The following is a 57,671-nucleotide window of genomic DNA, read 5'->3' on the forward strand; positions in this document are numbered from 1 at the left end:
TCTAGCATATAAAGTTAATTTATTACCTTTATTTGTAAACATCACATTTTATTACTATAAATTAAATAAAAATTCTTTAAAATAACTATTAACTAAAAAATTATTATTTAACTTTTAATTATAGTTATAGCTTCATTAATCTTATTTGCATAAAACTACTAAAAGTAATATACATTCTAAAATAAATAAACTGAAAGGCACTAATAAAATAGGATTTCTCTTTAAAACTCCTATAAAATACGAAAAAATAACTGGTTAAATTTCTGAAGAAGAAGTGTTGAATATTTTTGAGGAGTTTCGATATAATTATCGTTTAAACTTATAATAAAAATTTATAAGAATTATAAGATGTAACTTATAGAGTAATCTGTGGAATCTAAAAAAGATGATTTCTATATTGTAGAGAAATCATCTTCTTAGTTTAATATACCTTTTTTGTAATGCCCTTTACATAGAGACATTTAAATTTAAAGTTTGATTAATTTTTATCTTTCATAAATTATTTACTATAGTTATGGAATCCTCTTCCTGTTTTTCTTCCAAGGTATCCAGCTCTAACATACTTTCTAAGTAGGCTGTGAGCTCTGTATTTAGTATCTCCTGTTTCTTTATATAATACGTCCATAATTGCTAAGCAAACATCAAGACCTATTAAATCTCCAAGTGCTAGTGGGCCCATTGGATGATTTGCTCCTAACATCATAGCCTTGTCTATATCTTCTGCATTTGCTATACCTTCTGCAAATATTCCTACTGCTTCGTTAATCATTGGAACTAATATTCTGTTTACAACAAATCCTGGAGCTTCTGCTACTTCAACTGGCTCTTTTCCCATTGCTACAGTTAATTCTTTTATAGCATTAAAAGTTTCGTCTGAAGTTGCCATTCCTCTTATAATTTCAACAAGCTTCATCATTGTAGCTGGGTTAAAGAAGTGCATTCCTATAACTTTGTCAGGTCTATTTGTTGCAACAGCAACTTCTGTAATTGAAAGAGATGAAGTGTTAGTAGCTAATATAGCTTCTGGCTTACATATCTTATCTAACTCTCCAAATATTTGTTTTTTAATCTCCATGTTTTCTACAGCAGCTTCAACAACTAAATCAACATCATCTAATAAGTTCATATCTGTTGTTCCACTTATTCTTGACAGTATGTCTTCGGCTTTTTCAGCAGTTATTTTTTCTTTAGAAACTAATTTGTCTAAGCTCTTTTTAATTCCAGCTATTCCTTTTGACACAAATTCATCCTTAATATCTCTTATTATAACTTCATAGCCTTTTGTCGCAAAAGCTTGAGCTATACCAGAACCCATAGTTCCAGCACCAAGAACACATATTTTTTTCATACTAAATACCTCCTAAGTATTAACTTTATGACCATGTTTTAAAATAATTTTAATCTAGTGAAGAATGAAGAATTATGGATAGAATTAACCATAAATTTCTCATATTAAATGTGAAATTTTCTAATTCTCTGTTATCATCCTTAATTCTTCATTAGTTATAAATCAATATTTAATATTATTTTAAAACATTGTCAAAGTTATATATTCACAGATACCCCAATGCTTTGCATTGGGGTACTGTAAAAAACTTATTTTAAATATGGTGTCATCATAACCCAATAAGTTAACAATATTATATCATACTTATAAGGCATACGAAAGAAAATAACTTGTCAAAGATGTGTAGTATATTTTTCGTCAGACAAGAAGACAGGTTTCCGTGATAGTTGGGCTATCATGGAGTTCTGACGACGCAGTATGACGAGAAATAAACAAGCATACTGACTAATTATTTTCTTGAATATGCCTAAATCTTATTTAAGATAACTAAGTTAAATATTTAATCTTTAATTTAGTTATCTATAAATTCATCAATGAATTTATTATTTTTCCATTGCTTTAAATTGAGCTACCATTTCTGGAACAATTTTTTGGAAATCTCCAACTAATGCTACGTCAGCAGCTTTCATGATTGGAGCATCTGCATCTTTATTTATAGCAATTATATAGTTACTGTCTTGCATACCAGCTAAATGCTGAATAGCTCCTGATATACCACAAGCAACATATACTGTTGGTCTTACAGTTTTTCCTGTTTGACCTACTTGAACTGCTTTATCTACCCAGCCGTTATCAACAGCAGCTCTTGAACCAGCAACTGATCCACCTAGTGCTTCTGCAAGTTCTTTTAACATAGCGAAGTTTTCTTTTGAACCTACTCCTCTACCACCTGATACTATGATATCAGCTTCAATTATATCTTCAACTTCTTTAACTATTTTCTTAACTTCTAGAACTTTAGTTCTGATGTCTGAAGCAGTTAATTCAAAGTTAGCTTTTTCAACAACAGCAGCTTTTGAATCGTCTTTTGCAAGTTTCTCGAAAACTCCTGGTCTTACAGTTGACATTTGTGGTCTATGATCTCCACAAACGATTGTAGCCATTAAGTTCCCACCGAAAGCTGGTCTTGTCATCATTAAGTTATTGTTTTCTGGATCTATATCAAGTGCTGTACAGTCAGCAGTTAATCCTGTTGAAAGTTTAGCTGCAACTCTTGGTCCTAAATCTCTTCCAATGTAAGTTGCTCCTATAAATATTATTTCTGGCTTATGAGCATTAGCAAGATCCGCTATAACTTTAGCATATCCATCAGTTGAATAATGTGCTAATTCTTCTCTATCAGCTAATAATACTTTATCAGCTCCGAATGCTGCTAATTCTTTAGACATTCCTTCTACGTTATGTCCAATAAGTAATGCTGTAAGCTCTACTCCTAATTTATCAGCAATTTCTCTACCTTTTCCTAAAAGTTCTAGTGAAACCTTTTGTAATTCTCCGTCTCTTTGCTCAGCAAAGACCCAAACACCTTTGTAATCTGCTATATTCATTGTAATTCCCTCCTACCTACTAAATAAAGTGATTTTCTTTTAGTTTAGCTAGTGCAATTGAAGCTGCTTCTTTTGGTGATACATTTATAACTTCACCTTGTCCTTTAGCTTCTTTAGCCCAAGATCTCTTAACCTTTGTAGGTGAACCTTTTAATCCAAGAAGGGCTACATCTACATCTATGTCTTTAACAGTCCAAACTTTTACTTCTTTATCTTTTAATGCAAATATGTTTTTAACGTTCATGTATCTTGGCTCATTTAAAGTTTCTATTGCAGTTAATAGAACTGGAGTTTGAACTTTTATATATTCATATCCATCTTCCCAAGCTCTTCTAACTTTTAATCCATCAGCTTCTACTTCAACTTCTTCAACGTAAGTTATTTGTGGTAAGTTTAAGTGCTCAGCAATTTCTGGTCCAACTTGAGCTGTATCTCCATCTATAGCTTGTCTTCCTGCGAAGATTATATCGTAATCTAATTGTTTTATTGTAGCAGCTAATGCATGAGAAGTAGCTAGTGTATCTGCTCCTGCGAAAGCTCTATCTGTAACTAATATAGCTTCATCAGCACCCATAGCTAATGCTTCTTCTAGTGCTTTTTGAGCTTGTGGTGGTCCCATTGTTACTACTGTAACGTGAGCACCTTTCTCATCTTTTAATCTTATTGCCTCTTCTAGAGCATTTTTATCATCTGGGTTTATTATTGAAGGAACACCGTCTCTTATAAGAGTTCCTGTCTTTGGATCTATTTTAACTTCTGTTGTATCTGGAACTTGTTTCATACAAACAACTATTTTCATCGTAATTCCCCTCCTACTTTAAGATGTTTCCTGCGATAACCATTCTTTGAACTTCAGAAGTTCCTTCATAAATTTCAGTTATCTTAGCATCTCTCATCATTCTTTCAACTGGATACTCTTTAGTGTAACCATATCCACCAAATATTTGAACAGCTTTAGTAGTAACTTCCATAGCTACTTCTGATGCAAATAATTTAGCTCTCGCAGCGTCTACTGTATATGGTAATTTATTGTCTTTTCTGTAAGCAGCTTTATAAACTAATAGTCTAGCAGCTTCAACTTTAACTTCCATATCAGCAACCATCCATTGTAATCCTTGGAATGCTGCAAGTGGTTTTCCAAATTGTTTTCTTTCTTTCATATAGGCAACAGCTTCATCTAAAGCACCTTGAGCTATTCCTAATGCTTGAGCAGCTATACCAATTCTTCCTCCATCAAGAGTTTTCATTGCTATACCAAAGCCTTTTCCTTCTTTTCCTAGTAAGTTCTCTTTTGGAACTATACAGTTTTCAAATACAAGTTCAGTTGTTGAAGAAGCTCTTATTCCTAGTTTTTCCTCAACTTTACCTATTGAGAATCCTGGGAAATCTTTTTCAACTATAAATGCTGATATTCCTCTTGTTCCTTTAGATTTATCAGTCATAGCAAATACTACAAAAGTATCAGCAACTCCACCGTTAGTGATGAATATTTTTGAACCATTTAATATATAGTTATCTCCATCTAAGTAAGCTGTTGTTTGTTGTCCAGAAGCATCTGTTCCTGCATTAGGCTCAGTTAAACCAAACGCACCGATTTTTTCTCCTTTAGCTAATGGCACTAAGTACTTTTCTTTTTGAGCTGGAGTTCCAAAAGCATCTATTGGAGCAGCACATAATGAAGTATGAGCTGAAACTATAACTCCTGTAGTTCCGCAAACTCTTGATAATTCTTCTACTGTTATAGCATAAGATATGCTATCTCCACCTGCTCCACCGAATTCAGTAGAAAAAGGGATTCCCATCATATGGTATCTAGCCATTTTTTCTACATTTTCCATTGGAAATCTTTCAGTTACATCTATTTCAGCGGCAATAGGCTTCACTTCATTTTCAGCGAATTCCCTTACCATTTGTTTTACAAATTCTTGTTCCTTAGTTAAAGAAAAATTCATTTCCCATTCCTCCTATAATTTATAAATATCAACGGATTTTATTTCTATTTATTTTTAAAGGCTTTGTCTCTTTTTTCTATGAAAGCTCCCATACCTTCCTTTTGATCCTCTGTACTAAAACAAAGTCCAAATACTTGAGCTTCATACATAAGAGCGTTATCTATGTCCATTTGCATACCTTTATTTATAGCATCTTTGCAAAGCTTAACTGCTATTGGAGCATTGCTTGCAATCTTTTTAGCCATATTAGTTGCTTCTTCAAGTAACTGTTCTGGCTCAACAATTTTATTTACTAATCCAATTCTTAAAGCTTCCTCTGCATTAATTAGGTCTCCTGTGAAAATCAATTCCTTAGCTTTGCCCTCTCCCACAAGTCTAGCTAGTCTTTGAGTCCCTCCAAATCCAGGAGTTATTCCTAATCCAACCTCTGGTTGTCCAAATTTAGCTTTTGATGAAGCTATTCTTATATCTGCGGCCATAGAAAGCTCACAACCTCCACCTAATGCAAATCCGTTAACAGCAGCTATAATTGGTTTTTCTAAAGTTTCTATTCTTCTAAAAACTTTATTTCCTAATATTCCAAACTGTCTTCCCTCAAGTGAATTTAATCCTTTCATTTCAGAAATATCTGCTCCTGCAACGAAAGCTTTTCCTTCTCCTGTTAACACAACAGCATAGATTTCAGCGTCATTTTCAATTAATTCAATAGCATTATCTAATTCTTTTAAAGTTTCTGAATTTAAAGCATTTAAAGCTTTCGGTCTGTTAAGCTTAATAAAAGCAATGTTACCCTCTTTTTCAAGGATAATGTTTTTAAAATCCATAACTCCATCTCCCCATGAATTATTTCTTTTTGTTTCTTGCATAATTTGTTAATATTCTAACAAATTAAAACAAAATGATTGAAGCACTAAACGCCTCAATCACTATTATATTATGTCTTGCAAACTTTTTCAACATAAATCATGAAATTTTTCTAAATATTAAAAATCATAACGGTTATTAAGTTCATATTCAAATTTTATTAAAGATTTATATAAATTCAAAATTAAAATTTTGTATATTTATGTCAAAACATCTATATTTTATATGTATTTTAATTGTTACTTATATATTTAACTCTATTCTAGATTGTTAATTAATCATAATAACTAAAGTTAGATAATTTATAAAAATTACCCCATAAATGAAAAATTGTGGATGAAATTAATCCCTCAGAATTAATTTCCACAATATTTTATAAATATTACTTTAATTTCTTATTTTTCTAAGAAGACTCCACAATTATCAATTAAAATTATTCTTCATCATGTTCATTTAATAAGTAGCTTAAAGTCATTAAACTTTCACTTAGATGAACGTTTTCTACTATTACATCATCAGGTACCTTTAAATCTATTGGCGCAAAGTTCCATATACCTTTTATGCCACTAGTAGTTATTATATCGCACACTCCTTGTGCTCTATCCTTAGGCACACAAATTATAGCTATATCTATTGCATGTTCTTTTATATAACTTTGTAAATCATCTATATCTTCTATTGCTACATCTCTTATCTTTAATCCAATAAGTTTTGGATTTATATCAAATATTGCTTTTAGATCAAAAGACATCTTTTGAAAATAGGTGTAATTAGCAATCGCTTGACCTATATTACCTGCTCCAACAATTATTGTATTATATTGTTTATCTAGACCTAAGATTAATCCTATTTGTGATAAAAGCTCTTTAACATTATATCCATATCCTTGTTGACCGAAGTCACCAAAGCAATTTAGGTCCTGTCTTATTTGCGACGCAGTAAAGCCTATTTTTTCACTTAATTCTTTAGAAGAAATTCTATCCACATCATTATTAGCTAGTTCTTTTAAGTATCTATAGTATTTTGGCATTCTTTTTATAACTGCCATTGATATATTTTTTTTCCTTTCCACTGTAATCAACTCCTATTTAGTTTATATATATTGCAAAGTTAAATATCACCTTTAGCATGTGCGCCTAAGCTAATAATTTGTTGTATACCCTGTCCATTCTACACTTTGTTATTATTTTACCATATTAATTGTAATTTGTTTATATGTATTTTAAAAATAAATTATGTAAATTATATATAAATTATTCATTTTATCGTCATATATTTTTTAAGTTTTATGAAATATTTTTTAATATATTGATAATTATCGTATAAAGAAACAATTATTTAATACTCATATGACAATATTATATATTTTATAACATCACTATATATTATATAACAATACTATATATTATATAACAGCACTATATATTATATAATTAAAATTTCCCTATTGACAATGGTCAATTTATGGGAATTCTTATTTTAGGTAACTCAGAATTCACAATATAAAATTCACAATTATAGTTATTTCTCAGTATTAACTTCCACCCCTGGGGTCTATAATAAAATTATGAATTTTAAACAAAATTAAAATAATGACAAAATCTAAATTTATAACTACTTTCTACATAGACCCTTGAGGTGCAGTAGGATAAAAAACTATCAATATAAAATTGCTAGTCAAAAAATTTATTTAAAGAAATTATTTTATCTAAAAATAATTTCCACCTCAATTGTCAATTGTCCATTCTCAATTCTCCATTGATTAAGTTGGCATTTGATAATTATTCATAGTACAATAATATAGCGAGGATGGTGAAAATTATGATAGTTTTAAGCTGTAATAATATACATAAAAGCTTTGGAATAGATGTGATTTTAAAAAATATAAGTTTCAATATTAATGATGGAGAAAAGGTAGGTCTTATAGGTGCTAATGGTGCAGGTAAATCTACTCTTTTTAAAATATTAACCTCACAAATGGAATATGATGGCGGAGAGCTCTTTATAGATAAAAGTAAAAAGGTAGGCTATTTATCTCAAAGCCTTGCTTTAGAATCAGATAATACCATATATGATGAGCTTTTAATGGTTTTTGAGAATTTATTAAATATGGAAAAAAAACTAAAAATTTTAGAAGAGAAGATGAATGAACCTTATGATATCTCTAAAGAAGAGTATCATAACAAAATAATAAAGGATTATACTACACTAACGGAACTTTATACTAATAATGGTGGTTATACCTACAAAGGGGAAATTAGTAGAGTTCTAAAAGGGCTAGGTTTTAATGAAGAAGATTTTGATAAATGTATTAATATTTTAAGTGGTGGACAAAAAACTAGAGTAGCTCTTTGTAAACTACTACTTACAAAGCCTGATATACTGCTTTTAGATGAGCCAACTAACCATTTAGATCTAGATGCTATTGAATGGCTTGAAGAATATTTAAAATCCTATAAGGGAAGCATTGTAATAATTTCACACGATAGATTTTTCCTAGATGCTGTAACCACTAAAACTTTAGAACTTATCGGTGGAATAGTTGAAATTTATAACGGTAATTATACTACTTTTATAGATTTAAAAAAGAAAAATTATGAAATAGCATTAAAGGCATTTTCTCTACAACAGGCAGAGATTAAACGACAAGAAGATATAATAGCTAAATATAAATCCTTTAATAGAGAAAAAAGCATAAGAGCTGCCGAAAGCCGTCAGAAGGCATTAGACAAGATGGATAGGATAGATGCCCCTATTAAAGAAAAAAAGGCTTCTAGAATCGAATTTGACACAGAAATCAAAAGTGGTAATGATGTTCTATACGTAGAAGATCTAAGTAAGTCTTTTGGAGAAAAAACGCTTTTCACTAATGTTAATATGGATATTAAGAGGGAATCTAAAATTGCAATTATAGGTGAAAATGGTAGAGGTAAAACTACATTATTTAAAATAATTATGGATAAAGTACCTTCAGATAGTGGTATTAAAGTTTTAGGTAAGAATGTTCATCTTGGTTATTACGACCAAGAGCAATCCAATTTAAATGAAGATAAAACTATTTTAGATGAAGTATGGGATGACTTTCCTAAGATGACCACTACAGAGATAAGAAATGCATTGGCAGCATTCTTATTTACAGGTGATGACGTATTTAAAAAAATTAAAACCTTAAGTGGTGGTGAAAAGTGTAGAATTAACCTTTTAAAACTAATGCTTTCCAAGTGCAATTTCTTACTTCTAGATGAGCCTACTAACCATTTAGATATAGTTTCAAGAGAAGCTTTAGAGGATGCAATACTTAGCTATGATGGTACAGTTTTAGTTATATCTCACGATAGATATTTCTTAAATAAAGTTATAAATAAAATTTTTGAACTTAGGGAAGATGGAATTAAAGAATATTTAGGAAACTACTCCTACTATGTTGACAAAAAGAAAAATCCCCTAAGATTTGAAATAGAAGAAGAATATGATGGTATTACTAAAACCCAAATGAAACTTGATAAAAAGAAGAAAAAAGAACAGGAAAAATTAGAAAGAGAAAAGAAAAATCATATAAAATCCATTGAGGATAAAATTTCAACCCTTGAAAATGAACTTGAAAAGCTACAAAATCAGCTATGCATTGAAGAAGTTTATTCAAATCCTGAAGAAAGTCAAAGGGTAAATAAAGAAATTAGCGATATTGAAACAGAACTAGAATCACTATATGAAGAATGGGAAAACCATATATAAAAAACCGTGAGTACTCACGGTTTTTTATATAATTGAGAATTAAGAGTTAAAAATGAAGAATTTATGGTTGAAATTAATTCTTTACAAATTAATTTCTCTAAATAGATTTAAAATAAAAGTGACAAAGTCACTTTTATTTTATAAGAAGTTACACAGTAACTTCAAAAAATCAATTTAAAACTTCTCCCACAAAGGAGAAGTTTCCATAATTGTCAATCGTCAATTTTCAATTCTCAATTGACTAATAGTGGTATATGAAGCAATACTCTTATATTTTCTTTATATGCTTCTTCAAAACTTAGTATATCGTTAGATTTTCCTACTTTAATTCTAAAACTAGGCTTGTTAAACTCTTTTATAAACCAATATTTTAAAGAAGAGTATTCATAATTCACTTCCTTATCAATTAGTTTATATCCTGATAATTTAGACATTTTAACTGCTATATGCTTATATTCATAATTATAATCATCGTGTCCGTAGTATATTTGCTTTCCATTGCAATGATAAGAAATTACTATATCAAAATTTTCTTTCAAGATTAAGTTTACTACTGCCTTAGTTTCTGGTTCACTTTCTGGGAATTCCCCACTATACCATCTAAATTTAGGTCCAAAAACTCCTTCTCTTGCCTCACTAGCTTTCCACTTATGCCAATTTGCATCGTAATTCCTACTTATATCTACTCCTCTAGCATTACTACTCCAACCTGAAAAGTCTAAGCTTCCATTATTATATTTTATTAACTGTTCATAATATGGATGCTCCTCTTTAAGTCCATTAATTACCAAATCTACTCCATCAGGATTTATCATAGGAAGTATATATATGGTGCAGGTATTAAAGATTTTATTGATATTATATGCTCCAATACGTTTATTCTCTGAATAAGCATATGAAAAATTCTCAATAAATTTTAATAAAAGCAGTGAAGTAATCCAATCATCTCCATGATGGCTGCCGTTATAAAATATTTTTTTTCTGCCATTACCAATTTTCAAGTAATAAAGTTCTTTCCCAAGCAAACTCTTTCCTGCACTATTAACCCCTATGAAACTATACCTTTTAGCTAATTCCTTAATATCACTTTCCATTTGATTATAATCATAATTTTTATCCGTTTTAACTATATCTTCGTTATTTTTACTTAACTTAGGAGTTTTTCCTAAGAACAGAAGCAATTCATCGTATATATTGTTAAAATTATTACAAAAAACCAATTTTATCACCCATTTGCTCTGTATATTTTAAATATTTTGAATCATATCTTAATAATATAGTATTAACAATTTATTTACAATATGATTTCTCTTGACACTCTATTATAGTATTAAATATATATTAAGTTCACTTATTTTAATCATTTATTTTATTTTTTTAATTTAATATGTAAATAATATCGAACTTAATCTAAAATAAGGAAGTTTAGCTGTTCTTATAATATAGATACATCTCACTGAAAATTGTATAATTATCTGTTTTTTTGTATTTTAATTCACAAAGCTATATAATGAATTATCTTATTAATTAAGAATTAATAACGAAGCATGAAGAATTTATGGAAACTTCTCCTTTACAGGAGAAGCATTTAGTTGATTGCAAGAATTAATTTCGACTATAATTCTTCATACTTAACTCTTAATGTTTATAGTTTCTCCATAGTATTACTTAAATTCACTAATTCCTATTCCGAACTATACTGTACCCTAGGCAAACCCTTATACAATTGAGAATTCACGATGCACAATGCACAATTGTGGATATTTCTCAGTTGCCACCGAGAAATTTAAAATTGATTCTTTTTTGAAGTTACAGAGTAACTTTTTTAAAAAACTAGCAATTGCATTGCTAGTTAAAAAAATCCATTCAAAGAAATTATTTTGCTAAAAATAATTTCAACCATAATTGTGAATTGTGCATTGATAAATCCCAAGAGGTAAAAAAGTATTAATGTACATAAAAAAAGAAGTGCCAAGCACTTCTTTTTTTATATTATATTAAATTTCTTGCAACTATTTCTGTTACTGCAAATGAAGCAACATCATCTGCGTATTTTCCTGGTCCAAATCCAGCATCGTAACCAAGCTCTTTAGCAAGCTCGTGAGTTATTCTTGGACCTCCAGCTATTAATACAACTTTATCTCTTATTCCTTCAGCTTCTAAAAGCTCAACAAGGTTAGTTAAGTTTTGAATGTGAACATCTTTTTGAGTTACTGTTTGAGATACTAGTAAAACGTCTGCTTTAAGTTCTATAGCCTTTTTAATGAACTCTTCGTTCTCAACTTGGCTTCCTAAGTTGTAAGCTTCTATCATAGGGTATCTTTCAAGACCATAATGTCCTGCAAAACCTTTCATGTTCATGATAGCATCTATACCAACTGTATGAGCATCTGTTCCTGTACTTGCACCTATGATAACTACTTCTCTTTTAATGTTTTCTTTAATGTATTCACCAACTTCTTGCATATCCATTGTATCAACTTCTACTGTTTGAACATGAATTTCTTCATAGTTTACAGTGTGAGTTAAAGAACCATAAACAACATAGAAAGTAAATTCTTTATCTAATGCTTCATGATGTGCAACGTTAGGCTCTTTAATTCCCATAGCCTTTGCAAGTTGTACTGCTGCTTCTACTCCTCTTTCATTATCTTCTACTGGAAGAGTAAAGCTCACTTGAACTTTACCGTCGTTCATAGTATCTCCATATGGTTTAAGTTTAGTTAAATCTAAGCTTTTATCAAAATCTTTATTGTCTGTTGAATATAATCCACCACTCATTATTTGTTACCTCCTAACATTAAATCTATAAATGGGTTGAAGTAACCTTCTTCTTTCTGTACAACACCAGCAAGGCCTTTTCCACCGTCAAATGGTCTTTTGATTCCACCAAATTTACCTTGTTCTAATGTCTTAAATAAACCTTCTTTTTCTATATCTTGTATTAGATCTGTAGCTTTTCCTAAAACTTCGTCTACTCTTGTTTCCATTATTCCGCCTTTTTTATAAGTAATTTCATCTCCAAGGTCTTTCATTGTGCTGAAGATATATTGAGCGTTTTCTATTGATAGTGCTCTATCACTCATAAATGGAGTGTGTATAGCTTCTGTTAACATTCCTAATAAATGAAGTTTTTGTCCTGTCATTATTGTTACCATGTTGAATAATGCGTCTTGAACATGTCCTTTAAATACATTACCAGTTTTAAACTTAGTTGGTGGCATATATTTAAGTGGTGCTTTAGGGAATATTTCTCTTGCCATTTGTGCTTGTGCAAGTTCAAGTAAGAATCCATTTTCTACATTTGGATTAATTTCAAATGCATGTCCAAGTCCCATTTGCTCTTCTGGAAGACCAGCAGTTAACGCAAATTGCTCATTGATAAATTGAGAAGCTAGAACTGTATGTGCTTCCTCAACAGCATCTGCAGTTGTTAAGTAGTTATCTTCTCCTGTGTTGATGATAACTCCAGCAAATCCGTTGATTATTCTTGAGAAATATTGGTCAACAAGTGTTCTTTGCATGTTGATATCTCTGAATAATATTCCATATAATGCGTCATTAAGCATTACGTCTAATCTTTCTAATGCTCCCATTGCAGCTATTTCTGGCATACAAAGTCCTGAACAATAGTTACATAGTCTTATGTATCTTCCTAATTCTTCTCCTACTTCATCAAGAGCAGCTCTCATAAGTCTGAAGTTTTCTTGAGTTGCAAAAGTTCCACCGAAACCTTCTGTTGTTTCTCCATATGGTACATAGTCAAGAAGACTTTGTCCTGTTGTTCTTATAACTGCTATAACATCAGCGCCTTGCTTAGCAGCAGCTTTAGCTTGAACTATATCTTCATAAATGTTACCTGTTGCAACTATAACATATAGATATGGACCGCTCTTATCGCCGAATTTCTCTAAATAGCTTTCTCTTTTTCCTCTATTTGTTCTTATTCTTTCAACAGTTTCTTTAGCAACTTTATCAATTACCATTTTAATTTCAAAGTCATCATGCATTGGAATTTTAGTTAAATCTAATTCTCCTTTAGCAACTTTTTCAGCTACTTCTTGTGCAGTTAATCCTGTTTCTATCATAGCGTTTCCTATGAATTTAGAAGCACCCATTGATAATCCATTTCCGTTTTTAATGTTGTCAACCACAACGTTTGGTAGTGGTACTCCAAACTCATCTACGTTGTCTATTCCTAATAATCTACATACAGTTCTTTCAACTGCTACTGTAGTATGTCTATCTATAAATTCTTGAGTGTCCTTAGCGATATTTTTTGATGACTGTCTAGCCTTATCTACTAAATTCCAGTCTAAATTTATCTTACTATTCATTGCCATCCTCCTCGTTATAATAAGTTTTTGCTATATCTACTATGTCACTCTCAAGTCCTAATAACATAGCGATATTTAGTGCATCTTTTGGCACCTTATTTTCTTTAGAAACTTTCTCTAGCTTATATTCCATATGTTCTTGAATTATCTCTACAGAATGAGTCTTATTTAAATCTATTTTATATTTCAATTTATCAAAATCCATATTTTTAAGCCCAATTACCTGATAATGATCCATAGTATCATCTACTACACCATCATAATGAGTAGATATTAAACTTACGCTGTTAAATCTAGACAAATAAGTTGCTAATGATTTTACTAAATAGAATCCTTCTTTAGGGTTAGTTCCTCTAGCAAATTCATCTAATGCTATAAAACCATCTGCTCTTTTAGCACATTCAACAACTTCTTTAAGCTTAATAATTTCTGCTCCAAAAGTACTAAGTCCTTTTGATATAGATTGCATATCATCTGATATAAAGTGTATAAAATCTAATACAGGAAATGTTGCTTTCTCAGCAAATACAAAAAAGCCCATTTGTCCTAAAAATAAATTTAATACTATAGTTTTAAGAGTTACACTCTTTCCACCCATATTGGCACCAGTAATTACTGTTGTACCATTTTTAAGCTTAACACTAACAGGTGTGAACTTTTTACTTTTTTTACTTAGAATACTTTTAATTTCAGGGTTAAAGGCGTTGTCTAATTCTATTTTCATATTATCACTTATCGTAGGTCTGACTGCGTTATGCTTCAATGCTAGCCTGCCTTTTGCAATGATAAAATCTAACTTTCCTATGGATTTTAAATTTTTATTTATTTTTGGCCCAAACTTAGATATTTCTTCACTTAAGCCTTGTCTTATCTTAAGTTCTTCAGCTTCTTCTAAAATAACAATTTCTAAACGTTGTTGTTTTAACTTTGATATTTCATCTTCATCATCTGAAATGTATATCTTTTTTTCTACTGCTTTTTTCTTTTCTCTTATTTCTTTAAGCTCTTGAGAATACTTATCATACACATGGAAGGTTGGTATTCTTTTATTCTCTGGATCTAAAAGATCTAAAACTTCTGTAAGATAGGAAAACTCTATTTCTTTAATATCAAGTTTTATCTTATCTACTATAGCCTTAAGCTCTTCTATAAGCATTGAAAAATATTTTATCTCATAAAGCTCAACCTCATCTAAGGCTTCCATTTCCATAGCTCTCTTTATGGAATTCCTAATGTCTTTAAATTTACAAAATATTCTTCCTATATCTTTAAAGGCATCTTCATTTTCTTTCATTGAATTTATAACTTTTTCCAAATTATCAAATTCATCTATTAAAAGAGCTTTTTCTTGTACTGTAAAAGGTTTAATCTTTTTCTTTTCCTCTACGCCATAGAAAGTAGTTATATCTAACTCTTCCATGAGAAAACTAAACCCTATTTGCCTTCTTTGCTCATCATCTAAAAACTTCATTTTATAACCCTCCAACCACATCAAAAACTGGTATATCAAGTTCTTTTTTAAGTTCTTCTATAAACTTAACTTTATCAAACTCATACCCATAAGGAGATTTAGGATTTGTGGTAACACATAATACATTTATAGGGTTTATAACCTTAAGAATTCCCCCCTGCTTTTGGAATTTATAAAGAGTATCTTTTGATAAGAAAACCTTTGTTCCATCTTCTGCAAGGAAGGTTACATTTTTATAAAGATTTGTGGACTTCATAATATCCTCAATTAAATTATCAGATACTACGCCTTTAATTACCACATAGGAGGTATTTTCATCTAAGGCTTCTACTATTTCCTTTGACGCCTCTAAGGAAGTTTTTACTTCTAAGCCTTTAAAAGTTTTTTCATTACTTATAATACCAATTCGTGTACTTTTGTTTATAGTCTCACACATTTGTAAAATTTCCTGATTTTGCTCATGGGGTAAGCTTAACAGTTTTACAGTGTGAACTGTTTCTTCAACTACTTTTCTCATGCTTCTTGATAATGCTGCACCTGTTGATAGAATAGTGGCTTTTGTAGTTGCGGGAGATGCAAAAGTCTTTCTACTTAGTGCGCCATCAACAATTACAAGATCACAGTTTAAGCTTAAAAGTTCATCACGAATTTCAGTCATATAAGAGTTTACAGAAGGTCCTCCTAAATCTACATAACCATCACTTAAAGCCCTACAAATAACAATTTCCCCCATAGGAGTATGTATTCCTGTGGTCTTAAGAATTTCTTTTGTTATATCGCTATTGAATAAACATTGTTTAGCTGTTGCTATTATTGTGTTTTTTTCTATATATATTTTTGGTTTTTCCGTTGCTGTAACCCTATCTAAATCTTCTCCATCACGACCTATTGAAGTTAGGCCAAGGAGCCTATTGCCCCTTGCCTCCTTCAATATATGATTTAATGTAGTAGTTTTACCTACATTTTTATTCATTCCTATGATGGAAACACTATTATAGTCTTTTATAAGATCTAAAATATTGTTCATAGTTAATCTTAGTGGCTGTGTCTTTGATTTCTCTCTAATCCTACTGGTTCTAGAGCCATGCCTTCTCCGTTTAATAATCCAGCAACTCCAACCTTATGAACTTCTTTCTTACCAGTGCAAACATCACAGCTACATCCTGGAGTATAGTTTGTTGGCTCTGAATAAGTTGTTATAACACCTTCAAAGTTTCTTAATATTACTTTATCGTGGCTTTGTGAAATAACATAGTTTGGCATAACTGGAGTTTTTCCACCACCGCCTGGAGCGTCAACAACAAATGTTGGTACGCAGTATCCTGAAGTATGTCCTCTTAATCCTTCAATGATTTCGATACCTTTAGAAACTGGAGTTCTGAAGTGCTCAAGTCCTAATGATAAGTCACATTGATAGATGTAGTAAGGTCTTACTCTTATTTTTACTAATTGATTAACTAAGTCTTTCATTACGTGTACGCAATCGTTAACTCCTCTTAATAAAACTGATTGGTTTCCTAGAGGTACTCCTGCATCAGCAAGTAATTGACAAGCTCTAGTTGATTCTTCAGTTATTTCATTTGGATGGTTAAAGTGAGTGTTTAACCATACTGGATGATATTTTTTAAGCATATTTGCGAACTCTGGAGTAATTCTTTGTGGAAGAACAACTGGAGTTCTTGAACCTATTCTTACTATTTCAACGTGTGGTATTTCTCTTAATTTAGCTATGATATATTCTAATGTTTCATCAGATACTAAAAGTGCGTCTCCACCTGATAATAATACGTCTCTAACTTGAGGAGTGTTTCTGATGTACTCAATTGCTTTATCTATTCTTTCCATTGGCATAGAGTCATCACTTTGTCCTGCAAATCTTCTTCTTGTACAGTGCCTGCAGTACATTGAACACATGTCAGTTATTAATAATAATACTCTGTCTGGATATCTGTGAGTTAATCCAGGTACTGGTGAATCTGTATCTTCATGTAATGGGTCTTCAAGGTCTGCATCAGCTTTCTTAAGCTCTAATGCTGTTGGAATAGCTTGTTTTCTTACTGGATCATTAGGATCGTTAGGATCGATTAATGATAGATAATATGGAGTAATTGCCATTCTCAATGATTTTACGCATTGAGCTACTCCTTCTTCTTCTTCTTTTGTTAATGGTATGTATTTTTTTAGTTCTTCAACAGTTTCTATTCTGTTTCTTACTTGCCATCTCCAGTCATTCCAATCTGCGTCGCTAACATCTTTAAATAATTCATATCTTCTATTTATCATGATATTCCCTCCATCATTAAATAATATAAATTTTATTTAAATTGAAATTTAAATTAAACGTATAGCTCTTCGAACATTTTTCTTAGGTTTTCATTTTCTCTCAATTCTTCTAATGTTATTTCAGCATGTCCTTTAGTGTATCCATTACCAACCATCATAGTTACGTCTTTACCTACACCTTCAGCTCCTAGTGCTGCTTTTGCAAATCCTGTAGCCATTGAGAAGAAGTAAACTGTTCCTTCATCTCTAACTGGTAATATAGTTGACATTTCTGTGTTTTGAACGTTTACGCAGTTTATTGAAACGTCAACTTCTTTTCCTTCGTTGTTTTCAAGTGCATGGTTCATAACTTCGATTGGTTTAGTAGCATCTCCTATAACGATGTGTAATCTTGGTCCGAAGTCTAATTTTCTTAATCTTGAAGCTTCTTCTTCATTTCTTACTAATGCTATAACTCTTCCAGTTGGTCCAACTCTCTTAACAGCTTCGTAGCAGCAAAGCATTCCTGATTTTCCTGCTCCACCTAAGATTAATACAGCTTCGCCTGGTTTACAAAGTTTAGCAACTTGAGCTGGTGCTCCGCAAACGTCTAATGCTGCTAATGCTAATGTTTCTTCCATATCTTCTGGAAGTTTTGCATATATTCCACTTTCGAATAATATAGCTTTTCCTTTTATTTCAACTCTGTCGATATCTGGTTTAACATCTACTATTTTTTCTATTTTTAATGGAGTTAAAGATAATGAAACTAATGTAGCTATTTTATCTCCAACTTTTAGATCTGTTGTACCTTGTAAAGCTTCACCAATTTTCTCTATTCTTCCTATTAACATTCCGCCTGATCCTGTTACAGGGTTTTGCATTTTTCCTCTTTCTGCAACAATTTCAAGTATTTTAGCTTTAACTTTTTCTATATCATGACCTGCTTCTTCTTCTATTTGAGTAAAGCTTGCAGAGTCAACGTTTAGAGCTTGAACGTCGATAAGTATTTCATTATCGTAAATCTCCATATCATTGTCTATTTTAAGCGCTGGTTGTGGTAAAACACCTTTTGGTTCTATAACTCTGTGAGTTCCATATTTACATCCTTTTTTCATAACTAAGCTCTCCTTCCTTATGTTCCTCTAAATTTTAAAATTTAAATTGTAAAGTAGTTTTTTTATAAGGTTACGTTTTAAATATGTTGAAACTTAAATTATTTAATCTAATTCACAACTTACAATTAAGACAATTAGCACAACTTGAAATTTGCACGCTAAATTCATACAAAATTCTTTTTCTTAATTATTGATCATAAAATTACAATAATTAAAGATTCAACATTGTTTTAAAACAATAACATTTATGTTAATTTTAATGTCAAACTATTTAAGTGGTTTAAGTCCTAATATTTCTCTTGCTTCAGCTGGAGTAGCTACTTCTCTTCCAAGTTCTTTAGCAATTCTTACAACTTTCTCAACTAGTTCTGCATTAGACTCAGCCATAACACCTTTTGATACGTAAACATTATCTTCAAAACCTACTCTAACATGTCCACCATCTAATATTGCCATTGTAGCTAATGGGAATTCATTTCTTCCTATTCCTGAAACTACATAAGTACTTCCAGCTGGAATGCTTTCTTTCATAAATACGAAATCTCTGATTTCAGCACTTATGCCACCGTTTACACCCATAACAAAATTAAAATGCATTGGTGCTTTTATGTAGCCTTTTTTGTGTAATCTTATAGCCATATCTATCATTCCCTTGTCGAAAACTTCGATTTCTGGCTTAACATCTAGCTCTATCATCTTTTGTCCAAATTCTTTTATTGTATTTTCAGTATTAACAAATATTTCGTCTCCACCAAAGTTACAAGTTCCGCAATCTAATGTTGCCATTTCTGGACGTAAATCTACTGGTTGAAGTCTTTCTTCATTAGTCATTCCCACTGCTCCACCAGTTGAAGGTTGAATAATAGCATCTGGGCATCTTCTTCTAATTTCTTCTATACAAGCTCTGAATCTCTCTCTATCTTGAGTTGGAGTTCCATCATCTTCTCTTACATGTAAATGAATTATACTAGCTCCAGCTTTGTAAGCCTTTTCAGCTTCAATTCCAATTTCTTCAACAGTGTAAGGAACATTTTTATTGTGTTCTTTTGTTACTTCAGCACCACATATTGCTGCAGCAATGATTAATTTTTCCATCTTCTTTTCCTCCCACATTGGATAATATTGTTATTTTTTTAACAAATCACTTGCAATAATTCCTTCATTTTTTATTATAAAGAACTTTTTATCTTTATACTATTTTCTCTTTTTATCTTTTGGAACAACACAGATTCCAGTTGCTTTACAAACAACTATTGGCTCTTCTAATACGTCACAAGCTGAATCATTTATGTCTGGTCTTGGAGCTATAACTTTTCTAGCTTCAAAAGTCATTTTTCTTGAAGTATTTCCTACGTGTACTATTTCTCCAACTGCTTCTATATAGTCTCCTGCATAAACTGGTGCTAAGAACTCAATATTTTCATAAGCTTTGAAAAGTCCTTCATCTCCATCATTAAGTATTAATAACTCTGTTGCTACATCTCCAAATAATTGTAACATTCTAGCTCCGTCAACTAAGTTTCCACCATAATGTGCGTCATGTGCACTCATTCTTAATCTAATTACTGATTTCATTTTTAGTACCCCCTGTTAATTTTTTAAAAAATAAAAGGCACTGAAACTTTCAGCACCTTAAACAATCCTAATTATATATATATAATGGACTATAGATGTAACGAAAATTTCTTATCTTCATCACATAAATAGCTCATCATAATATCTTATGACAGTGATAGAAAATTTACTTCCTACCCCCAAGTAATATACTTAAGAACAAGTATACCCTTTCGGCGTGTAAATCCTTCGCATATATCATCGGAAGTTCCTTTCCTTAACATATATATACTACCATTCACTCGCTCCTCTATTTACGAACAATATTTAATTTTTAATAATTTGTGAACATATTATGTCCACCCTATGTATTATATTATATTATTTATAATTTAAAAAATCAATGATATTTTCTGAAAATTTTATTTTACTTTAACATTTAATAAATTATTCATAAATTTCTCTTATATTCTCGACAATATAAATTGAATTTTTACAGCATATTCGACATGTTGTAGTTTATTATAATTTTTTGTAAAATTTTAATTTACATAAATATTTCCAAATAATATTTTTATAATTCGTACCTTTAATATTATATTCATATATTCTTTTAAATACAACTAAAACATTTAAAATTTAACAAATAATTTTATTCGACAATTTATAATCTTTATGAAATAATAGTTAATCAATTGAAAACTTAGCCAATGGACAATTATGGTTGAAATTAATTCTTAACGAATTAATTTCAACCATAATTGTTTTTAACTAGCAATTTAATTGATTCTTTTTTGAAGTTACTACGTAACTTCAAAAAAGAATCAATTACGGATTGTGAATTGTGAATTAAATAAAGGCGTGACTTTGTCACGCCTTTCATATGTCCCATTCTAGTTCTTCCCACATTAGTATATTGGTAGGATATTGTTTTCTTACAGAATTAAGAAAAATTTCAAAATCCCTTTTAGTCCATCTACATTTAATACTTGAACATCTGTCTAGATATTCTTTGAAAAAGTCTTTTAATCTATTTTCTAAAGTAATTGTCTTTTGTATTGTATTATCATTATCTACTAGTAATATTAAAAGTTTCTTTTGCTTTGTTAAGTTAATCATAATTTTTAGCGAGTATGCATCATTATAATTAAACCAAACTGTATAATAACCATCTTTATATTTTCCTCTAATTTTAATTAAAAGATATAACGATTTAACTTTATTATTACTTACAAATGCACCTCTAAATGCTATAGTTGAATACTCACTATACTCTTCAATAGCAGAAATACAATCCTTTATAACTATTAAAGTAAATCCTCTTATTAGTTTTCTATCTTCTATTAAAGATACAGAATCTTCAGGTAATCTTTTAATGGTTTCAAATAACTTAATCATATTACCATATTATAAGCAAATCAACTTAAGGCATCGATAAATAATTATAGAGTTCCAGAGCATAATTTCTATAAAAATAGCCTAAATCCTTAGAAATTAAGGATGCTAATTAAGAGTGAAGAATTTAGGATGAAATTCACCTTTAGTGAATTTCTTAAAATAAAATTTATTTTAAAAAACTCCGAAGGTTTTGACGGTGAAGTTTTAACCATAATTCTTCATTTTTCATTCTTAATTTTTAATTTAAAGAAAAAAATTTTTGTTATGGAAATTAAAATCATGTATAAGTTAAATTTCCACCGCGGAACCCTATAACTATACTATCTTATATCTATAACTTTAAAAACTTCTTTTACAGTTACTGTCAATTTAACTTGCTTATTTTCTCCTTCAACTATTCCGGTGAAATTATAGTTTCCAAGAGTATTTGAGTTTATATAAGTATTATCCCAATTTACTTTAAAATCTTTTGTTGTCCCATCACTCATAATTCCTTGTACCGTAGTAGGGAAAGTATATTTATCTCCTCTTCCTATTACAGCTGTTAAATCGCTAACCTTCTCTAAACATGGAACTACTTTAACATTTAACACAACAGTTTTATCCATCACTAATCCTTCATAGCTTTTAACTCCTACTACAGAAGTATCCGCAATACTGTTTGTCCATTTAACTGGAACTTCTTTTTTTCTACCATCTTCTAAAGTTGCAACTACAGTTTTAGGTAATTCAAATGTAGACTTATGCTTTGCTTCTACAGTTTGAGTATCTATGTGACTGATATTACTATATCCCATATCTGTCTTCAGTTGTTGAAGCACATTATCTCCAACTATACTGGAACCTCCTAAAGCATATATCTCTTTAGACATTTGAAGTTTAGCATGTTCTAGTGTATGCTTTTCAATAACACTATTATTAGTTAGTATTAAAGGTGAATTTGTTTGCGCTGCTAGTGCACTTCCTGCTAATGCATCAGGATAATTCATTCCTGTCGCCACGTAAGCTTTATCATAATTAAGTTTAGAAGCAAAATACTTTAATATTTCAACGTTTGTTTCATATCTGTTAACACCTGAAATTCTCTTAGGATTTTTAAATCCATTCATAACAGAATTACTTATAACTCCTTCTCCACCAACTATATAACTTACTGGAATATTTTTATCTTTAACAAGCTCCTGAACTTTTTCATCCATTTCATTGGTTTTTGTTAAAAGTATAGGCATAGAAAGTCCTGCTGCTAATGGTGCTATTGATAGTGCATCTGAGTAATTTAATCCATAAGCTACTGCAACACCATTTTCAACACCTAATATCTTAGCTACATTAACTGCAGTATCATATCTATCCTCACCCTTAACTCTTTCAACGTTTTTAACTACAGATTTCAATTCTTTTTCTACTTTATCTGTAATAACACCATTTCCTCCAACAATTATTATTTTATTTGCCTTTAATCTCTTAATTTCATCTAAAACATTTGTTGGGATTTCATTGATTTTTGTTAAAAGTATCGGAGCATCATATTTCTTAGCTAAAGGCGTAGCACTAAGAGCATCAGGATAATCTGCACCAGTAACTAATACTATTGTATTTGAGCCATTAGCCCATCCATTTTTAGAAATAGCTATAGCTGTATCATATCTATCTCCTTTATTATCTGCTGGTAATCTATTAGTAATTACTGAAGTAGTTTTTCCTTCAATATTATTAGCATAAACACTAACTCCATTTAATAAAGTGGTGGATATTAATGTTCCTATAGTTAAAGCAGCTAATATCTTAACCTTTTTATTGTTAACCATCCAATCATCTCCTTTTAAGTTTACTTTCTACAATTTATATAATATTACATAAACACAAAAAATCCTTTATTTTTCCTTAATTTTATCATGTTTTATTAAATTTTTTATGATTATTATTAATCTTATATGAATAATATCATAATCTTTAATCTATTTTCTAGAAACTAATATTTCTCATGAATTCAAAAAAGGTATTGCTTAAAACAATACCTTTAAAATATTCAATTAACTTCTTTTTTATTTCTCTATAATCTATCCTATCTACATCTCTTACAGCAATCGCAGCATCTATGGCAGCAGTGTCTGCAACATCTACAGCATCTATGCTCACAGCATTCATGATGTTTATGGTGCTCACAACATTCATGATGTCGGCGTTCACAACATTCATGATGTCTACGGCACTCACGGCATTCACAGCAACAATTATGATTGTGTCTATGATTATTACACATAACTATTCCCCCGTTATTTTAAATTTTTAGACCTCTTAAATAAAATAACTAGTGAAAGATGTGATGAATATTTTGTGTCAGACAAGTTGGTAGTCCGCTGAAGTCACTTCAGTATATTCTATCCATAAAGTATGGCACAAAATAAACTAGCATATTAACTAGTTATTTTTAAGGTGCCTTATATATCTAACTATTCGCTAAGTCAATTATATTTTTAAAGTTACTTATGGTAGCTGTCTACAGACAACTTTTCCCTTTAAACATATTTCTCATAAATAACCTAATTTTATATTTTAAATTTATTTTAATACTTGCTATATACTATGATATAAATATAAAAATGCTACTTTTAAGAACTAATTAAAGCACTATTAAATTTTTATAAAAATTATTTATTATAATAGCCTATTATATTTCTCTTTATTTTATAAATAACTACTCCTCAAAGATTAAAAATTAAGCATTAAAAATTAAGCATTAAAAATTAAGAATTATCGAGAAAATGAGTTTTAATCAAACTAACTTATTCAATAGATTTTTTAGCTAGCAATACAATTGCTAATTTTTCACCTCTGGGAAGCAGGTAATCAATGGAGAATTGAGAAGGGTGCAGTATAGTTTGGAACAAGACTAATAAATTTAACTAATACTATGGGAAAACTATAGGAATTAAGAATTAAGTATGAAGGATCCAGAATTATGGTTTAAATTACTTTTACAAACTAATTTCTTTAACTTATTTTTACTAGCAATAGAGTCGCTAGTTTTTTATATGAATTTATGTAGTAACTTCAAAAGATTCAATTCTAAATTTCTCAGCAATAGCTGAGAAATATCCACAATTGTTAATTGTGAATTAAAAAAGGTATTGACTTCAGTCAATACCTTAAAAGGATTAATTCATAGTCTATATAACTATTTTATAGACTATAGTTATTTGCTTTTTAAATTATGACAACAATATCAGCTCTACCAGTAGCACAAATTAACATTTCTTAAGCATTATATTTGTATTCTCTGATACTACATAAAGAAACCTTTCTAACCTTTAAAATACATTTCTAAGGAAATAGTTTCTCTCAAAGAGATATTTAAACTGTATCTCAATTCTAGAACCTGTATATAGTCTTATAACATAAATACAAGGGTTATCATGTTATAAAGTCTATTTTAGGAGGAACCTTTAGAAAACTATATAAGGAATCTTTAAAAATAGCTAGTCAGTACGCTAACCTATTGTGCATAATACTAAGCCAACATAATCGGTTCATAACCCCACTATGAATCGGTTATGTTTTCTTGTCTGGCACAAAATATCCATGACATCTTGAACTAGTTATTTCATTTCAGACACCTAAATTTAGTTTCTCAATGATTTTTACTCATTTTATACTGATTCTACTAATCTATCCTTTTGTATTTTATATTTACTAATAATATTATTTATTATAATTTCATCTTAATTATTAGTATATTCTTATACATAGGTATACTTCCATTTATATCAAATCTGTTATTTATTCAGCTCAGGTATCTAAAAAAATCACCAACTAATCTGTTAGTGTATTTTATTTCAGACATCTTACTATCTATAATTAACTAAAATAAATTTATATAATATTTGCAATTACTATTGAAACCTTCCTCTTTCCACATTAAATAATCTAATCAACTTCTTTAAGGATTCGGTTTACTATATTAATAATATAATTAATATTTAACTCTATCCTCTATATATACTATGATTTAAATATATAAATGTTACTTTTTAATCCTTCAAATATATTGCTAATATAAAAGAAAGTAGTTTAAAACTACTTTCTTTTATTATTATCCTTACTAACTTAGTATTTTCTGAATTGTTAAAGTCACTGCAAAAACATTTGTGGCTACGTTTCCTATAATTAGGTTTTCTATATTAATATTTTTTAATTCTACTATACTTGGTGCTGATATTCGGAATATTGTAGTTCCAGCAACAGAAGCTCCATTTTGATTTGAAGCAGTTGCTCCAACAAGTATTCCATTTACATAAAGTCCAGTTACTGGTCTACTTGATGATACATTTATAATATTCCAGCTTGCATAATAAGTTCCTGGTTCAAATATAGTAATTACTGAATCTGGCAATGATATTGCCATTCCTTGAGAAATTATTAAATCTTCATTAAATATTATATTATTATTTGGTGTAATAGTTTCAGTGCTTGAAGGTAAATTAGCAACTACCGCAATATACGCCCCTGTTGGTGCTGCACCTGTTGCTCCTGTTGGGCCTGTTGGACCTACTGGTCCCTGTATTCCTTGTGGCCCTTGTGGACCTTGTGGACCTGTTACTCCTTGTACTCCTGTTATTCCTTGTGGTCCTTGTGCACCCATTGGTCCTGCTGGGCCTGCTACTCCTTGTGCTCCTACTGGGCCTACTGGGCCTGCTGGGCCTTGTATTCCTTGTGGTCCTGTTGCTCCTTGTGGTCCTTGTGTTCCCATTGGTCCTTGTGGTCCTTGCGGTCCTGTTGCTCCTCGCGTACCTGCTGGTCCCTGTGGTCCTGTTGTTCCTACTGGGCCTTGTGGTCCCATTGGTCCCACTGGCCCTTGTTGTCCTGTTGCTCCTTGTGGTCCTGCTGGTCCTGCTGGTCCCTGTGGTCCTGTTGGTCCCGCTACTCCAGGACATCCCTGTGGCCCCACTGGTCCTTGTTGTCCTGTTGCCCCTTGTGCTCCTGCTGGTCCTGCTGGTCCCTGTGGTCCTGTTGGTCCTCCTGGTCCTTGCGATCCCATTGGTCCTGCTGGACCTTGTGCTCCTGTTGCTCCTTGTGGCCCTGCTGGTCCCTGTGGTCCTGTCACTCCCTGTGGCCCTTGTGCTCCTATTGGTCCCTGTGGTCCTTGTGGTCCTGTTGTACCCTGCGCTCCTGCTGGTCCACCTGGTCCTTGTGGTCCCGTTACTCCTTGTGGTCCTGCTGGGCCTTGTGCTCCTACTGGACCTTGTGCTCCTGTTTCACCTTGTGGTCCCATTATTCCCTGTGGTCCCTGTGGTCCTACTGCTCCTTGTGGTCCTGTTGGACCCGTTGGGCCTGTTGGGCCTGTTGCTCCTTGTGGGCCTACTGGACCTCTTGGGCCCGTTGGACCTGTTGCTCCTGTTGCACCTGTTGCTCCTGTTGCTCCTGTTGCTCCTCTTGGACCTGTTGCGCCTGTTGCTCCTGTCGCCCCTGTTGCTCCTGTTGCCCCTCTTGGGCCTGTTGCGCCTGTTGCGCCTGTCGCTCCTGTTGCTCCTGTCGCTCCTCTTGGCCCTGTCGCCCCTGTTGCTCCTGTTGCTCCTCTTGGACCTGTTGGTCCTGTTGGGCCTGTTGGGCCTGTTGGACCTGTTGGCCCCCTTTCTCCTTTACATCCTCTTGGTCCTGGACATCCCTGTGGTCCCATTGGACCTTGCGGTCCTGCTGGACCTTCCGGTCCCTGTGGTCCTGGAATGCAACATATCTCCTCACAACAATGATCTTCACAATGTTCCTTACAATGTTCTTCACAATGTTCTTTGCAATGTTCCTTGCAATGATCATGATGTTTTATATTTTTATTGCTTTGATTTTCATACTTAGTTAATAACTCAGCTAATCTTTCTAATTTTTTTCTAGTTTTGCTATCTATATTTTGTATACTGTCACTAAAATCATTCATATTATGGATATTGTTATCATAGTTACTCATATTATTGTCCTCCTGCTTTAACATTAATTGACAAAACCCCTTAGTTTTTCTATATATACTATGTAAATTTATATCCAAATGTGACATTTTCTCTTAGTTATATTGTTTTTTTGTAAGTAAAACCTTCTGATTTAATTCACAATTCACAATGCAAAATTCACAATTGTGGATATTTCTCGGCTATTGCTGAGAAATTTTAAATTGATCTTGTAGCGGCGAACAGTGTTCGCCATATATTATTACATTAACATTAAATTTAAGACATATTGAAAAAAACTAGCGAACATTGTTCACCAAAAAACTAGCAACGTAAAGGTGCTAGTTAGAAAATTTGTTTAAAGAAATTATTTTGCTTAAAAATAATTTCCACCACAATTGTGCATTATTTTAAGTTGTCAATTCTCAATTGTATAAGTTGCCATTTGTAAGTTTATATTAAAATCTTTAATATAAATTAATATAAAAAAAAGCGTGATTAAATCACGCTTTTAATGTTTTCATAAAAATATTTAAGGTAACATTTCTATCTTGTCATCTTTATACTCAAAATTGTATTTAGATTTAAGCATACCAAGGTCATTTTCACCTTTAACCTTTAAAATTTCAAGAGTATATTTTCCTGGCTCTAACATTTTCTCTACTTCTAATGTTACTCTATCATTATCAATATTAATATTGTCTTTTAACACTATTAATTCTTTATCATTAAATTTTAGAGTATAATTTTTAATATCCTTAGCACCAGCTTCTTCTATAGTTTGAGTAAATATTATATCTATTTTTTGAAGCTTTGGCACAATTTTAATTTCACTAATAGTAGGTTTAATATCAGCCAATTCAAAACTTTCGCTAACTTGTTTAATCTTAACTCCTGAATAATCTCTTACATCTTTAACTGTTATTTCATACAGTCCATTTACCAAAAAGTCTTTAGTAGTTACAATAGCTCTATATTCACTACTACTTTCAGAGTAAGTGACTTTTTCAATCTCAATATTTTTTCTATTTGTATCATATAGATTTATTGAAAAATTATTTTTATTTTCTACAGTATCTTTTTTCATCTTTTTATTAAAAGTTACAATTATCTGTTTTTGGTTATTTATACCACTCACATTTTTAACATCTATATTATGAGAAATATTTGGTCTTATTAAAGTTCCTTCTTCTATAAATATTGGTATTGCTGGAGAGTTTAGTGGAACTCCTGTAGCATCTTTTATATTTTGTAATTGTAAACTATATTCTCCTTCTTCAATAAAGTCTGTTGTCTCTAATTTCACTAAATATTTTCCACCGTCATTAGAATATTTTGCTTTTTTGATTGGTATAATTAAATTGTTTTGCTTTATAACATAATTTCTAGTAGCCTCTACATCGCTTTTATTCATATCTCTATCAAATCTTACTTTTATAGTTCTACTGTTAGTTTTTTCAATCTTTTCAATTTCTAATGGTTGGATAACATTTGGTCTTGCTAAAGATAGACTTAAACTGCTTTTGTATGGTTCCATTGCATTTCCTGATAAGTCTTTGATATTTTTAACTTCAATAGTACATTCTCCATCCATGCTTACATTGTTTATAGTAACAGTTACTCTATCTTTATAATATTTATCAAACTCAATTTTGCTTATAGAATTTGCATAGCTTTTGCCTTTTTCATCTTTTATAATATAGTTCCCTTTTGATATAGCAGAAGCTTCATTTAATTCTTTGCTAAAGGTTATATTTATATATTTTATATTTGGATTAGAAGTATCTGTAATTTTAAAAGAAGTAACCTTTGGCTTAGTTGTATCCTTTAAGCTTATTGGTTTACCATATGGATTCATAATATTATTAGATAAATCTCTAATTCCCTTAACTTCTAATTTATAGCTTCCATTACTATTTATTACGCTCTCTGTTACTAATGTTACTTCATTTTCATCCTTATTATCAAAAGAAGCACTTGTAAGTTTAACATTTGCACCTTTACTATCTTTTATGCTGTAATTATTTAAATTAGTGGCATCTGTTTTTTTAACTTTTTCGCTAAATTTAATTTTTATTCTCTTTAATGAAGTACCTGATATATCTGAAACTTCTACTCCAGTAATAGTTGGTTTGACATTATCTGTGACTTTATCATCATATGAAGAATTCTTCTTACTGAATCTTACCTTCATATTGTCTCCAAGTACATTTTCTACTGTTCCTTCTAAATTGGATATTTTACTTTTAGTTAAGTCATCTCTTAATGTTAATTTTACTATACTATATCCATCCATAAGTTCTGCCCTTGATATGCGAACTCCTGGAATTTCATAATTATATTTGCTCTCTGCTTTAGATTTTTTAACTATTCCATCAAATTCTATAATTATTTCCCTAGGTTCATTTATAGTTACAGATTTAATTTTAGATGCTGCATTTTTATCTAAAAGCTTTCCTAAGCCTAAAATTACATCATTTGGAGTTTCTCCTCCAATTGCCACAAGTTCTCTAGAAGCTAATGTCGATAAGTATTTATTCTGTGCAGGCGTTAACTTATCTCCCACTAATAGTAATGGTGAAGATTTTTTTGCCGCTAATGGTCCTGTTGTTAAAGCGTCTACTATTGATGAGTCAACTGCTTTAGAAGTATAAACACGCTCATATTCTAAATAATAACTGAATTCATCTAAAACCTTAAGATTTGTATCAAATCTATCTTTACCATTTATCTTTATAACAGAAGGTATATCTTTAATAGCCTTATCTGAAATAGCTCCAGTTTGTCCAACTACATAAGTATTATTCGCATTCATACCATCTATCCATTTTTTAATACTAGGAGAAATCTCATTTTTTGAAGCTAATAACATAGGCATATTTCTTGAACCAGCGATAGGTGCAATCGATAATGCATCTGCTCCTTCAAATTTTTCATCTCCAGGAACAATTACTATGTCATCAACATAAACTAATTTTTCCATCTCTTTAGCAATAAGCAAAGAAGTTTCAAATCTATCTTTTCCACCTAATCTTTGTACTTGAATACCCATTGATCTTATTTGATTTTCAATATTTTTACTTACAGCTCCTGTACCGCCTACTATGTAAACTTTTTTAACACCAAGTCTACTAATTTCATTTTTAGTAACTTCTGGGAGTTTATTAGCATGAGTTAAAAGTATAGGTCCATCTACCGCTTTAGAAAGTGGTGTACTACAAAGAGCATCTGCAAATCCCAATCCATTTGCAACAATAGCATAATCACTATAATACCATCCTTCTTGACTCACCTCTGTTGCTGTAGAAAATCTATCCTTACCATAAATTTTTTTAATATCTATTCTGTCATAATCTGATGCAAAAGCCTTTGTACCATTTGCTAGCAAAAATGTACTTATAACAAGACTTCCTAAAATCTTGAAAGTTCTCTTCATTCTTCTACTCTCCTTTTCTTACGCATAACTTGCAATTATTTATATTTCTGCATATTGCTATAATATTCCTTCTAATATTAGTATCTATATAATGTATATCGTACTTATATATAAAAAATTAATAGCCTTATAGAAAATTAACAACCTTATGCAATTGAAAATTGAGAATTGCCGATTGATAATTGAAGATATTTCTCAGCAAAGACTGAGAAATTTAGAATTAATTCTTTTTGAAGTCACGCAGTAACTTTTTATAAAAAACTAGCAATTGTATTGCTAATAAAAAGATCAGTTAAAGAAATTAGCTTGTAAAAGCAATTTCAACTTTAACTCTTCACCCTCATACTTAATCCCTGTACTTTCTTCATAATATTAGTTAAATTTATTAGTGTTGTTCCCAGCTATACTGCGCCTCTGGAGAATCCTAAAGGACTTCACTACTGTTCTCCAGAGTTGGAAAGCCATTACTCGTATTGCTGGTGAAAAAATCTATTGAAGAAATTAGTTTGATTAAAACTAATTTCTTCCTAAATTTTCAATTGTCAATCGTCAATTCTCCATTGATTAAGTTGTCCCCTAGAGATAAAAAAAGGTATTGGCATATGCCAATACCTTAGAGATTTAATTATTTTTTATGATTGATAAATTATATTATCTTTCTTTTTTGTCATGATGGCAGTGATGGTGTTTTTTATGGCAGCATTTTTTATGCCAGCAATGCCACCAAAAATCACATGGATCATCACATGGATGAGGTCTATGGCATTTCTTTTCTTCTTTTTTACATTCATCTTTTTCTTCTTTACATTTATCTTCTTTCTTACGTCTGCATTTATCTTCTTCATGATGAGCATATCCATAGCCATAATCATCTTCATAATCATCTTCGTAGCCATAACCGTAGTCATAATCATATTCATAGTCATATTTTTTTCCGTTATACATAAAAATTTCCCCCATTATTTTATTTATATTTTTGGAAAATTAACTAATGCTAGCTTTTAATTGATTAAATATTATATTGCCTAATGGCTAATTTAAAAAAATTCTCTCTTTCGTTACGAAAGCTTATTCTTGTTACTTTTCAGCTTTCTTATATATACTATGAATAAAGCTCAAAAAGTTTCTTTTAAAATTAAATCATATTAAATTTTTTACAAAAATATATATTTCATATTTTTATTTCATTATTTGTTTATTATTAGAAAATAAGCTTTAAGTATCTTATATTTAATTAAAAGTTGAAACTTTATCTAACCTTAAATTGAAAATAAAAACAGGTATTGGCACAAGCCAATACCTTATTAATTAATTTTATAATTGATTTTCTAATATTTTAAGCTAAACTATTTCTATTTTTCATCATATTTATAGTAAGGACGACGTTTTTTATGACAACATTCTTTATGCCAGCAATACCACCAGAAGTAGCATGGATCATCACATGGATGAGGTCTATGGCATTTCTTTTCTTCTTTTTTGCATTTATCTTCCTTTTTGCGCTTATCCTCTTTCTTACATCTACATTTATCTTCTTCATGACGACCATATCCGTAGCCATAATCATCTTCATAATCCTGTTCATAGCCATAACCGTAGTCATAATCATATTCATATTCATAATTATATTTTTTTTCGTTATACATAAAAATTTCCCCCATTATTTTATCTATATTTTAAAAAATTAGCTAATACTAGCTTTTAATTAAATTTTATAATTGTTTCATAGCTAGCCTTATGAAGTTTCCTACTTCATTGTAAAAGCTTATTCTAATTTTTTAAGCTTTCTTATATATACTATGAGTAAGACACGAAAAAGTTTCTATTAAAAATAAAATCATATTAAATTTTTTACAGAAATACATATTTCATGTCTTTATTTCATTATTTGCTTATTATTAGAAAATGAGCTTTAGGTATTTTATATTTAATTAAAGATTGAAACTTTATCTAAACTTAAATTGAAAATAAAAAAAGGTATTGGCACAAGCCAACACCTTAGAAATTCATTAATTTTATAATTGATTTTTTAATATTTTAAACCAAACTATTTCTATCTTTCATCATATTCATAGTAAGGATGACGTTTTTTATGGCAGCATTTTTTATGCCAATTATACCACCAGTAGTAACATGGGTCATAGCATGGATGGTGTTTATGACATTTCTTCTCTTCCTTTTCACATCTCTCTTCTTCTTTTTTGCATTTATCCTCTTCTTTTTTACATTTATCTTCTTCATAATAATCATAGTCATATTCATCTTCATAATCATAGTCATAATCATGGTCATGTTTCTTACAATGACATTCTTTATCCCAATAATACCACCAGTCATCACATGGATGGTGTTTATGACATCTTTTTTCTTCTTTTTTACATTTATCTTCTTCTTTTTTACACTTATCTTCTTCATAATAATCGTAGTCATATTCATCTTCATAACCATAATCATGGTCATGTTTCTTACAATGACATTTTTTATGCCAATTATACCACCAGTAATAGCAAGGATCATAATAATTATGATGTTTCATTTTATCCTTTTTATCACATTTTTTCTCTTCTTCGTAGAAATCGTAGCAATATTTATAGTCAGAATCTTGTTCATATTTTTTTTCGTTATACATTAATAATTCCCCCATCATTTTTTATACTATTTATATTATTAAAAGAGCTAGTTATTAAATCTTACTTTCTTACTTATAAATTAAATTTAAGTTATATAATCATCTTTAGTATATTTATAAAGTCTTCTCTTTTACTGTAAATATTTTGCTTCATTAAATTAATTTTCTTTGAAGCTCTTCTATATATTATGACTAGAATTAAAAAAAGGTTACTTTTTAAAGACTAAATTAAAATTAAATTAAAATTTCACAAAAAATTTCTAATATGTAAGTTTATTTTACTATTGTTTATTATTTCAAATTAATTTTTTAAGATTACCTTAATTTAATTCATGATTTAATTCACAACTTAATTTAATTCACAATTCACAATGCAAAATTCATAATTATGGATATTTCTCAGCAGAAATTGAGAAATTTAGAATTGATTTATTTTTAAAGTGACACAGTCACTTTTATTAAAAAATCTATTTAAAGAAATTAATTTACAAAATTAATTTCCTCCATAATTGTCAATTGTCCATAGTCAATTCTCCATTGTCTAAGCTCTTTTTTAACGATAAAATGAAAATAAGCCCTATGAATTTCATAGGGCTTACGCTTTTAAATACTTAAAAGCTAAAATGAGGGACAAAGTAAAAGATTATTGCAATTTTTTTATATAATACTCGTGGGTAAATACAGTATTATAATAGTTGTGTTATATGTTTCCTATTATACATTATAATTTATATGTTTTTATGTTTTTTAAATAATATTAACAAATTACTCTCAAATCCTTAATACTTGTACATAATTTAAATAGAAAAGATAATTAGATTTAATAAATTTCTTTTATAATTAATAAAAATCATATTTTTTATATTTGTTATATGCAAAAAACGACAATTTATTATAGTTAACCTATTTTATCTGTTATGACCTTTCCTATGCTTCAAAGTAATTTACCAGATTATATTAGTTTTACATTATATTGAGCTTTATTTAAAAGGAAATTTTTAATAATTTGCAACTTCATTAACTATTTTCTAATGAATATAATATTTAATCATTAAATTAATTTACTAATATAGCAGATTAAAATGCCCTTAGCAAAGAAATAATTCCACCTTTACTTTGAAGCTTGCCTTGAAATTCCATAGTATTTATTAAATTTCTTATTTCTGAATAGCTTTTTTCCATTCTACTTGCTAACTCACTAAAACACATAGGTCTTTCCATTAATAGATTTACTATATCTTCTTCTGAATCTGTTAAATTATCAAATAAACTTAATTGCACATTAGACATTACTCTTTTATCATCTATTAGCTGAGAAGTATTTATAAAGATTTTTGCCTTCTCTTCTAATATGAGTTTGTTTGTTCCTATAGATTCTCTTGAATATATATTATTAGGTACTGCATATATTTCTCGATTCAACATTCTACCAAAATTTGCAGTTATTAAAGCACCACTTTTCTCTGAAGCTTCCACTACTAAAAGCTTTCTACACCATGAAGCTATTAAGTAATTTCTCTTAGGAAAATTGTAGTATTCAGGTTTAGTTGTAGGTGGAAACTGAGATAATACTGCACCACTATCTATAATTTTTTTCATAAGTTCTTTTTGTTCTGAAGGATAACATATGTCAACACTATTTCCTAAAAAAGCTAGTGTATATCCACTGTTTTTTATTGCTACAGTATGTGCTTGACTATCTACACCTTTAGCAAAACCACTAATTATAGGAATATCTTTTAAAACTAAAGCTTCTACTACTTCTCTGGTTACATTTTTTCCATAACTACTACATCTTCTTGCACCTACAATACTTACGCCATTCTTTACTTCCTTTAGTTCACCTCTGTAATAAAGTACTATTGGACTTTCATCACATTCCTTAGCATAATTTGGATATAGTTTATCTTCATAAGTTAATATTTTTATCCCTAAAACTGCACATCTATTACATATTTCTCGTGCCTCTTTTAAGTCTCTACTGTTTAATATACTTTCTATTGAAGTTTTTCTTAATCCTTCTATTTTACTAAGTTCTTCTTTACTAGAAATATATATTTTGTAAGGACAGGTAAATTCTTTTAATAAAATTCTTGTGGTTTTAACTCCTACATTTTTCAATTTACTAAGCCAAATATAAAATACTTCTATATTGCCCATCTAAGAAACCACATCCATTCTTCCCTCTTCCTTTTCTAAATCCCTACTCATCAATGCTTTTACAACATGAGATTTTTCAATGTTTTTAGATCCATCCAAATCTGCAAAAGTTCTTGCTACCTTTAAAAATTTATTAAAGCTTCTAGCACTAAACTTAAATATATCATATGCTTTCTTCATGAGCTCCTTTCCTTCATTATCTAACATACAAAATTCTCTTACATGACTATCTTTCATTTGATTATTACAGTTAACATTGGATATATTTTTAAATCTTTCTCTTTGAATATTTCTTGCGAACTCTACTCTTTCCCTTAAACTACTAGAGCTTAAAGAAGGTTTAAATTCCGATAAATCAATAAAATCCACTGGATTCATATATTTTTGTATATCAATTCTATCTAAAATAGGCCCAGATATTTTTTGTCTATATTTTAAAACCTCATAATCACTGCATTTACATCGATCATGACCAAAATATCCGCAGGGACATGGATTCATGGCAGAAACTAGCATAAAGTTGGCAGGATATGTATGAGTATATTTAACTCTCGATATGGTAACTACTCTATCCTCCATAGGTTGCCTTAATGCTTCTAAAGTTTTCTTATTGAATTCTGCAATTTCATCTAGAAATAAAACTCCATTATGAGCAAGAGATATTTCACCAGGAATAGCATTATTCCCACCACCAATTAAAGAGTTTGTAGAAGCATTATGGTGTGGTGATCTAAAAGGTCTTTCTTTTATTAAGTCTCCCTTGCTTTTTATAAGCCCTGCTACACTATAAATCTTCGTAACTTCTAAAGCTTCTTCTTCTGAAAGGGTAGGTAATATGGTAGGAAATCGCTTTGCTATCATGGACTTTCCACAACCTGGAGTACCTGACATCAATATATTATGTCCTCCTGCTGCCGCTGCAACTATGTACTCAATAACATCATCTTGTCCCTTTACCTCTTTAAAATCTAGAACGCTTTCGGATCTTATAATATGTTCATCTTTATAATCTTCCATTGTATAAATGCTAACCCCTTGAAGAAAATCAACAACCTCAGAAAGCTTATTAAAACCAAATATATTTATATCACTGACTAAAGATGCTTCCCTTATATTTTCTTTAGGTAAAATAATATTATTAATTCCTATTCTCTTCGCCTCCATAACCATAGGCAATACTCCGCTACAAGGACGTAAATCTGCATTCAATGAAAGTTCTCCAATGAATCCATAGCTTTCAAGGTGGGGAAATGTAACCTGTTTACTTTGAACTATTAATCCTATTGCCATACCTAAATCAAAATGAGAACCACTTTTTTTAATATCTCCTGGAGCTAAATTTATAATAATTTTCTTATTAGGAAAATGAAATCTAGAATTTATAATTGATGCTTGAAGTCTTTCCTTAGCCTCCTTAATTGCAGCATCACCTAGACCTACAATATTTATAGATGCTGGCCCGCCTATAACATCCGTTTCTATATTTACTAAATATCCATCAACGCCACTTATAGCAAAACTATTAACCACTGAAGCCATTTCTATACTCCTCCTTTAACCCTATCTTATATGTAATTTATATCCACTCTTAAATTATTTATTCAAATGAAGGATAACTACACAATATTATCTTTTACCTCTGGGGTCTATATTGAAACTAAAGAATTGAAATATAATTAAAGTAGTCACAAAATTTAAATCTGTAGCTACTTTTTGACCTCTGGGGTGCAATATGATATGGTACTACATCTGCAACATTAAAAAATATTTAAAATATATTGCTTATCTCCATAATCCTAATTTAAGATCACTAGCTTTACTCCAAACTATACTGCACCTCAGGGGAATCCTTATACAATTGAGAATTGATAATTGACAATGGAGAATTATGGACATTTCTCAGTAGAAACTGAGAAGTTTAGAATTGATTTATTTTTGGAGTTATGTAGTAACTTCTTATAAAAGAGACTAGTAATTGTATTCCTAGTAAAAAGAATCAGTTAAAGAAATTATTTTGGATAAAACTAATTTCAACCTCAATTTTCAATTTTCCATAGTCAATTCTCCATTGATTAAGTTCCCCAGAGGTAAAAAAACTAGCAATTTTATTGCTAGTTAAAAAATTATTCAAAGAAATTAATTCACAAAGAATTAATTTCCACCATAATTGTCAATTGTCCATCGTCAACTCTCAATTGACTAAGTGTATTTTATACTCTTTCTTTTCATCAAAATTATTTTCCTTTATTAGCTCAGTGTAGCTATCTATATTACCATTTAAGATATCCATTGTTGAAGAAGCATATATTATAATAACTGGATTATTATTTATGCCTTCATGAATTGTTTTTTCAGCTAAAAATAAGATATAATTATTAAATCTTTTATCTCTATTTATCATTATTGCAGGATTAGGATTCTCCTCCAATGTATTCTTAGTTAAAAAATAGTTTCCATCTGAATATCTTAAAAAACGCACATCAGAATTATTGATAATTAATCCAACTTTTTCATACTCTAAATTTACATTCTTTAATCTTATTATTGAATTATTAATTTCTAGTGCTGTACCACCACTTTCTATTTTAATAGTGTTAAACATAATACCTTCATTTTTAGTCATTTCTACATTATTTATACTTACAGTAGGCTTTTCATTATTTGTCCCCTTAACAGTGATTTGATTTAATATTACAGATTTATTGGTAATTATCAAGTTTTCTAGTTCTATTTTAGGATTATTTCTATTGCCAGTAATTATTATAGGCCTGTCCAAAATTATTTCTTCTAAACCTTCAATATCGTTTTCCACATATATTTTTTGTGTTACTTTACTATTGATAGCCCTTTCAAATTCTTCCTTATTTCTTATCTTTACTTCATTGTAAGGGATTATAACCTCAACATTTTCTTCAATATTATTATTTATTTTATTAGAATCCTTACCTTTTATAAAACCTTCTTTAATGTTAATTCTTTCAACTATTCCACCTGTTTTTACTATTATAACTAATTGATTTTTTACAATATCTAATATAATATCATTACTTGCTTCTTTTTCTTTAAAAGTTAATGATATATATTTCCAAAATGAGTCCTTTGTATTTAGCTCAATATCTTCAGAGAAACTCAATTTAATAGTTCTATCTACTACTGTTATACTAGGATTTTTAATATATTTATTTTCTATATATATTTTTATTTCTTCTGAAGCTAAATTACCACATTTTATCAATCCTTTAGGTATGGTTAAAGAGCTTCCCTCTCCTTTAAAGTTTATTGTAACTATTTTACCTTCAACTTTAACTTGCTGAATAATTATATCTTCTCCATCTATACAAATTTCTTCACTTATATTTTTATCTATTTCAACTTCCCTATCAAATTCTAATGTAATTTCTCCATCATGAACTTTATAATTTAACATTTTAGGTGGTAGTAAATTTTCCTCTGGTGTATTATTTTCTTCTAAAATCACATCTATTCCTTTATAGACTTTTGCTCCATCCTTTGATGCTATAGCTTTATCTTTAATTCTTATTCCACTAAAATCTCCCTGCTCTTGTAAACTTATCAATAAGTTTTCTTTTTCCATAATTAATTCTTTTATCTCTTTATTATTTTCTGTTATTGCTTCAATTTTTTCTTTATCATTAATTTTTATTTCACTATCAAACTCTATATTAATTTCATTATCATTAATCTTTTTATACCCTTTATAAGGTAACTTCTCTAACTTCTCTTTTTCAATTTCTTTATCTTTTTCTTCATCCTTATTATCTGTACTTTTTTCTTCCTCTTTAGCTAAATCAATATCTTGTTCATCTTTGTTATTCATTTCTTTCCTACCTGGAAATGAATTATTCTTATTTAATATATTTTTAAACAAATTTTTATTTTCATAATTAAAAAAGTTTACTTCTGTATATTTATTAATACTATCTTTTAATACTTTCTCTGCTTTAGCCTCATTATCCCTATCTAAAAGAATTAACGGTACTTTATCTACAGCAGCCAATTGTCCTATTATTAGAGCTTTAGCTAATTGATTATCTTGTCCACTAGAAACATATACTTTATTAAAATTTAGCTTGTCCTTAAAATGTTCAACTACTTTTAAATTTGTTTCATATCTATTTTCTCCATATATACGTTTTGCTTTTAACTTGTTTTCACTTTCAACGCTAACTAACGTTTCCCCACCAACTACATAATTATTTTTATCATGGTAATAAAAGTTTTCTTTTATATTCCCCGTAATATCTGAAACTAAAATAACAGTTTCCTCTCTTGCTGCAATTTGCCCTAAAGAAATAGAATCTGGTGAGCCATTATAACCTATAACTGCTACTGATTTATACTCTCCTAATTCCTTTGAAATATTAACGCTTGTTTCAACTCTATTCATTCCACCTAACCTAACAACATCTATTCCATTACTTTTTAATTGAAATGCCAATTCCTCTTTTAAAATTCCTTCACCAGAAGGTAAATAAATTTTATTAACTCCCTTAATTTTTAACTTTTTTATAAGCTCATCTTCAATTTTTTCCCCATTATTGATTAATATAAGAGGAGCTTTTTTCTTATAGGCTAAAGTAGAAATAGAAAGTAAATCAACTAAATTTTCATCTTTTTCTAAAGCTAAAACTGCTGTTTTTCCACCCTTATAGGCATTATTCCAAAGCTCCCCTGCCACAGTCATAGATAATTCATACCTATCCATATTCTCAAGTTTTTCAAAAGATCTTCCATAAACCTTCTTGCTACATAATATTAAGGATAGTGCTATTATCATAGCTAACCTTTTTCCTTTAAACACAACCTCTCCCCCACTATTCAACTAAAAATTTTCATATATTTTAATTTTAACATATATGGCAATTAATGTTAAAATTATACTTGAAAATAACTAAAAAAACTGTAAATTATTTTTAAATAATTTACAGTTTAGACTTTTACAATGGAGAATGGAAAATTGACAATGGACAACTCATAGGCCCCCTCAAGATGTTGGACACTTCGTTCAAATGACCATACAATAAAAAGTAAGATTAAGGGGGAGAACTATGAGCATAAAATTTACAAGAAAATTTACAGAAGAAGAACGAGTTGCAATTGTTAAGGAGGCATTAGAGTATGGAAGCAATGCTTTAGTTGCTACAAAATATGATATTAATCCTAAATTGCTTTCAACGTGGAAAGGGAATTATAGGAGATATCAACAAACATTGAAACCAAAGGAACCTAAAGAAGAAAATATAATTGTGAATTATAAGAAAGAGTATAAAAAACTTGTTGAAGAAAATAAACAGAAAGACCTAGAAATAGCAGTATTGAGAGATTTGTTAAAAAAAAAGAAAATGAAATAGATTATTATGAATATGCAGAGGAATGGATAGCATGTGGAGCACCAGTATCAAGTATTCTTAGAATACTTGGACTGAATAAGTCTACATACTATCGAAGGAAACAAAGTAAAAAGCATGAAAATATAGTAGTTAAAAAGAAAGAAGGAATTATTCCTGGATTTAGCTACAATATTGATAATGTAAAAATAAGTGACTTAATGATACAAAAGTATATTATGGAAATAAAGTCCTGTGACTATGGACGACACTATGGCTACAAGAAGGTTACGGCAGTTCTTAAGCGAAAGTATTGCTTAAGGATAAACAAGAAAAAGGTGCATAGGTTAATGACAGTATTAGGGATGATACAAAAATCTAAAGAACCAGTTACTAGGTATAAACGTATTTGCAAAAATCACTTAGTTAAACAGTCTAATCAACTTTGGGAGATGGATACGAAGTATGTCTATATTGCTGGTACACGTGAAGTTGCCTATTTAGCTTCAATTATTGATGTTTTTGATAGAAGTATTATAGCATGTAAGCTATCACTTTCTGCTAATGCTGAGGCAGCACAAGAAGTATTGCTTACGGCATTGTACAACAGAGGTATCAAAGATGCTGCCGACGGACTTACTGTCCGTACAGACAATGGTTCACAGTTTATAGCTCATGGCTTTGAAAAGTTATGTATAAAAGAAAAGACGATTCATGAAAGGATCCCAGTACATAGCCCAAACTATAATGCACATATAGAGTCATATCATAGATATCTTCAAGATGAGTGCCTAGCTGGTAAGATATTTAATAGTTTAGAAGAGGCGGAAGCCATCATTGATAAATATGTATATGGATATAATACGATACGAGTTCATTCATCAATAGATTATAGAACTCCTGATGAGTTCTATAATCTAAAAAATTGTAACTTTAAGAATGAGCTAGTAATTAGCATATAGTGTCCCATTTGAGGGGGCCAATCCGACAATTAAGGAAACTTCTCCGATAAAGGAGAAGTTTTTAATTGATTTCTTTTTTTGAAGTTACACAGTAACTTTTTTACAAACTAGCAATTGTATTGCTAGTAAAAAATCAATTAAAGAAATTAGTTTGATCAGAACTAGTTTCAACCATAATTGTCAATTGTCCATAGTCAATTCTCCATTACTAAAAAGTTGGCTATGATTTTCAGTACTTCAACTAAAAATCATAGCCATATATAGACATTAAATTTATTATTATTACTCTAATAATGAATTAATAATTTTTATAATTTAATTATGCAGTTGCTTTTTTCTTTGTAAAAACTGAAATTAACCATCTTAATAAAGCGGTTACTACTGCTAATATGATGAAAATAGGAAATGTTTTATTGGTTAATGAACCGATATTTAAAATACTTCTAAATAAATATACTGCCCCATAAAAACCTACTGCTACAGTTGAGAATAAAAATACTCTCAATTTATTGAATGGTAAGCATGCTTTGAGTACACCAAGTACACTTACAAATCCAACCATATAATACATTAATGTCACTTTATCTAACTCAGATAACCCCTGATTTGGAGCTAATAGATAAACTGCAATAATATTTATAATAATCAACATTGCATTTGGCAATGCAGTTTTAATGACAGTATTTAAAAAGGTCCCTTTAATCTTCTTCTTATCAGGTTCAAAGGATAAGAAGAAGGAAGGATATCCCTCAATTGCTAAGTCAATTAACGTAATCTGTATTGGAATAAATGGGAATGTGGTCATAGTAATTACATTAATAATACACAACATTAATGAATAAAGTGTTTTAATAAAAAAGATAGAAGCTACTTTTGTAACATTATTAACAACACGTCTTCCTTCTGCAAGTACATCTGGTAAAGCTGAAAAATCAGAATCTAATAATACAAGTTGAGAAACTTGCTTTGCTGCGTCATTTCCTTCAGCCATGGCAATACTACAATCTGCCTCTCTTAAGGCTAATACATCATTTACTCCATCACCTGTCATCGCTACTGTATGACCATTTTCTTGTAGCGCTTTTACAAGTAGTTGTTTTTGCTCTGGGCTCACACGTCCAAAAATACTGTACTTATCAGCTGCTTTCTTAACCTCTTCCTCAGTTTTCACCTGTGATAAATCAATATAAGAACCATAGTCTTCAAGGCCAGCTTTTCTAGCAATATTAGAAACAGTTACTGGGTTATCTCCAGAAATTACTTTCACTTGAACACCCTCATTTTTGAAGAAATCTAGTGTTTCTTTTGCATTTTTTCGAATAGGGTCCTCTAATTCAATAGCTGCAATAGCTGCAATAGCTGTAACATTTGGAAGTCCCGCTTCTGTTATAACTTCCTCTGTATGTGCTAATAATAAAATACGCCTTCCCATTTCTTGTGCTTCTATTACTAATTCAGGCAATGACTGTCCTTTTAATAAGATTTCTGGTGCTCCCAAAATAATAGTTCCAATTTGTTCAAAAGTAACTGCACCCCATTTTCGTTCAGAAGAAAAAGCTACTTTTGAAACAGCTATTTCATCGTCATTACTTGAAAAATATGACCTTAAGGCTGTCATAGTGGCATTATTATCATCTGTTGAATTCAAGTATGCACCAATTACATCTTCTATCGGCACAGATACTATATCTTCACGTAAAATATTTACTTTAGAAACTGTCATCTTTCCTTCTGTAATAGTTCCTGTTTTATCTAAACAAAGAGTATCTACATGAGCTAGTGTTTCAATGCAGAACATCTCTTGAACTAATATTCTTTTCTTAGATAATTTCACAACACCAGTAGCAAGAGAAATACTAATTAATAGTACTAAGCCTTTTGGTAGCATACCAAGTAAAGCTGCCGAAGTTGATACAACAGAAGCCTGCATTGTATCTGAGCGTACAAAATAAGCTTCTAGGAATAAAATAACTCCTAATGATAAAATAAAGTAACTTGTAAATTTCGTTACTTTTCTCATAGAACGCATCAATTCTGAGTTTACTTGCTTATGCTTTTTAGCTCCTTCAGCCAATTGTGCTGAAAAATTATCCGCACCTACATGTTCTACTCGAGCATAACATTTACCGCTTACTACAAAACTTCCTGAAAGAAGCATATCTCCAGGTTTTTTTATAATAGAATCAGATTCTCCTGTAAGTAGAGATTCGTTGACCTCAATTTCGCCATGAACAACAATAGAATCTACTGCTATCTGACTTCCCATGTCAAGCATGATAATATCATCTTGAACCAGATCCTCAACTAAGATTTCCTTTTGTTCTCCATCACGAATGACATGTGCTTTTAGAGCAGAGATAAGAGAAAGCTTTTCAACTAAATTTTTAGCATGAATTTCTTGCAAAATTCCAATACTCATATTCGCAATAATAATTAGTAAATAAGCCATATTTGTGTATGCGCCAACCAATGCCAAACAAATACCAATTAAGAAGTTCAATAAGTTGAATAATGTAAATATATTTTCTTTAATGATTTCTCCATTAGTTTTTGTTACCTTCTTAGGAGCAACATTCAAAAGGCCCTTTTCTTTTTGAATAGCAGCTTCTCTTTCTGTTAATCCTTTATCATAAGAAGCCATTATTCTCGTTTCATTCTTTATCTCCATTAATATCCTCCAGAACATTTTTATCTAAAGTTTAATAGTCTTTTTTATATGTAATAAATAAAGTATACAATAAAAATAACTTTACTACTAGATGATGAAATATTTTAAATGTTAAAACAACGTTATGATAAAGTAAAATTTTATAGTAACAACTTAGTTTAATTCACAATTCACAATGCAAAATTCACAATTATGGATATTTCTCAGCAGAAGCTGAGAACTTTAAAACTAATTCTTTTTCGAAGTTACAAAGTAACTTCTTATAAAAATCTAGCAATTGTATTGCTAGTAAAAAAATCTGTTAAAGAAATTAATTTATAAAATTAATTTCCACCTTAATTGTGAATTGTAAATTTTGAATTCTGCATTACCTAAGTTCTCCATTGCCTAAAAAAGTTGGCTATGCTTCTCAGTATTTCAACTAAAAATCATAGCCATGTATATGGATATTAAATTTATGGTCATATAAATTCCTCCGTTATTACCACAAGTTAGTAACTAAATCTAAGTTTAAGTATGTATCAAGCGTCATGAGTATACTAATTTACACTGTTTTTTATACCCCTAAAACTAGATATATGAACACTTCAATTAATTTCTGGCATAGTTCCACTATTATGTTTTTCTATAATGTGTACTTTGGCATAGTGCCATTTGTGAATTTATGACAAATAATTAGTTAATTAATCACTTTTATTCCATTTTTAGCTGCTATACTTATAAGATCTACACCAGTTAAGTCGCCAGTATTAAATTTTACACACCAGCTAAGAAAATCATCATATTCTATTTGTTTTGGTAACTCTTCGAAAACTTTATTATCAAAACATAATAAATACTCTCTTGGATTTCTTCTAGATTCTAAACTTTTCTTATTCATGGTTTTAATTCTCTTTTTATTGTTTTTTTCTATCTTTAAGCTATACTCTTTATAGATTTCAGGATACTTCTCTTGTATATACTCTGAATGATCTTTTACCAATCTACATAAGTTTGCTTTACCCGTTCCGTATATAAGTGATAATTTATAATAACTACCGTATATCACATAGTCTTTTGCTATTATTGCTGCTATTTCCTTATAGTTTTTACTTAATTCCATTTTTAACTTTATATATTTTCCCATTTCTAAATTCCCCAATCTAAATATAATTAACGTGGCTCGTGCACCGATGATATTGCTGCATTAATGCTTATATTCACTATATTTCTAGTAGCTTCATATTCTTTTTTCAGTGTTGAGTTAAATGTTATATTATCTATGTCCAACATTTCATTTATTTCATTCAACTTCTTCTCTATTAGTAAATTATTTATATCAAGATTTCTTTTTAATATCTCAATTTCATCATTTCTTTTTTTATAAGCGTATTTTATTTTTTCATAAGCTATATAAACCACTCCACTTATAACTATAACGCTCAAAGAAAGCAAAATTAGCATTGTCCTCACTTCCAATCCCCCTTATGAACTTCATTTATACGGATATAACTTTATTGTAATAAAATTCTTATAACTAGAATCTGAAGAAATTATCCCATTCCACTTAAAACACTTGTTTCAATTGCTTTGATTATGATTTCTCTCTACCATTGGATTGAGTTCAAACCTTCCTCGTTTATCAAAGTTGTTGCTTAATATAATGAAAACTCTAGTCAATCCTGATGACTAGAGTTTTCATTTATTTCATATTTATACTTCAAGAATATTCTGAAATATAAATATATCATTTAAGGATAATATGCTATCTTTTACTTTTTTATTTCAAACTCCCCTACACCATTAAGCATCATGATTTTCTAACTTTGAAAATAGATCAAAATTTAACAAAAAGAATAATTTTTTATAAATAAATTATAGTTTATTTAAACATATATAATCAATACTGAAAAATGTCTAAAAAGTAAGTGAAAATTTTAAAATTTACTTACCCTTTGACAAAATAAAAGCAGGCTACATATAGAATATAGCCTGCTTTTATTTTTACCATGGTTTAGGATCTCCATCTGAACATAATATAATAGACTTATCGTGTAAATCCCTATTAATAGTTTTTAATTCTTTTGCAAATACAGTACTATAAAGTGTATTAATAGCTACTAATCCCATTAACACTAATATACCAATTCTTTTTTTCATTTTAGATCCTCCATCACTTATTATTTATAAATAATTTAATTATTTTAATAACTTATTTATAGTTAAAAATTAAATTTTTTTAAAAATCTATGTAACTAAATGCTCTTACATATATTTCTCCTAACCCCTTTTTTTTATCATAATTCTTAGTTTTTTCATCTATATTTTTTAATATTTCTAAATTCTTATTTATGCTATTTTTCGCTTCAAAATAATCAAATATTCTGTTTATTGCATCTAGTATTATCTCATTATTACTTATTAAGAATGCCTTATCTAATGTTTTATTAAAATAATAAAGCATTTTATCTTCATCGAAGTTTAAATAAATAGTAAAAGCCTCATGAAAGATTTGTGCTAATCTCTCATCATCAATATTATTATCATTACCAATCTGTATGGCCATATCAACATAAAACTTAGCTCTTCCATAATCTTTTAACAAACAGTAATGATGCGCTAAACTATTATATGCAATTACTATACTTCTATTACATTTTATTTTAATACTTAATTCTAAAGATTCATGGAGTTTTATTTTTGCAAGTTTATAGTTCCCAATTTGTCGATAAAGTTTTCCTTCCACAAGTGTTACATCACTAAGCTCACTTTCAGTAAGTTTAAACTCTGATTTAAGCTTATTTATATAGCACAATCCTTCTTTGCTCTTATTCAATTTTTTACAATATAGAGCCACATTAAAATATATTCTTTTTCTATATGTTTCGTTATCTATTTTATTCCGCTTCATATATTCCAATATATATTCACCTAGATGTACTATACTAGAATCTTTGTTTAACTCTATATATATTTTCATTTTAGTAAGTAATGATTCAATATATTCTATCTTATTTTGTTCTATTGATGATAAATCTAATTTTTTTAATATGTAAACTTCAGCCATATCATAATAAAAATTGTTATAATAAAATTCAATAACAACTTCAAAAAAATTATACATTACATATTCTGGTATATTATATGAATTAATTATTTTTTCAATATTATCAACTTTCAATTTAAACTGTTCTATTGATGCATTCTTATATTTACTCAGCTCTGTTATTCCATTTTTTACAATTCTTATAGCCTGTTCTTCTTCACTTAAAAGTAGTTCCTCTGAAGTTATATGTGGCAGCCTGTATTCTCCATCATCTATTATTTTATTTAAATTATCAGCAATAACCCTAGCTGCATTAACACTTAATAAAGCTCTCTTATTTTCAATTGCACTAATAAAATTTCGACTTATGTTTTTACTTGAAAGTTCTTTTTGTGCTGCATGCAGCATTATCCTTAATTTTTTTATTTTCTCTCCTGGATGTAAAATTTCATTCTCAAAATACATTGTAATTCTCCTCCCTTTTCTGGAAGAAACCTAAAATTCACTATACAATTTTATATTTTTCTAAAAAATGTTCTTTCACCCCTTATCCATAACCTTCATAAACCCTCTACCTTAATACGATTCTACATTAAGAGGGATAATCCTTTATTTATAGGTTATTTTTACATCTGTATATATCAAAAAAGAGCCCTGTTAAGAGCTCCTTTATTTATTTGCTTAAAACATAAATTTTATATTACAAATAATATAAATGAACATTTAAAAAATAAAACGGGGTCAAATGTAGGTCAGTAAATACATTTAACCCCGATAATGTTTAATTTTATGCCATCTATTTATATATAGAAACTATTCCCACTCTATAGTTGAAGGTGGTTTAGAAGTTACGTCGTAAACTATTCTGTTTACTCCTTTAACTTCATTAACAATTCTTCTTGAAACTTTATCTAATACTTCATATGGTACTCTTGCCCAATCTGAAGTCATTCCGTCTGAAGATGTAACTGCTCTTAATGCTACTGTATGACAGTAAGTTCTTTCATCTCCCATAACTCCAACAGATTGAACATTTGGAAGGCAAGCGAAGTATTGCCATATCTCGCTTTCTAAGCCGTTTAATGCAACTTCTTCTCTAAAAATAGCATCTGCTTCTCTAACTATTTCTAATTTATCTTCTGTAACTTCTCCAAGAACTCTTATTGCAAGACCTGGTCCTGGGAAAGGCTGTCTCCATACTAAATGATGTGGAATTCCAAGTTCCTCTCCAACTGCTCTAACTTCATCTTTAAATAACTCTCTTAATGGTTCAATAAGTTCAAAAGTTATATCTTCTGGAAGTCCTCCTACATTGTGGTGACTTTTAATTGTTGCAGATGTATTTGTTCCACTTTCTACAACGTCAGCATATATAGTTCCTTGAACTAAGAAATCTATTTCTCCAAGTTTATTAGATTCTTCTTCAAATACTCTAATAAACTCTTCTCCTATAATCTTTCTCTTTCTTTCTGGATCACTTACACCTTTAAGTTTTCCTAGGAATCTATCTTGTGCATTTACTCTTATAAGGTTCATGTCAAAACCTTTTCTAAATATTTCTTCAACCTGATCCCCTTCGTCTTTTCTTAAAAGACCGTGATCAACGAAGACACAAGTTAACTGTTTTCCAATAGCTTTATGTACTAGTACCGCTGCAACAGATGAGTCTACTCCACCTGATAATGCGCATAATACCTTTTTATCTCCAACTTTTTCTTTTATTTCTTTTATTTTTTCTTCTGCAAAAGAAGCCATTGACCAATCTCCAGCTACTTTACATACATTATATAAGAAATTCGTTATCATCTTCTCACCAAATAGTGTATGTTGAACTTCTGGATGGAATTGTACTCCGTATAACATTCTTTCTTCACTAGAAAAAGCTGCTATAGGGCATTCACTAGTGTGTCCTATAATCTCAAAACCTTGAGGTGCACTTTCTATGAAATCAGTATGACTCATCCAGCATTGTTTTTCAGATATTCCCTCAAATAATTTATTATTTATTTGAAGATTCACATCAGTTTTACCATATTCTCTAACTGTTGCTGTCTTAACATTTCCACCTAATGTATGTGCCATTAATTGTGCACCATAACATATTCCTAGTATTGGAATATTAAGTTCAAATATATTTTTATCTATTTGTGGAGCTGCTTCTCCATAAACACTGTTTGGTCCACCAGTAAATATTATTCCTTTTGGATTCATTTCTTTAATTTTCTCAGCAGAAATTGTATAAGGAACTATTTCACAATAGACATGATTTTCTCTTACTCTTCTTGCTATAAGTTGATTGTATTGTCCGCCAAAGTCAACAACTAATATAAGTTCTCTTTTCATTATCTTAGCTTCCTCCTTAAAATTGATTTCTCCTTTAGCAGTATTTAATAAAGTAATTAGTACCTTTACTAGCTATTTTATTAATACTACCTTAAAGAACTTAATCATCCTAAGATGATTAAGCACTATAGTTTGGAGCTTCTTTTGTGATTGAAATATCATGAGGATGACTTTCTCTAAGTCCCGCTGATGTTTGAATTACGAAAGTAGCAGTTTCATATAGTATTGGTAAAGTAGGTGATCCTAAGTATCCCATTCCTGAACGTATACCACCAACTAATTGATAAATTGTATCAACAACTGGTCCTTTAAATGGAAGCCTTCCTTCTACACCTTCTGGAACAAGTTTCTTATTATCTTCTTGGAAATATCTATCTTTACTTCCTGCCGCCATAGCTCCTAAAGAACCCATTCCTCTATAAACTTTATAACTTCTTCCTTGATAAATTTCAGTTTCTCCCGGTGCTTCTTCACAACCTGCAAACATTGAACCCATCATACAAATCTTAGCTCCAGCAGCAAGTGACTTAACTACGTCTCCTGAATATTTAAGTCCTCCGTCAGCAATAACTGGTACATCATATTTATTTGCTTCTTCTACACAGTCCATAATTGCTGTTAATTGAGGTACTCCAACTCCTGCAACAACTCTTGTTGTACAAATTGATCCTGGTCCGATACCAACTTTAATACAGTCTGCACCGGCTTCTATTAGATCTTTTGTAGCTTCAGCTGTAGCAACGTTTCCTGCAATAACTTGAAGTTCTGGATATTTTTCTTTAACAGTTTTTACAGCATCTAAAACTCCTTTGGAATGTCCATGTGCTGTATCTATAGTTATAATGTCAACATCTACTGCAACCAATGCATCTACTCTTTCCATCATATCCTTAGTTACACCAACTGCTGCACCACAAAGAAGTCTTCCTCTTTCATCCTTAGCTGCATTTGGGAATTTAACTGTTTTTTCTATATCTTTTACAGTTATTAATCCTGTTAAATTTCCTTCACTATCTACTAATGGCAATTTTTCTATTTTATGTTTTTTCAATATTTCTTTAGCATCTTCCACAGTAGTACCTTGAGGTGCAGTGACTAAATTTTTGCTTGTCATTACTTCCTCAATACTTTTAGTATAATCTGTTTCATAGACAATGTCTCTATTAGTAATAATTCCTACCAGTTTTTTTCCCTCTGTAACAGGTATCCCTGATATTCTGTATTTAGCCATTAAATCTAATGCATCTTGAACTATTTTACCTTTAGGTAATGATATAGGATTTGTAATTACACCATTTTCTTGTCTCTTAACTCTATCAACTTCATTAGCTTGAGCTTCAATACTCATATTTTTATGTATTATTCCAATTCCGCCTTCTCTTGCCATAGAAATTGCCATTTTAGATTCAGTTACCGTATCCATACCTGCACTCATTAATGGAATATTTAGTTTTATTTTTTTGGTTAAATTAGTAACTAAAGAAACATCCTTAGGTAAAACTTCAGATTTATTTGGAACTAATAATAAATCATCAAATGTGTATGCTTGTTTTAATATTCTTGCCATTATATCCTCACTCCTAATTGTAATTTTTAAATTCCCTCATAAGTTGTATTCCACAAATAATACATACTTATACAGTAAATAACTTGTCCATATATAAAGGAAATTAACTAAATCTAATTATCTAAAAAGTTTTAGTAATTTCTTCTAATATTAGACCTTTTAAATTGAATATGTTTAATACTTAAACTTGAAATTCATAGCAAATAAAAAATACTAACTCTACTTATTCCCTCTAAGTAAAATTAGTACTCAATAAAAGCTTCATTAATAAAAACTCAAATATAAGTATACCAATTTTACTCATAGTCAGAAATTCTTGGTTTCCGGTAGATACTCCTTGCCATATTCAAGGGATATATGAGTTAAATATATTAATATTTAATGCTATTTTTGTTATTTCCGTAACTTATTAAAACTATTCTATTTAATATTTAACATTTTGTCAACATTAAAAAAGAATAAAATTAATAAAAAGTTCATCTAATTATATAACGTATTTAATTTAAATTATAACTGTGAAATAAAAATCTATAAATGCTTTTTTATTCTTATGGAAAATTTGGAGATAATCTTGCTTTCTTATACCTTAACTTTAACTTTTTTATAATCACTTTATTAAGAATTAGTTTAAGCTCTAGAAATGTGAAAGAAAATGACAAGTCAAATATGAGCCATATAGTCTGCATCACACAAGGCGCTATATTCCATCTATAGTTATGCTATGAAAATGTTCTAATAACTCAATATGATAGAATATATGATAGAATATTAGTATGCTATTTCTCAAAGATGTCTTAGTTTATATTTTTAAAAAGTGATAAAGAATAACTTTATCACTCTATAAATATCCTATTTATCTTCTCTTAATAAGTACTCATTTCCATCTTGATCTTTAAATGAAAACATCTTTCCATAAGGCATAGCCATTAGCTTTCCTAAATCCACTCCATTTTCTTTCATCTCGTCATATGCCTTATCAATATCAGTTGTACTTAATATTATTGATGGATGAGTAACATTAGCTGACGGATTTTGAGTCTCCATTACTTCTTTATTATATAATATAAATGTTGCAAATTCATCTTCACTTGGACCTACTTCTAACCATTTCATACCTGGCATCATTTCTTGTTCAAACTTAACTACAAATCCCACTTTTTCAGTCCAGAATTTTTTAGCTTCTTCTTGATTATTTACGTATATTGTTATTTTTCCTATTTTATTTATCATTATCTTATCTTCCCTCCACAGAACATTTGTTCTTATTATAATATAGGTTATAAAAAATATCTACTATTTTTATCTTCAACTTTCAAAATTTTTTATACTTTCATATACATAAAAAAAGAGTTATGACTTTCGTCATAACTCCATGTTTTTTTATTAGTACATTCCACCCATTCCCATATCTGGTGCCATAGGTGCAACAGGATTTTTCTCTGGAAGATCTACTACAGCAGATTCTGTTGTTAAGAATGTTGCAGCTACTGATGCAGCATTTTGAAGAGCAGTTCTTGCAACCTTAGTTGGGTCAACTATACCAGCTTTTATCATGTCTACGAATTCTCCTCTTAATGCATCGTAACCCATTTCTGCTCCAGTTCCTTTAACTTTTTCTATGATTACAGAACCTTCATAACCAGCATTTATAACTATTTGTCTTAATGGTTCTTCTAATGCTTTTTTCACAATATTGATACCAACTTGAATATCATCTATATCAGAAGTTAATTTTTCAACTTCAGGAATTGCATTTGCATATGCAGTTCCACCACCAGCAATTATTCCTTCTTCAACAGCAGCTTTGGTAGCAGCTAATGCGTCTTCTATTCTTAATTTTCTTTCTTTAAGTTCTGTTTCTGTAGCAGCTCCAACTTTTATTACAGCTACTCCACCTGCAAGTTTTGCAAGTCTTTCATTTAATTTTTCTTTATCGAAATCAGAAGTTGTTTCTTCCATTTGTATTTTTATTTGATTTACTCTTTGAGCTATATTTTCTTTATTTCCTTTTCCATTTACAATAGTCGTATTTTCTTTAGAAATTTTAACACTTTCAGCTCTTCCAAGCATTTCTACTGTAGCTTCTTTTAGGTCATATCCTAATTCTTCAGAAATTACAACTCCACCTGTAAGTATTGCTATATCTTCAAGCATTTCTTTTCTTCTGTCACCAAATCCAGGAGCTTTAACAGCAACACAAGTAAATGTTCCTCTTAATTTATTAACTACTAATGTAGCTAATGCTTCTCCTTCTATGTCTTCAGCAATTATTAATAATTTCTTTCCTTGCTGAACTATTTGTTCAAGTACTGGTAGAATTTCTTGTAAGTTACTGATTTTCTTATCAGTGATTAAGATATATGCGTCATCTAAAATAGCTTCCATTTTATCTGGATCAGTTACCATATATGGACTTAAATATCCTCTGTCAAATTGCATTCCTTCAACTACGTCAAGCTCTGTTCCCATAGTTCTAGATTCTTCAACAGTGATAACTCCTTCATTTCCCACTTTTTCCATTGCATCTGCTATTAATTGTCCGATTTCTTCATCTGCCGCTGATACAGCTGCAACTCTTGATATATCTTCTTTTCCGTTTATTGGCTTAGAATATTTTTTTATTTCTTCAACAGCTTTATCTACTGCCATTCTTATTCCATTTCTTATTAACATTGGATTAGCACCAGCTGTTACGTTTTTTAAGCCCTCTCTTATTATAGCTTGAGCTAAAACTGTAGCTGTTGTAGTACCATCCCCTGCTACATCATTAGTTTTTGTAGCAACTTCTTTAACAAGTTGTGCTCCCATATTTTCAAAAGCATCTTCAAGTTCTATTTCTCTAGCAATTGTTACTCCATCATTAGTTATAAGTGGAGAACCGAATTTTTTATCTAAAACAACGTTTCTTCCTTTTGGTCCTAAAGTTACTTTAACTGTATCTGCTAAAGTATCCACTCCTCTTTGCATAGCTCTTCTTGCTTCTTCACCGAATAAAATTGTCTTAGCCATGATAAAACCTCCTATTATACGCTTACTTTTCGACTATATTCTATAATATTACTCTATAACTGCTAATATATCTTCTTGCTTTAATATGATATATTCTTGTCCTTCGTGTTTAATTTCATTACCTGCGTATTTAGAGAATAATATTTTATCCCCTACTTTAACTTCCATTTTTATTTCTTTTCCGTCAACTACAAGTCCTGAGCCTACTGCAATAACCTCAGCCTCTTGTGGTTTCTCCTTTGATGCTGACGTAAGAACTATTCCGCTCTTAGTCTTCTCCTCAGCCTCTAATCTTTTTATAACTACTCTATCACCAAGTGGTTTTATTGCCATAGTTTAGCCCTCCTTAAATATATGAAATAAAAATTATTTATTTTCAATTTGTTAGCACTCCATATCATTGAGTGCTAATTCTATTATTATCATAATTAAACCTTAGATTAATATCAAATTTGCTTTACAGTTCAAAAATAGCCTTTATTCCAATTTTCCTTAATATAACTTTATTTTCCTTATCTTTTCTCAATATTTCTATTAATTGTATTTTTTATCAACTTTTATTTTAGGCATATGAAATAAAATAACTAGTTAAAAGTACGAAATCTATTTTACATCAAACAGTTCGACAAATTTTCATTATAGTCTAGCTATCATTAAATTATGACGACGCAGTATGATATACGGTTCCTTAATCAAAATTTAACTTATGCGTGATTTTAATTTCCATAATAAAAAATCTTTTTTTGAATAAAGAATTATGGTTAAAACTCTACTGCTAAAGCTTTTGGAGTTTTTTAAAAATAAATTTTATTTTAAGAAATTCACCTTTAGTGAATTTTTTCCTGAATTTTTCATTCTTCATTATTAATCCTTAATTTCTAAGGATTTAGACTATTTTTATAGAAAATTTATTTTCTAGAGTATATATTAAGTTTTCGCATTGTATCCCTATACAAACCAGATGAACATACTAACTAGTTATTTTTAAATATGCTTTAATATTCATTCCCTTTTTTTTCTTTTTTCATGTAAATATTGAAGTACTTTATTTCCTTTTAGTACTCCTATTAAGAAAAATATAATGGATATTATGGCTAAGCTTCCTAAAATTACATAGTTTCTATCACCTATACTATGTCCAAATATAGCTGAAATAATTATCCACGGAAATCTGCCCATACTTGAATACAATATAAAATCCCAAAAATCTACATCAGATAATCCACAAAGATAGACTAATATATCTTTAGGTATCCCTGGAATTAAGTATACAAGCAATATGACCATTTTATTACTACCTTTTGTTAATATCTTTCTAAAGAATTTTAAATTCTTCTTTTCTATGATTTTTCGGACCATATCCCTTGCCAAGTATCTTGCAATTAAATATCCAATAGCACTTCCTAGAAAAATGCCAATAACAGAAATTATTCCTCCTAAAAAACTACCAAAAATGTATCCTCCTGCAATTTGTATAACTTCTCCTGGAATAAAGAAAAATACTACTTGAAGTATTTGTATTAGTATAAAGATTAATATGCTATAACTTCCATAGGATAAGATAACCTCTTTTATTTTATCTGGATTTTTAAACAAATCAGCATATTTAAAAAAATACTCATAACCAATAAATCCACCAATGATTATGAGAATTCCTAATATAATATATACTTTATACTTATTTATTTTATCAATTATATAATTCATAAACATCCCTTCTGCAATGGAAAATTGACAATGGACAATGGACAATTATTGACATTTCTCAGCAGTAGCTGAGAAATTTAAAATAATTATTTTTAGGCTACACAGTAACTTTTATAAAAAATTAGCATTTATAGTTTCTCCATAGTATTAGTTAACTTTATTAGTATCCTCTTCTTATATAATTGAGAATTGACGATTGACAATGGACAATTATTGATACTTCTCCTTTAAAGGAGAAGTTTTCAATTGATTTCTTTTTTAAAGTGACGTAGTCACTTTTATTAAAAATACATTAGAAGAAATTAGTTTGATTAAAACTAATTTCAACCGCATTGCCAATTGTCCATTTTCAATTCTCAATTGACTAACTTGTTCATACTACTCAATCTTTATGTTGTTTTCCCTAGCGTAGTAGAATAGATATTGTTGTGCAAAGCCTGATAATTCTCCAAATTTATCACGAGCAAATATTCTTATCTTAGGTAAAGATACATCTGGTGCTAAATAGAAAAATTGCATTGCTCTTTTTACCCATACATCCACCGGGAAAGCAGAATATTTCTCCATTGAGAAAAGCATTATACAGTCTGAAACTTTAGGTCCTATACCATTAAACTGCTTTAGTGCTTCATGACACTCATCATCACTTAATGATTTTATTTCTTCCAAATTATAAACATTATTATAAACTTTGTTTATAGCATCAGTTATGTATTTTGCTCTAAATCCAACTCCTAAGCTTTCAATTTCTTCTGGTAAAGCATTTATAAGTTGCTCTGGTGTAGGGAAAGCATAATATGTTTTACCTTTATAATGAAGTTCATCTCCGAATTTCTTACTTATATTTTCTATTGCTCTTTTTATCATTGGGATTCTATTGTTTGCAGAAGTTATAAAAGATAGCACTATTTCGAAAGGTTCTTGCTGAAGTAATCTAATTCCATGTCCAAATTCTACGGATTTTTTAAGTAATGAATCCTTACTTAATTCTTCTTTAATAGAAGTATAATCTCTTTTTAAATCAAAATAGTCGCACCATATGTTATCAAAGTCTTCTTTAGTTGTATTATAAATTATTACCTCATCATTATTTTTTTCTAACTCTATAACTTTTCTATAAGCTACCATAATATAATTATCATTTTCTAACCTACTCCATCTAAAGCATTGTCCGCATTCAAAAATATGAGGTAATTCAAAGTTTTTAACTCCCTTTAATACAATTCTATCTCCAAATTCTAAAATTTCTTTAAAATCCATCATAACACATCCTTTTATTATAAAATTAGCTT

Annotated in this window: 40 protein-coding genes, 1 pseudogene and 2 riboswitches; of the genes and pseudogenes, 3 read left to right on the forward strand and 38 right to left on the reverse strand. The window is 29.8% G+C overall.

Annotated elements, in window-relative coordinates; genetic code table 11:
* Positions 1-499: 499 nt before the first annotated feature.
* From ACWPW7_RS22820 to ACWPW7_RS22845, 6 genes are all read right to left on the reverse strand, one after another.
* Positions 500-1,348 carry a 3-hydroxybutyryl-CoA dehydrogenase gene (locus ACWPW7_RS22820; RefSeq protein ID WP_454055562.1) on the reverse strand — a complete coding sequence of 283 codons (849 nt, stop codon included), beginning with the start codon at positions 1,346-1,348 and terminating at the stop codon, positions 500-502.
* A gap of 542 nt (positions 1,349-1,890) precedes the next feature.
* A complete protein-coding gene (locus tag ACWPW7_RS22825; protein ID WP_039632839.1) occupies positions 1,891-2,895 on the reverse strand; it encodes an electron transfer flavoprotein subunit alpha/FixB family protein in 1,005 nt (334 codons plus the stop codon).
* Positions 2,896-2,914: 19 nt separating this feature from the next.
* Positions 2,915-3,694, reverse strand: a complete 780-nt coding sequence (locus ACWPW7_RS22830) for an electron transfer flavoprotein subunit beta/FixA family protein (RefSeq protein ID WP_039632837.1) — start codon at positions 3,692-3,694, stop codon at positions 2,915-2,917.
* A gap of 13 nt (positions 3,695-3,707) precedes the next feature.
* Entirely contained in the window at positions 3,708-4,847 is a 1,140-nt protein-coding gene (locus ACWPW7_RS22835; protein ID WP_454055563.1) for an acyl-CoA dehydrogenase, read from the reverse strand.
* Between the two features lie 44 nt (positions 4,848-4,891).
* Complete coding sequence (locus tag ACWPW7_RS22840; RefSeq protein ID WP_039632833.1) at positions 4,892-5,671, reverse strand: short-chain-enoyl-CoA hydratase; 780 nt, start codon at positions 5,669-5,671, stop codon at positions 4,892-4,894.
* A gap of 473 nt (positions 5,672-6,144) precedes the next feature.
* A complete protein-coding gene (locus tag ACWPW7_RS22845) occupies positions 6,145-6,783 on the reverse strand; it encodes a redox-sensing transcriptional repressor Rex (protein ID WP_454055564.1) in 639 nt (212 codons plus the stop codon).
* Between the two features lie 749 nt (positions 6,784-7,532).
* On the opposite strand from ACWPW7_RS22845, the gene abc-f reads away from it, so the two are divergent.
* A complete protein-coding gene (gene abc-f / locus ACWPW7_RS22850) occupies positions 7,533-9,446 on the forward strand; it encodes a ribosomal protection-like ABC-F family protein (protein WP_454055565.1) in 1,914 nt (637 codons plus the stop codon).
* Positions 9,447-9,679: 233 nt separating this feature from the next.
* Here the strand turns inward: abc-f and ACWPW7_RS22855 are convergent, their stop codons facing one another.
* The 20 genes and pseudogenes from ACWPW7_RS22855 to ACWPW7_RS22950 form a co-directional block, all read right to left on the reverse strand.
* Complete coding sequence (locus tag ACWPW7_RS22855; RefSeq protein ID WP_454055566.1) at positions 9,680-10,666, reverse strand: M14 family zinc carboxypeptidase; 987 nt, start codon at positions 10,664-10,666, stop codon at positions 9,680-9,682.
* 772 nt (positions 10,667-11,438) lie between these two features.
* On the reverse strand, positions 11,439-12,227 hold the full coding sequence (kamE, locus tag ACWPW7_RS22860) for a lysine 5,6-aminomutase subunit beta (RefSeq protein ID WP_454055567.1): 789 nt from the start codon (positions 12,225-12,227) through the stop codon (positions 11,439-11,441).
* The gene (gene kamD / locus ACWPW7_RS22865; protein ID WP_291566234.1) at positions 12,227-13,783 is read right to left on the reverse strand and encodes a lysine 5,6-aminomutase subunit alpha; all 1,557 of its coding nucleotides are present in this window, start codon (positions 13,781-13,783) and stop codon (positions 12,227-12,229) included. Before kamD ends, kamE begins: the two co-directional genes overlap by 1 nt.
* A complete protein-coding gene (gene kamC, locus ACWPW7_RS22870) occupies positions 13,776-15,254 on the reverse strand; it encodes a lysine 5,6-aminomutase reactivase ATPase KamC (RefSeq protein ID WP_454055568.1) in 1,479 nt (492 codons plus the stop codon). The genes kamD and kamC overlap by 8 nt, the downstream gene beginning before the upstream one ends.
* A 1-nt stretch (position 15,255) precedes the next feature.
* Positions 15,256-16,281, reverse strand: coding sequence for a lysine 5,6-aminomutase reactivase subunit KamB (kamB, locus tag ACWPW7_RS22875; protein WP_454055569.1), 1,026 nt, complete (start codon positions 16,279-16,281; stop codon positions 15,256-15,258).
* A gap of 8 nt (positions 16,282-16,289) precedes the next feature.
* Positions 16,290-17,537 (reverse strand): lysine 2,3-aminomutase, encoded by a 1,248-nt coding sequence (kamA, locus tag ACWPW7_RS22880; RefSeq protein ID WP_454055570.1) that lies wholly within the window; start codon positions 17,535-17,537, stop codon positions 16,290-16,292.
* 53 nt (positions 17,538-17,590) lie between these two features.
* The gene (gene kdd / locus ACWPW7_RS22885; RefSeq protein ID WP_291566241.1) at positions 17,591-18,634 is read right to left on the reverse strand and encodes an L-erythro-3,5-diaminohexanoate dehydrogenase; all 1,044 of its coding nucleotides are present in this window, start codon (positions 18,632-18,634) and stop codon (positions 17,591-17,593) included.
* A gap of 267 nt (positions 18,635-18,901) precedes the next feature.
* Positions 18,902-19,729, reverse strand: a complete 828-nt coding sequence (gene kce, locus ACWPW7_RS22890) for a 3-keto-5-aminohexanoate cleavage enzyme (RefSeq protein WP_291566243.1) — start codon at positions 19,727-19,729, stop codon at positions 18,902-18,904.
* A gap of 99 nt (positions 19,730-19,828) precedes the next feature.
* Positions 19,829-20,209, reverse strand: a complete 381-nt coding sequence (gene kal, locus ACWPW7_RS22895; protein ID WP_291566245.1) for a 3-aminobutyryl-CoA ammonia lyase — start codon at positions 20,207-20,209, stop codon at positions 19,829-19,831.
* 121 nt (positions 20,210-20,330) lie between these two features.
* Positions 20,331-20,509, reverse strand: a riboswitch (Lysine riboswitch).
* A 558-nt stretch (positions 20,510-21,067) separates the two neighbouring features.
* Complete coding sequence (locus tag ACWPW7_RS22900; RefSeq protein WP_454055571.1) at positions 21,068-21,586, reverse strand: hypothetical protein; 519 nt, start codon at positions 21,584-21,586, stop codon at positions 21,068-21,070.
* A 320-nt stretch (positions 21,587-21,906) separates the two neighbouring features.
* Positions 21,907-23,394: a cell wall-binding repeat-containing protein gene (locus ACWPW7_RS22905; RefSeq protein WP_454055572.1), complete on the reverse strand. Its 1,488-nt coding sequence runs from the start codon at positions 23,392-23,394 to the stop codon at positions 21,907-21,909.
* 157 nt (positions 23,395-23,551) lie between these two features.
* The gene (locus tag ACWPW7_RS22910; RefSeq protein WP_454055573.1) at positions 23,552-23,761 is read right to left on the reverse strand and encodes a hypothetical protein; all 210 of its coding nucleotides are present in this window, start codon (positions 23,759-23,761) and stop codon (positions 23,552-23,554) included.
* A 2,344-nt stretch (positions 23,762-26,105) separates the two neighbouring features.
* Positions 26,106-26,858 (reverse strand): annotated as a pseudogene (locus tag ACWPW7_RS22915) (collagen-like protein); the annotation flags it as partial.
* Positions 26,859-28,057: 1,199 nt separating this feature from the next.
* Entirely contained in the window at positions 28,058-30,961 is a 2,904-nt protein-coding gene (locus ACWPW7_RS22920; RefSeq protein WP_454055574.1) for a cell wall-binding repeat-containing protein, read from the reverse strand.
* A 651-nt stretch (positions 30,962-31,612) separates the two neighbouring features.
* A complete protein-coding gene (locus tag ACWPW7_RS22925) occupies positions 31,613-31,906 on the reverse strand; it encodes a hypothetical protein (protein WP_454055575.1) in 294 nt (97 codons plus the stop codon).
* Positions 31,907-32,313: 407 nt separating this feature from the next.
* Entirely contained in the window at positions 32,314-32,607 is a 294-nt protein-coding gene (locus tag ACWPW7_RS22930) for a hypothetical protein (protein ID WP_454055576.1), read from the reverse strand.
* Positions 32,608-33,014: 407 nt separating this feature from the next.
* Positions 33,015-33,590 (reverse strand): hypothetical protein, encoded by a 576-nt coding sequence (locus ACWPW7_RS22935; RefSeq protein WP_454055577.1) that lies wholly within the window; start codon positions 33,588-33,590, stop codon positions 33,015-33,017.
* A gap of 1,077 nt (positions 33,591-34,667) precedes the next feature.
* Positions 34,668-35,750, reverse strand: a complete 1,083-nt coding sequence (dprA, locus tag ACWPW7_RS22940) for a DNA-processing protein DprA (RefSeq protein ID WP_454055578.1) — start codon at positions 35,748-35,750, stop codon at positions 34,668-34,670.
* Positions 35,751-37,289: a YifB family Mg chelatase-like AAA ATPase gene (locus tag ACWPW7_RS22945; protein ID WP_454055579.1), complete on the reverse strand. Its 1,539-nt coding sequence runs from the start codon at positions 37,287-37,289 to the stop codon at positions 35,751-35,753.
* A 652-nt stretch (positions 37,290-37,941) separates the two neighbouring features.
* Entirely contained in the window at positions 37,942-40,572 is a 2,631-nt protein-coding gene (locus ACWPW7_RS22950) for a cell wall-binding repeat-containing protein (RefSeq protein WP_454055580.1), read from the reverse strand.
* Positions 40,573-40,819: 247 nt separating this feature from the next.
* Here ACWPW7_RS22950 and ACWPW7_RS22955 point away from each other — a divergent pair, with 247 nt between their 5' ends.
* The gene (locus ACWPW7_RS22955) at positions 40,820-41,122 is read left to right on the forward strand and encodes a transposase (RefSeq protein ID WP_454054320.1); all 303 of its coding nucleotides are present in this window, start codon (positions 40,820-40,822) and stop codon (positions 41,120-41,122) included.
* A gap of 26 nt (positions 41,123-41,148) precedes the next feature.
* Positions 41,149-42,060 (forward strand): IS3 family transposase, encoded by a 912-nt coding sequence (locus ACWPW7_RS22960; RefSeq protein ID WP_454055608.1) that lies wholly within the window; start codon positions 41,149-41,151, stop codon positions 42,058-42,060.
* 319 nt (positions 42,061-42,379) lie between these two features.
* Here the strand turns inward: ACWPW7_RS22960 and ACWPW7_RS22965 are convergent, their stop codons facing one another.
* The 12 genes from ACWPW7_RS22965 to ACWPW7_RS23020 form a co-directional block, all read right to left on the reverse strand.
* A complete protein-coding gene (locus ACWPW7_RS22965; RefSeq protein ID WP_454055581.1) occupies positions 42,380-44,728 on the reverse strand; it encodes a cation-translocating P-type ATPase in 2,349 nt (782 codons plus the stop codon).
* 679 nt (positions 44,729-45,407) lie between these two features.
* Positions 45,408-45,854 (reverse strand): hypothetical protein, encoded by a 447-nt coding sequence (locus tag ACWPW7_RS22970; protein WP_454055582.1) that lies wholly within the window; start codon positions 45,852-45,854, stop codon positions 45,408-45,410.
* Positions 45,855-45,880: 26 nt separating this feature from the next.
* Positions 45,881-46,180: a hypothetical protein gene (locus ACWPW7_RS22975; protein ID WP_454055583.1), complete on the reverse strand. Its 300-nt coding sequence runs from the start codon at positions 46,178-46,180 to the stop codon at positions 45,881-45,883.
* Between the two features lie 531 nt (positions 46,181-46,711).
* The gene (locus tag ACWPW7_RS22980) at positions 46,712-46,867 is read right to left on the reverse strand and encodes a hypothetical protein (protein WP_454055584.1); all 156 of its coding nucleotides are present in this window, start codon (positions 46,865-46,867) and stop codon (positions 46,712-46,714) included.
* 79 nt (positions 46,868-46,946) lie between these two features.
* Positions 46,947-48,218, reverse strand: a complete 1,272-nt coding sequence (locus ACWPW7_RS22985; protein ID WP_454055585.1) for a helix-turn-helix domain-containing protein — start codon at positions 48,216-48,218, stop codon at positions 46,947-46,949.
* A gap of 348 nt (positions 48,219-48,566) precedes the next feature.
* Positions 48,567-50,096, reverse strand: a complete 1,530-nt coding sequence (gene guaA / locus ACWPW7_RS22990) for a glutamine-hydrolyzing GMP synthase (RefSeq protein ID WP_454055586.1) — start codon at positions 50,094-50,096, stop codon at positions 48,567-48,569.
* Positions 50,097-50,214: 118 nt separating this feature from the next.
* Entirely contained in the window at positions 50,215-51,663 is a 1,449-nt protein-coding gene (gene guaB / locus ACWPW7_RS22995; protein WP_454055587.1) for an IMP dehydrogenase, read from the reverse strand.
* Positions 51,664-51,946: 283 nt separating this feature from the next.
* A riboswitch (purine riboswitch) is annotated at positions 51,947-52,044 on the reverse strand.
* A gap of 468 nt (positions 52,045-52,512) precedes the next feature.
* Positions 52,513-52,893 (reverse strand): VOC family protein, encoded by a 381-nt coding sequence (locus ACWPW7_RS23000; protein ID WP_454055588.1) that lies wholly within the window; start codon positions 52,891-52,893, stop codon positions 52,513-52,515.
* Between the two features lie 153 nt (positions 52,894-53,046).
* Positions 53,047-54,672 carry a chaperonin GroEL gene (gene groL, locus ACWPW7_RS23005; protein ID WP_454055589.1) on the reverse strand — a complete coding sequence of 542 codons (1,626 nt, stop codon included), beginning with the start codon at positions 54,670-54,672 and terminating at the stop codon, positions 53,047-53,049.
* A 48-nt stretch (positions 54,673-54,720) separates the two neighbouring features.
* Positions 54,721-55,005 (reverse strand): co-chaperone GroES, encoded by a 285-nt coding sequence (groES, locus tag ACWPW7_RS23010; protein ID WP_039632861.1) that lies wholly within the window; start codon positions 55,003-55,005, stop codon positions 54,721-54,723.
* Between the two features lie 669 nt (positions 55,006-55,674).
* Positions 55,675-56,379, reverse strand: coding sequence for a TVP38/TMEM64 family protein (locus tag ACWPW7_RS23015; RefSeq protein WP_454055590.1), 705 nt, complete (start codon positions 56,377-56,379; stop codon positions 55,675-55,677).
* A 378-nt stretch (positions 56,380-56,757) separates the two neighbouring features.
* A complete protein-coding gene (locus tag ACWPW7_RS23020) occupies positions 56,758-57,639 on the reverse strand; it encodes a DNA-3-methyladenine glycosylase family protein (RefSeq protein WP_454055591.1) in 882 nt (293 codons plus the stop codon).
* Positions 57,640-57,671 lie beyond the last annotated feature (32 nt).

The organism is Clostridium sp. Marseille-Q7071, assembly GCF_965112025.1.

What these genes read in the sequence shown, in the direction of transcription:
- ACWPW7_RS22820 (WP_454055562.1), bottom strand. Translation starts at nt 1,348, where the DNA reads ATGAAAAAAATATGTGTTCTTGGTGCTGGAACTATGGGTTCTGGTATA.
- ACWPW7_RS22825 (WP_039632839.1), bottom strand. Translation starts at nt 2,895, where the DNA reads ATGAATATAGCAGATTACAAAGGTGTTTGGGTCTTTGCTGAGCAAAGA.
- ACWPW7_RS22830 (WP_039632837.1), bottom strand. Translation starts at nt 3,694, where the DNA reads ATGAAAATAGTTGTTTGTATGAAACAAGTTCCAGATACAACAGAAGTT.
- ACWPW7_RS22835 (WP_454055563.1), bottom strand. Translation starts at nt 4,847, where the DNA reads ATGAATTTTTCTTTAACTAAGGAACAAGAATTTGTAAAACAAATGGTA.
- ACWPW7_RS22840 (WP_039632833.1), bottom strand. Translation starts at nt 5,671, where the DNA reads ATGGATTTTAAAAACATTATCCTTGAAAAAGAGGGTAACATTGCTTTT.
- abc-f (WP_454055565.1), top strand. Translation starts at nt 7,533, where the DNA reads ATGATAGTTTTAAGCTGTAATAATATACATAAAAGCTTTGGAATAGAT.
- kamE (WP_454055567.1), bottom strand. Translation starts at nt 12,227, where the DNA reads ATGAGTGGTGGATTATATTCAACAGACAATAAAGATTTTGATAAAAGC.
- kamD (WP_291566234.1), bottom strand. Translation starts at nt 13,783, where the DNA reads ATGAATAGTAAGATAAATTTAGACTGGAATTTAGTAGATAAGGCTAGA.
- kamC (WP_454055568.1), bottom strand. Translation starts at nt 15,254, where the DNA reads ATGAAGTTTTTAGATGATGAGCAAAGAAGGCAAATAGGGTTTAGTTTT.
- kamB (WP_454055569.1), bottom strand. Translation starts at nt 16,281, where the DNA reads ATGAACAATATTTTAGATCTTATAAAAGACTATAATAGTGTTTCCATC.
- kamA (WP_454055570.1), bottom strand. Translation starts at nt 17,537, where the DNA reads ATGATAAATAGAAGATATGAATTATTTAAAGATGTTAGCGACGCAGAT.
- kdd (WP_291566241.1), bottom strand. Translation starts at nt 18,634, where the DNA reads ATGAAAAAAGGATGTAAATATGGAACTCACAGAGTTATAGAACCAAAA.
- kce (WP_291566243.1), bottom strand. Translation starts at nt 19,729, where the DNA reads ATGGAAAAATTAATCATTGCTGCAGCAATATGTGGTGCTGAAGTAACA.
- kal (WP_291566245.1), bottom strand. Translation starts at nt 20,209, where the DNA reads ATGAAATCAGTAATTAGATTAAGAATGAGTGCACATGACGCACATTAT.
- ACWPW7_RS22900 (WP_454055571.1), bottom strand. Translation starts at nt 21,586, where the DNA reads ATGATTAAGTTATTTGAAACCATTAAAAGATTACCTGAAGATTCTGTA.
- ACWPW7_RS22905 (WP_454055572.1), bottom strand. Translation starts at nt 23,394, where the DNA reads ATGGTTAACAATAAAAAGGTTAAGATATTAGCTGCTTTAACTATAGGA.
- ACWPW7_RS22910 (WP_454055573.1), bottom strand. Translation starts at nt 23,761, where the DNA reads ATGAATGTTGTGAGCACCATAAACATCATGAATGCTGTGAGCATAGAT.
- ACWPW7_RS22920 (WP_454055574.1), bottom strand. Translation starts at nt 30,961, where the DNA reads ATGAAGAGAACTTTCAAGATTTTAGGAAGTCTTGTTATAAGTACATTT.
- ACWPW7_RS22925 (WP_454055575.1), bottom strand. Translation starts at nt 31,906, where the DNA reads ATGTATAACGGAAAAAAATATGACTATGAATATGATTATGACTACGGT.
- ACWPW7_RS22930 (WP_454055576.1), bottom strand. Translation starts at nt 32,607, where the DNA reads ATGTATAACGAAAAAAAATATAATTATGAATATGAATATGATTATGAC.
- ACWPW7_RS22935 (WP_454055577.1), bottom strand. Translation starts at nt 33,590, where the DNA reads ATGTATAACGAAAAAAAATATGAACAAGATTCTGACTATAAATATTGC.
- dprA (WP_454055578.1), bottom strand. Translation starts at nt 35,750, where the DNA reads ATGGGCAATATAGAAGTATTTTATATTTGGCTTAGTAAATTGAAAAAT.
- ACWPW7_RS22945 (WP_454055579.1), bottom strand. Translation starts at nt 37,289, where the DNA reads ATGGCTTCAGTGGTTAATAGTTTTGCTATAAGTGGCGTTGATGGATAT.
- ACWPW7_RS22955 (WP_454054320.1), top strand. Translation starts at nt 40,820, where the DNA reads ATGAGCATAAAATTTACAAGAAAATTTACAGAAGAAGAACGAGTTGCA.
- ACWPW7_RS22965 (WP_454055581.1), bottom strand. Translation starts at nt 44,728, where the DNA reads ATGGAGATAAAGAATGAAACGAGAATAATGGCTTCTTATGATAAAGGA.
- ACWPW7_RS22970 (WP_454055582.1), bottom strand. Translation starts at nt 45,854, where the DNA reads ATGGGAAAATATATAAAGTTAAAAATGGAATTAAGTAAAAACTATAAG.
- ACWPW7_RS22980 (WP_454055584.1), bottom strand. Translation starts at nt 46,867, where the DNA reads ATGAAAAAAAGAATTGGTATATTAGTGTTAATGGGATTAGTAGCTATT.
- ACWPW7_RS22985 (WP_454055585.1), bottom strand. Translation starts at nt 48,218, where the DNA reads ATGTATTTTGAGAATGAAATTTTACATCCAGGAGAGAAAATAAAAAAA.
- guaA (WP_454055586.1), bottom strand. Translation starts at nt 50,096, where the DNA reads ATGAAAAGAGAACTTATATTAGTTGTTGACTTTGGCGGACAATACAAT.
- guaB (WP_454055587.1), bottom strand. Translation starts at nt 51,663, where the DNA reads ATGGCAAGAATATTAAAACAAGCATACACATTTGATGATTTATTATTA.
- ACWPW7_RS23000 (WP_454055588.1), bottom strand. Translation starts at nt 52,893, where the DNA reads ATGATAAATAAAATAGGAAAAATAACAATATACGTAAATAATCAAGAA.
- groL (WP_454055589.1), bottom strand. Translation starts at nt 54,672, where the DNA reads ATGGCTAAGACAATTTTATTCGGTGAAGAAGCAAGAAGAGCTATGCAA.
- groES (WP_039632861.1), bottom strand. Translation starts at nt 55,005, where the DNA reads ATGGCAATAAAACCACTTGGTGATAGAGTAGTTATAAAAAGATTAGAG.
- ACWPW7_RS23015 (WP_454055590.1), bottom strand. Translation starts at nt 56,379, where the DNA reads ATGAATTATATAATTGATAAAATAAATAAGTATAAAGTATATATTATA.
- ACWPW7_RS23020 (WP_454055591.1), bottom strand. Translation starts at nt 57,639, where the DNA reads ATGGATTTTAAAGAAATTTTAGAATTTGGAGATAGAATTGTATTAAAG.